52 protein-coding genes (2 of these 52 only partly in view) are annotated in these 57,671 nt (G+C 45.7%); 14 read left to right on the forward strand and 38 right to left on the reverse strand.

Annotation, left to right across the window (positions count from 1 at the left end; genetic code table 11):
- On the reverse strand, positions 1–1,619 hold the 5' portion of the coding sequence (locus IRJ16_RS03390) for a BatA domain-containing protein (RefSeq protein WP_194110101.1). It extends 430 nt beyond the left edge of the window; only the first 1,619 of its 2,049 coding nucleotides appear in the window; it begins with the start codon at positions 1,617–1,619; the stop codon falls past the left edge of the window.
- 116 nt (positions 1,620–1,735) lie between these two features.
- Between IRJ16_RS03390 and IRJ16_RS03395 the strand changes: the two genes are divergently transcribed.
- Entirely contained in the window at positions 1,736–4,153 is a 2,418-nt protein-coding gene (locus IRJ16_RS03395) for an outer membrane beta-barrel protein (RefSeq protein WP_194110102.1), read from the forward strand.
- A 165-nt stretch (positions 4,154–4,318) separates the two neighbouring features.
- Here IRJ16_RS03395 and IRJ16_RS03400 read toward each other — a convergent pair whose 3' ends face one another.
- From IRJ16_RS03400 to IRJ16_RS03420, 5 genes are all read right to left on the reverse strand, one after another.
- Entirely contained in the window at positions 4,319–4,885 is a 567-nt protein-coding gene (locus tag IRJ16_RS03400) for a Maf family nucleotide pyrophosphatase (RefSeq protein WP_194110103.1), read from the reverse strand.
- A gap of 93 nt (positions 4,886–4,978) precedes the next feature.
- Positions 4,979–5,494, reverse strand: coding sequence for a KdsC family phosphatase (locus tag IRJ16_RS03405; protein WP_194110104.1), 516 nt, complete (start codon positions 5,492–5,494; stop codon positions 4,979–4,981).
- 96 nt (positions 5,495–5,590) lie between these two features.
- Positions 5,591–5,830, reverse strand: a complete 240-nt coding sequence (gene iscX / locus IRJ16_RS03410; protein WP_194110105.1) for a Fe-S cluster assembly protein IscX — start codon at positions 5,828–5,830, stop codon at positions 5,591–5,593.
- A 108-nt stretch (positions 5,831–5,938) separates the two neighbouring features.
- The gene (locus tag IRJ16_RS03415) at positions 5,939–6,271 is read right to left on the reverse strand and encodes a 2Fe-2S iron-sulfur cluster-binding protein (RefSeq protein ID WP_194110106.1); all 333 of its coding nucleotides are present in this window, start codon (positions 6,269–6,271) and stop codon (positions 5,939–5,941) included.
- Between the two features lie 34 nt (positions 6,272–6,305).
- Positions 6,306–7,085 (reverse strand): Rossmann-like and DUF2520 domain-containing protein, encoded by a 780-nt coding sequence (locus tag IRJ16_RS03420; RefSeq protein WP_394355210.1) that lies wholly within the window; start codon positions 7,083–7,085, stop codon positions 6,306–6,308.
- A gap of 78 nt (positions 7,086–7,163) precedes the next feature.
- Between IRJ16_RS03420 and IRJ16_RS03425 the strand changes: the two genes are divergently transcribed.
- Positions 7,164–8,087 (forward strand): alpha/beta fold hydrolase, encoded by a 924-nt coding sequence (locus tag IRJ16_RS03425; protein WP_194110108.1) that lies wholly within the window; start codon positions 7,164–7,166, stop codon positions 8,085–8,087.
- 288 nt (positions 8,088–8,375) lie between these two features.
- On the opposite strand, the gene ccsA (IRJ16_RS03430) is transcribed toward IRJ16_RS03425, so the two are convergent.
- Complete coding sequence (gene ccsA, locus IRJ16_RS03430) at positions 8,376–10,847, reverse strand: cytochrome c biogenesis protein CcsA (protein WP_194110109.1); 2,472 nt, start codon at positions 10,845–10,847, stop codon at positions 8,376–8,378.
- Between the two features lie 6 nt (positions 10,848–10,853).
- Positions 10,854–11,264, reverse strand: coding sequence for a cytochrome c maturation protein CcmE domain-containing protein (locus IRJ16_RS03435; RefSeq protein WP_194110110.1), 411 nt, complete (start codon positions 11,262–11,264; stop codon positions 10,854–10,856).
- Positions 11,265–11,440: 176 nt separating this feature from the next.
- Between IRJ16_RS03435 and IRJ16_RS03440 the strand changes: the two genes are divergently transcribed.
- Positions 11,441–11,764: a CinA family protein gene (locus IRJ16_RS03440; RefSeq protein ID WP_194110111.1), complete on the forward strand. Its 324-nt coding sequence runs from the start codon at positions 11,441–11,443 to the stop codon at positions 11,762–11,764.
- Between the two features lie 89 nt (positions 11,765–11,853).
- Positions 11,854–12,000 carry a hypothetical protein gene (locus IRJ16_RS03445; protein WP_194110112.1) on the forward strand — a complete coding sequence of 49 codons (147 nt, stop codon included), beginning with the start codon at positions 11,854–11,856 and terminating at the stop codon, positions 11,998–12,000.
- A 359-nt stretch (positions 12,001–12,359) separates the two neighbouring features.
- Here IRJ16_RS03445 and IRJ16_RS03450 read toward each other — a convergent pair whose 3' ends face one another.
- Together IRJ16_RS03450 and IRJ16_RS03455 are read right to left on the reverse strand one after the other, a co-directional pair.
- Positions 12,360–13,124, reverse strand: a complete 765-nt coding sequence (locus tag IRJ16_RS03450; RefSeq protein WP_194110113.1) for a GLPGLI family protein — start codon at positions 13,122–13,124, stop codon at positions 12,360–12,362.
- The gene (locus IRJ16_RS03455) at positions 13,124–15,895 is read right to left on the reverse strand and encodes a beta-sandwich domain-containing protein (RefSeq protein WP_194110114.1); all 2,772 of its coding nucleotides are present in this window, start codon (positions 15,893–15,895) and stop codon (positions 13,124–13,126) included. The genes IRJ16_RS03450 and IRJ16_RS03455 overlap by 1 nt, the downstream gene beginning before the upstream one ends.
- A gap of 602 nt (positions 15,896–16,497) precedes the next feature.
- On the opposite strand from IRJ16_RS03455, the gene IRJ16_RS03460 reads away from it, so the two are divergent.
- Positions 16,498–16,704, forward strand: a complete 207-nt coding sequence (locus IRJ16_RS03460) for a hypothetical protein (protein ID WP_194110115.1) — start codon at positions 16,498–16,500, stop codon at positions 16,702–16,704.
- 38 nt (positions 16,705–16,742) lie between these two features.
- On the opposite strand, the gene IRJ16_RS03465 is transcribed toward IRJ16_RS03460, so the two are convergent.
- From IRJ16_RS03465 to IRJ16_RS03495, 7 genes are all read right to left on the reverse strand, one after another.
- The gene (locus tag IRJ16_RS03465) at positions 16,743–17,147 is read right to left on the reverse strand and encodes a GlcG/HbpS family heme-binding protein (RefSeq protein ID WP_194110116.1); all 405 of its coding nucleotides are present in this window, start codon (positions 17,145–17,147) and stop codon (positions 16,743–16,745) included.
- A gap of 87 nt (positions 17,148–17,234) precedes the next feature.
- Positions 17,235–20,216 (reverse strand): PAS domain-containing protein, encoded by a 2,982-nt coding sequence (locus IRJ16_RS03470; protein WP_194110117.1) that lies wholly within the window; start codon positions 20,214–20,216, stop codon positions 17,235–17,237.
- A gap of 128 nt (positions 20,217–20,344) precedes the next feature.
- Positions 20,345–21,781, reverse strand: coding sequence for a Glu/Leu/Phe/Val family dehydrogenase (locus IRJ16_RS03475; RefSeq protein ID WP_194110118.1), 1,437 nt, complete (start codon positions 21,779–21,781; stop codon positions 20,345–20,347).
- A 153-nt stretch (positions 21,782–21,934) separates the two neighbouring features.
- Positions 21,935–22,141 carry a CcmD family protein gene (locus IRJ16_RS03480; protein WP_194110119.1) on the reverse strand — a complete coding sequence of 69 codons (207 nt, stop codon included), beginning with the start codon at positions 22,139–22,141 and terminating at the stop codon, positions 21,935–21,937.
- Between the two features lie 6 nt (positions 22,142–22,147).
- Entirely contained in the window at positions 22,148–22,822 is a 675-nt protein-coding gene (gene ccsA, locus IRJ16_RS03485; RefSeq protein WP_228079780.1) for a cytochrome c biogenesis protein CcsA, read from the reverse strand.
- A 502-nt stretch (positions 22,823–23,324) separates the two neighbouring features.
- Entirely contained in the window at positions 23,325–24,524 is a 1,200-nt protein-coding gene (locus IRJ16_RS03490; protein WP_194110120.1) for a carboxypeptidase-like regulatory domain-containing protein, read from the reverse strand.
- 8 nt (positions 24,525–24,532) lie between these two features.
- Positions 24,533–25,210 carry a heme exporter protein CcmB gene (locus tag IRJ16_RS03495; RefSeq protein WP_194110121.1) on the reverse strand — a complete coding sequence of 226 codons (678 nt, stop codon included), beginning with the start codon at positions 25,208–25,210 and terminating at the stop codon, positions 24,533–24,535.
- 139 nt (positions 25,211–25,349) lie between these two features.
- Here IRJ16_RS03495 and IRJ16_RS03500 point away from each other — a divergent pair, with 139 nt between their 5' ends.
- The gene (locus IRJ16_RS03500) at positions 25,350–25,832 is read left to right on the forward strand and encodes a methylated-DNA--[protein]-cysteine S-methyltransferase (protein WP_194110122.1); all 483 of its coding nucleotides are present in this window, start codon (positions 25,350–25,352) and stop codon (positions 25,830–25,832) included.
- On the opposite strand, the gene IRJ16_RS03505 is transcribed toward IRJ16_RS03500, so the two are convergent.
- The 11 genes from IRJ16_RS03505 to IRJ16_RS03555 all read right to left on the reverse strand — a co-directional run bounded on the left by IRJ16_RS03505 (position 25,829) and on the right by IRJ16_RS03555 (position 38,906).
- Positions 25,829–27,775, reverse strand: coding sequence for a hybrid sensor histidine kinase/response regulator (locus tag IRJ16_RS03505; protein ID WP_194110123.1), 1,947 nt, complete (start codon positions 27,773–27,775; stop codon positions 25,829–25,831). The genes IRJ16_RS03500 and IRJ16_RS03505 overlap by 4 nt on opposite strands.
- 34 nt (positions 27,776–27,809) lie before the next feature.
- Positions 27,810–28,394: a chemotaxis protein CheB gene (locus IRJ16_RS03510; protein ID WP_194110124.1), complete on the reverse strand. Its 585-nt coding sequence runs from the start codon at positions 28,392–28,394 to the stop codon at positions 27,810–27,812.
- A complete protein-coding gene (locus IRJ16_RS03515) occupies positions 28,387–29,223 on the reverse strand; it encodes a CheR family methyltransferase (RefSeq protein WP_194110125.1) in 837 nt (278 codons plus the stop codon). Before IRJ16_RS03515 ends, IRJ16_RS03510 begins: the two co-directional genes overlap by 8 nt.
- Position 29,224: 1 nt before the next feature.
- Positions 29,225–32,662 (reverse strand): response regulator, encoded by a 3,438-nt coding sequence (locus IRJ16_RS03520; protein WP_194110126.1) that lies wholly within the window; start codon positions 32,660–32,662, stop codon positions 29,225–29,227.
- 81 nt (positions 32,663–32,743) lie between these two features.
- On the reverse strand, positions 32,744–33,160 hold the full coding sequence (locus IRJ16_RS03525) for a hypothetical protein (RefSeq protein WP_194110127.1): 417 nt from the start codon (positions 33,158–33,160) through the stop codon (positions 32,744–32,746).
- A 36-nt stretch (positions 33,161–33,196) separates the two neighbouring features.
- Entirely contained in the window at positions 33,197–34,192 is a 996-nt protein-coding gene (locus IRJ16_RS03530) for a fatty acid desaturase (RefSeq protein ID WP_194110128.1), read from the reverse strand.
- A gap of 426 nt (positions 34,193–34,618) precedes the next feature.
- Positions 34,619–35,464 (reverse strand): HAD-IIA family hydrolase, encoded by an 846-nt coding sequence (locus tag IRJ16_RS03535; RefSeq protein ID WP_194110129.1) that lies wholly within the window; start codon positions 35,462–35,464, stop codon positions 34,619–34,621.
- A 5-nt stretch (positions 35,465–35,469) separates the two neighbouring features.
- On the reverse strand, positions 35,470–36,504 hold the full coding sequence (locus tag IRJ16_RS03540; protein ID WP_228079782.1) for a hypothetical protein: 1,035 nt from the start codon (positions 36,502–36,504) through the stop codon (positions 35,470–35,472).
- Positions 36,505–36,703: 199 nt separating this feature from the next.
- A complete protein-coding gene (locus IRJ16_RS03545; RefSeq protein WP_194110131.1) occupies positions 36,704–37,138 on the reverse strand; it encodes an energy transducer TonB in 435 nt (144 codons plus the stop codon).
- Between the two features lie 90 nt (positions 37,139–37,228).
- A complete protein-coding gene (locus IRJ16_RS03550) occupies positions 37,229–38,341 on the reverse strand; it encodes a S1C family serine protease (protein WP_194110132.1) in 1,113 nt (370 codons plus the stop codon).
- 7 nt (positions 38,342–38,348) lie between these two features.
- Complete coding sequence (locus tag IRJ16_RS03555) at positions 38,349–38,906, reverse strand: RNA polymerase sigma factor (protein ID WP_194110133.1); 558 nt, start codon at positions 38,904–38,906, stop codon at positions 38,349–38,351.
- Between the two features lie 228 nt (positions 38,907–39,134).
- Between IRJ16_RS03555 and IRJ16_RS03560 the strand changes: the two genes are divergently transcribed.
- The 4 genes from IRJ16_RS03560 to IRJ16_RS03575 all read left to right on the forward strand — a co-directional run bounded on the left by IRJ16_RS03560 (position 39,135) and on the right by IRJ16_RS03575 (position 40,442).
- Positions 39,135–39,416, forward strand: a complete 282-nt coding sequence (locus IRJ16_RS03560) for a hypothetical protein (RefSeq protein ID WP_194110134.1) — start codon at positions 39,135–39,137, stop codon at positions 39,414–39,416.
- A 110-nt stretch (positions 39,417–39,526) separates the two neighbouring features.
- Positions 39,527–39,748: a hypothetical protein gene (locus tag IRJ16_RS03565; protein WP_194110135.1), complete on the forward strand. Its 222-nt coding sequence runs from the start codon at positions 39,527–39,529 to the stop codon at positions 39,746–39,748.
- Between the two features lie 126 nt (positions 39,749–39,874).
- Complete coding sequence (locus IRJ16_RS03570; protein WP_194110136.1) at positions 39,875–40,093, forward strand: hypothetical protein; 219 nt, start codon at positions 39,875–39,877, stop codon at positions 40,091–40,093.
- Positions 40,094–40,232: 139 nt separating this feature from the next.
- Positions 40,233–40,442, forward strand: a complete 210-nt coding sequence (locus tag IRJ16_RS03575; protein ID WP_194110137.1) for a hypothetical protein — start codon at positions 40,233–40,235, stop codon at positions 40,440–40,442.
- Positions 40,443–40,525: 83 nt separating this feature from the next.
- Here the strand turns inward: IRJ16_RS03575 and lysA are convergent, their stop codons facing one another.
- The 6 genes from lysA to IRJ16_RS03605 form a co-directional block, all read right to left on the reverse strand.
- The gene (gene lysA, locus IRJ16_RS03580) at positions 40,526–41,707 is read right to left on the reverse strand and encodes a diaminopimelate decarboxylase (RefSeq protein ID WP_194110138.1); all 1,182 of its coding nucleotides are present in this window, start codon (positions 41,705–41,707) and stop codon (positions 40,526–40,528) included.
- 182 nt (positions 41,708–41,889) lie between these two features.
- Complete coding sequence (locus IRJ16_RS03585; RefSeq protein WP_194110139.1) at positions 41,890–42,663, reverse strand: hypothetical protein; 774 nt, start codon at positions 42,661–42,663, stop codon at positions 41,890–41,892.
- 9 nt (positions 42,664–42,672) lie between these two features.
- Positions 42,673–44,970 carry a family 20 glycosylhydrolase gene (locus IRJ16_RS03590; protein ID WP_194110140.1) on the reverse strand — a complete coding sequence of 766 codons (2,298 nt, stop codon included), beginning with the start codon at positions 44,968–44,970 and terminating at the stop codon, positions 42,673–42,675.
- Positions 44,971–45,239: 269 nt separating this feature from the next.
- A complete protein-coding gene (gene trxB / locus IRJ16_RS03595) occupies positions 45,240–46,196 on the reverse strand; it encodes a thioredoxin-disulfide reductase (RefSeq protein ID WP_194110141.1) in 957 nt (318 codons plus the stop codon).
- Between the two features lie 119 nt (positions 46,197–46,315).
- A complete protein-coding gene (locus IRJ16_RS03600) occupies positions 46,316–47,278 on the reverse strand; it encodes a toxin-antitoxin system YwqK family antitoxin (protein ID WP_194110142.1) in 963 nt (320 codons plus the stop codon).
- Between the two features lie 162 nt (positions 47,279–47,440).
- Positions 47,441–49,069 (reverse strand): acyl-CoA carboxylase subunit beta, encoded by a 1,629-nt coding sequence (locus IRJ16_RS03605; RefSeq protein WP_194110143.1) that lies wholly within the window; start codon positions 49,067–49,069, stop codon positions 47,441–47,443.
- 435 nt (positions 49,070–49,504) lie between these two features.
- Here IRJ16_RS03605 and IRJ16_RS03610 point away from each other — a divergent pair, with 435 nt between their 5' ends.
- Both IRJ16_RS03610 and IRJ16_RS03615 read left to right on the forward strand, forming a co-directional pair.
- Complete coding sequence (locus IRJ16_RS03610) at positions 49,505–50,659, forward strand: sensor histidine kinase (protein WP_194110144.1); 1,155 nt, start codon at positions 49,505–49,507, stop codon at positions 50,657–50,659.
- Positions 50,660–50,713: 54 nt separating this feature from the next.
- Entirely contained in the window at positions 50,714–51,418 is a 705-nt protein-coding gene (locus IRJ16_RS03615; RefSeq protein WP_194110145.1) for a LytR/AlgR family response regulator transcription factor, read from the forward strand.
- 187 nt (positions 51,419–51,605) lie between these two features.
- On the opposite strand, the gene IRJ16_RS03620 is transcribed toward IRJ16_RS03615, so the two are convergent.
- Positions 51,606–52,487 carry a Ppx/GppA phosphatase family protein gene (locus IRJ16_RS03620; RefSeq protein WP_194110146.1) on the reverse strand — a complete coding sequence of 294 codons (882 nt, stop codon included), beginning with the start codon at positions 52,485–52,487 and terminating at the stop codon, positions 51,606–51,608.
- Positions 52,484–54,538, reverse strand: a complete 2,055-nt coding sequence (gene ppk1, locus IRJ16_RS03625) for a polyphosphate kinase 1 (protein ID WP_194110147.1) — start codon at positions 54,536–54,538, stop codon at positions 52,484–52,486. The genes IRJ16_RS03620 and ppk1 overlap by 4 nt, the downstream gene beginning before the upstream one ends.
- A gap of 300 nt (positions 54,539–54,838) precedes the next feature.
- On the opposite strand from ppk1, the gene IRJ16_RS03630 reads away from it, so the two are divergent.
- Entirely contained in the window at positions 54,839–55,330 is a 492-nt protein-coding gene (locus tag IRJ16_RS03630; RefSeq protein WP_194110148.1) for a YajQ family cyclic di-GMP-binding protein, read from the forward strand.
- A gap of 69 nt (positions 55,331–55,399) precedes the next feature.
- On the opposite strand, the gene IRJ16_RS03635 is transcribed toward IRJ16_RS03630, so the two are convergent.
- Positions 55,400–55,792: a hypothetical protein gene (locus IRJ16_RS03635; protein ID WP_194110149.1), complete on the reverse strand. Its 393-nt coding sequence runs from the start codon at positions 55,790–55,792 to the stop codon at positions 55,400–55,402.
- A gap of 68 nt (positions 55,793–55,860) precedes the next feature.
- Here IRJ16_RS03635 and IRJ16_RS03640 point away from each other — a divergent pair, with 68 nt between their 5' ends.
- Positions 55,861–57,048: a carboxypeptidase-like regulatory domain-containing protein gene (locus tag IRJ16_RS03640; RefSeq protein ID WP_194110150.1), complete on the forward strand. Its 1,188-nt coding sequence runs from the start codon at positions 55,861–55,863 to the stop codon at positions 57,046–57,048.
- Here IRJ16_RS03640 and IRJ16_RS03645 read toward each other — a convergent pair whose 3' ends face one another.
- Positions 57,049–57,671 carry the 3' portion of a glycoside hydrolase family 5 protein gene (locus tag IRJ16_RS03645; RefSeq protein WP_194110151.1) on the reverse strand. Its footprint extends 457 nt past the window's final position, so the window shows 623 of its 1,080 coding nt (coding positions 458–1,080); its start codon lies off the right edge, out of view — the gene reads right to left on this strand; the stop codon is at positions 57,049–57,051.

The following is a 57,671-nucleotide window of genomic DNA, read 5'->3' on the forward strand; positions in this document are numbered from 1 at the left end:
ATCTCGTCCTTGCCTACCGAATAAAATAAAGGCTGATTATGCCCGCTCAACAAAGTAATGCGGAACAATATCGGCAACAACATCGCGTGCCTTGGCAGGTTGCTGAACTCCTCATCTAACGGAACAGCCGAAACATACACCTGCCCTGCCCCGCTTTTGTAAGACGCAAAGAACGGTTGGTTACCCGCCATGCTCATGATATTTTCGCTGATGCTTTGGGTAGGTTGGGTCAGTTGATAATATTTTTTTACTACCGGCAGATCAGGGTTCTCAAGCAGTTGCTCAAATACGTTCTTAAAGATCTTGCTTTGGACATTTAAAGACGATACTTTGGTAGCCTCCGCCATCAGCTTACTTGGATAAGCAGCGCGCAAAGGCTGTAACAACGCTTTGTAAGTATTTAGGTCAGCATCGGCAGATTGGAAAACCACCAACGAGCCACCTTTATCTACATAAACTTTTAATTGTTGGGCTAAACCTGCTGATACTGCTTTGACGTCGCTCAAAACTACCAATGGGTAAGTGCTTAATCTGGCATAGTCAACATTGCCATCCTGTGTATTATTCACCACAAAGAACTTATCGGTAGCGAAGGCTGCTTGCAGATATTGATTGGTCGTACCGCCGTTGATCAGCAATACAGGTACTTGGTTCTTCACATTAAACGTAAAGTCGAACTTGTTATCGAAGGTGATTGGATTATCCTGCAAAACCAGTTCGCCATGTTGCCAACCGGCTTTTAGTCCGCTGAAAGCAAGTGTATCATTTTGCACTGCACGAGGTTCTAAACTAAAACTGCCCTGCGCCTTTTGGATACCGTTGATGCTCAATTTTAAGGGGATACGCTTGGCTTCCTGATCGGCATAATTATGTAGGCGCACCACAAGCTTTTCATTCTCATCCGGGCGGTGTACGGCGCTTAATAACCAAACAGAATCTATCGCCACGTTAGGTAACATATTAGCTTTTAGCTGGACCAGATTAAGGTTTACGCCCGAGTCGGCCTTGAGGGCACTCTGCTTGCCCATGTTGCTTTGAAAATCTGACAGCAGGAATATCGATGCGGTGCCCCCTTGTGTCTTGATCAAACTTTCCTGACGGTCTACGATCTGTTGCAGATCACGGCTTTGCGGACTGATCTTTACGGCATCTACCGCGTCGTCAAATTCATCGCGACTTAATAAACGTTGATGCTTGCCTTCAAGGTCTTGGGTAAGCAGTTGAAACCTATCGTTGATGCCGTAAGATGCGGCTATCTCTTTAGCATGGCGCTTGGCCTCGTCCAATAGCGACCCCTCTTTACTCAAGGTCTGCATCGAATAAGAGTTATCTACAAAAATGCTGACGATCTGCTGCTTGCCTATTGCGACCGAATTATTATGCGGGATGAATGGCTTGGCAAATGCTAAAACTAAAAAGAAGATAGCTAATAGTCGAGCCACTAAGATCAAGCGCTCCTTTAGGTTACGACGCGAGGCCTGCTGCTCCTGCAACTCTTTTAAGAACTGCACATTGCTGAACATCACCCGCTGATACCGCCTGAAATTGAACAGGTGCACAATTACAGGGATGGCCAAAGAAGCCATTGCGAACAAAAAAGCCGGGTATAGGAAGTGCATATACAAATATGTAAAAACAAACGAGAAATGCATCTTTTTAACGAAAATGCTACTCGGGTGAAATTCACATATTTATGTGAACGTGAGGGCGATGCTATTTACTTACCTTAGTACGAATGCTTCGTACCAAATTTATCCTCCCCCTAATTGGGCTATTGTTGTGCGCGATGGTTGGCCGCGCCCAAACGCTGGTCAATTTTTCGCTGTTAGTTATTGATGAGAAGGCAGTACCTATTCAGGGCGCCACGGTAAAGCTTTTACAGGATAATAAAATGATCAAAGGCATGGCGACCGACGCTAAAGGTTTAGCCGTGTTCAGCAACCTGAAGGGCAGCTGCACTTTTTTGGTGAGCCTTACCTCCTATCAACCACAAACCAGGACGTATCAATTCCCGAGCAATAAAAAGGTTGATACGATCAGGCTAAACCCGGCTACCGTAGCATTGCAGGAGGTTAACGTGGCGAGTCGTCCGCCGCAAATTGAGCATAAACAAGGCAAGACCATCGTTAACGTAGAGTCGTCAGTAACCATCACAGGGATGAGTGTATTGGAGATACTGGAACGTTCGCCGGGCGTTACTGTAGACCGTAGCGGCGGCATCAGTATGCAAGGTAAGAACGGCGTACTGGTAATGATAGACGACAAACCGACCTACATCAGCGGCAGCGATCTGAACGATATGCTCAGCGCGATGAACTCCGGTCAAGTGTCCGAGATAGAGCTGATCACCAATCCATCCGCCAAATACGACGCGGCGGGCAATGCGGGAATCATCAATATCAAAACCAAAAAGACCAAACAGATCGGCTTTAACGGGCAGGTGACCGCAAGCGGCGGGCATGGCATTTATCCTAAGGCTAACGATAACTTGCTACTGAATTTTAAGTCGGGCAAGGTGAGTAGCTTTTTTAATTACAGCTATAATTATGCGGAGTACCTCACTAAGATCTATGCCTTGCGCGAGTATTTCAATTCGGCTAACGGGATAACATCTACCTTAGACCAACCTTCCTACTTTACCGGGACGGTGAATAGCCACACTATCAAAACAGGTTTGGACTATGCCATCAGCCCTAAAACAACCTTAGGTTTAGTGTTAACAGGCGCTACCAATAAACGCAAAGGCGATAATGACGCAACGGCGACATGGCTGAACAACTCTGGCGGTGTGGATTCGGCTATTTCTACCACCAACATCAGCAATAACAAATTCCGTAATGGGATGGCGAATTTGAATTTGCGACATAATATCTCACCTAAAGCGGATATCGGTGCTGACATTGACGTGTTGCATTATGATATTAGCGCTGATCAGGCCTTTAACAATCACCTGCTTGCACCGGGCGGTTATACCGAATTATCTAAAGGCGATATCCCAACGACCATCGATATTGTGACCGGAAAGGTTGATTATAGTCTTAAGAACGCTAAGAACGATAGCTGGTTATTCGGCGCCAAAGCATCACGCAGCAATACGGATAATACCGCCTACTATCAAAATTTCCTCGGCGGCAATTGGGTCGATGACAATAGCCGCAGCAACCACTTTATTTATAAAGAGCAGATCAGCGCGGCCTATTCATCGTGGGAGGCTAAGCGGGGTAAATTTAGCTGGCAATTAGGCTTGCGTTACGAGCAGACCAATTATGACGCTCACCAATTGGGTAATGCTATCCAAAGAGATTCATCATTCTCGCGCAACTATGGTGGCTTTTTCCCGAGCGGATACCTGACCTGGCAGACGGATAAAAACAATGGATTGACCGCAAGCATTAGTCGTCGTATTGAGCGACCAGCTTTTCAAAAGCTGAATCCGTTCTATTTTATCATTAATAAGTACACCTACCAAACGGGGAATGCCTTTATCCTACCGCAATACACGCTCAATTTTGAGCTAAGCCATCAATACAAAAGCTGGCTTACCAATACGGTATCTTACAGTAGTATCGACAATTACTTTTCGCAGATATTCCTGAACGATGGCAATAAGGGCATCCTATTGTATACTCAAGGTAATGTAGGCCATGCCTATAATTTTAATGTACAGAGCATGGTGGTGTTAAACCCAACAGGTTGGTGGTCTACTACCGCTACTGCCCTATACACCCACAAGCAACTAAAAGGCTTTAACGGTAACACAGTAACCGCTACTGCTGATCAGTTGAATATCAGCACTACCAATCAGTTCACCATCGCTAAAAAGTACACAGCTGAATTATCGGGTTATTATTTGACCAGCTCACGCATCGATATCCAGGAACAATTGTACCCATCGGGGCAATTGTCTATCGGGCTATCGAAATCGGTGTTCAACAAGAAAGGAACGCTACGCATCAACGCGCGGGATCTGTTCTACACCAATTGGCTGAAAGGTTTGACGGATTTCCCTACAGCAACAGAATATTTTAAATTACAGCGCGATACAAGGGTAGTGATGGTGTCACTCACTTATCGTTTTGGGAAGACCTATAAGGTCAATAAGCGTTCGGATGGTAGCGCCTCGGATGAGATGCAGCGGGTTGGGAATGGGTGATGGGATGGTGACGTCATCGGGGTCAAATGTTGGTAGAAATAAAAAAAGATACCGAAACCGTGCCATCGGTACGGAACTAAACCGGGGTTGCATACCTACGGCATGCTTTCATTTTGGATAATATTTCTACCAACATTTTGCTTCTATGGAGCAACCTTGCTTACTTTACAACTTCGCCATTTTCAACAACTGCTGATACAGCTTCTCAGTTGGCAGGCCGACAACATTAGTATATGATCCGTTAATCCGTTGAATAGCGGTCACCCCTACCCATTCCTGGATACCGTAAGCGCCGGCTTTATCAAATGGTTTATATTTAGTAACGTAGTTGATGATCTCGGCATCGGTCAGCTTGCGGAAGAATACCTCGGATACATCGAAGAATTTATTGACGTGGCCTTTATACATCAGGCATACGCCCGTCACCACGCGGTGCACGTTGCCGGATAACATCTGTAGCATTTCGACGGCGTGGTCGGCATCCTTGGGTTTGCCTAAGATCTTGCCATCTATCTCAACAATGGTATCAGCGGTGAGGACGATCGCGTCATCAGCCTCTTCATCAAAAGCTAAAGCTTTCTTTTCGGCGATGTAGACCGCTATCTCGGCGGGCGTTAATCCGTCAGGGTAACTTTCGTCAACTTCTTTTAAAACGATGCGGAAATCTACGTCCATCAGCTTTAACAGCTCCTGACGGCGTGGGGATTTGGAGGCGAGGATTATTTTGGTCATTTGACAATGGTCATTAGTCATTCGTGAATAGCGGATAAGCATGCAGTTCTTAACTGATCACTGGTCAACCGACCACCGATCACCGATCACCACCTACCAACTATACGCCTCGGCGTTAAGCCATTTGCCTTGCACTTTCATCACCTTTTCGATGATGTCGCGGGCGCAGCCTTTGCCTCCGGGGATGGGTGAAATATAGGTACTGATGGCTTTGATCTCTTCCACCGCGTCGGCTGGGCAAACGGGTAAGCCACAGTACTGCATCACTTTCATATCCGGGATGTCGTCGCCCATAAAAACGGCGGTGGATGCGTCAATCCCCATATGTTCCAAATAGTTCTTTAGTGTGGCTACCTTATCTTTAGATGCCATAAAAACATCCTTAACGCCAAGGTCGTTAAGACGGATGCGTGTACTTTCGGCAACTGCTCCCGAAATTGCCGCTACCTTGTAACCACACTTAACAGCTAACTGCAAAGCATAGCCATCTTTGATATTGAACTGACGGAACTTATCGCCCGAGTCGGTTACGAAAACGCTTCCGTCGGTCAACACGCCGTCTACGTCAAAAACGAAGGTGGTGATCTCGTGTAGTTTACTCAGAAACATTTAGTTTGCAGTTAAAAGTTTGCAGTTTGCACTGATATCGAGTTTGTGGTCCGACTCTGCAAACTGCAAACTCAAAACTGCAAACTCAAAACTAAACTATTGATTATCTCGCCACTCGTACACCCAGGCGCTTTGGATCTGCTCCAGGTGGCCTTCGCTTGATTCTTCGCGGGTGCCTTTAAAATCGGGCAGGGAAAGTACCCACTCTAACAGGTCGGTAAAGCGGATGCGGTATATTTTAGACTCATCAAAGTCGTCGCCAAACTTTTCATAAAGTCCCATGGCTATGTCTTCGTGGTCGTTCCAATAGATCGGTAATGCGAATTTGTCTTGCATGTTTTTAGGTTATACGCTAACGTTGCGCGTTAAACGTCTTGGTGTATCGGTGTTATAAATATAGAGAAAGAGGTTGCAACGCAAAACGTCGAACTTAAAAACCTCCTCTTAGTGCCCCATAAAGCCTGACTGATCAGGGATAGTGATCTCGATATCGCCATCGATCAGTACGCACTGGCAACCCAAACGACTGGTAATACGCGGGTTAACGGCGCGATCTATAAAATCCTCTTCCTTGTCTGATATCTCTTGTATGTTATCCATGCCCTTTGTTACGTAGACATGGCAGGTGCTGCAGCCGCAAACGCCGCCGCAATTATGTTGCAGATCTATGCCATTCTCCAGGCAAACGTCCAATACAGATTCACCCTCGGCAGCCGAAAGTTCCAACGAATCGTGGTCTTTCTCCTCAAAGTTTATCTTGACTTTAAAAATATTCATCAACCGCAAAAGTAGTAATTTTAGCGGGAGCCCGTTACCCCTTTTTATCCATTTTGATAATACCCTGACTAAGCACCTCGTATATCTGCTGCATCATGGGGTTACCGCTTAATAATTGCCGGTGTTTATCCATTGTCGACACATCATTCCGTACCGCCGGACCGGTCTGCACCGTGGCCGGAAAACTTTGTAAAGCCTTGTCAGCGGTCTCGGCGATCAGCGGGCGTATCATATTAAATTCCAACTGATTCTGCTCCAATAAATTTTGGGCGATGCTATACAGATAATTAGGAAAATTACAGGCGAACACCGCGGCAAGATGCAAGATCTTTCGCCCGTCCGAATCTACCTCATACACATTATTACTAATGGTCGATGCCAACTCGCGAAGTTGCTTAGTTATCTCTGCCGACGCTCCCTCGATACACAAAGGCACATCCCAAAAGTTCAGCTCTTTGGTTTTAGTGAAGGTTTGCAGGGGATAAAACACGCCTGCATTCGCAGTATGCTCCGTTATGGTTTGCAAACTTGTTGCGCCCGAAGTATGCAAGATCAGCTTTTGGTAAAAAGTTAACCGTTGCACTATCGCCGGTATAGCATCGTCCTTAACCGATACGATAAAAACATCTGTATCCGGATCTACGTTATTCAGGTCGTCGATAGGCTCAGCCTTGATGTGATAGGCCAATATCGCGGCATTTTGCATGTCCCGGCTGTATACCTGCACTATACGGTGACCGGCGTTTTTAAGGGCAGCGCCAATATGTGTGGCCACATTGCCCGATCCTATAATAGTGATGCGCATTTTATTCAACCGTAAATTTCGGGTTTAATAGTTGATAATGTTAACATCAATGTAATATATTTACCAACCAATTATTTAAAACCGCTGATGCGATACTTCAGGTTGATATTCTTTGCCTTCGTTTTTTTAACGGGGGTGTCTGTCGTGATACTCGGCTTACTTTATATCATTCGCAACAAAGAGAAGATAGAACTCACCGCCGATGAACGACTAAAAGCGCCCGGCAAATTCATCAAACTAAAAGCGGGTTATACCCATTACGAGCTGGCCGGACCCGATACCGGCAAAGTAATAGTACTGCTCCACGGTTTCAGTACCCCCTATTTTGTTTGGGATGGCACGTTTCAGCATTTGGCTAAGCACGGTTACCGTGTACTCCGTTACGATATGTATGGGCGTGGCTTTTCGGACAGGCCGGATAGTATTTACCACCGCGACCTATATTTTTCGCAACTGACAGAATTGTTGTCTTTGCTACACCTCAAAACACCGGTCGATATTGCCGGGGTAGCCTTTGGCGGGATGCTGGCAGCAAATTTTACAGCACAACACCCCGAACTGGTAAATAAAGTGATCTTGATAGACCCTGCCTTTGACAGCCCGCCACCCGAAGAACCTGAATTGATGGCACGCTATTACGAGGTCACCCACCCTACCGAGCGCAGCGAAAGCCAGATGCACGATTTTAAATACCCTACCCTGCATACCGATTGGGTTAGCCGCTACCGTGTGCAAATGCAGTACAAAGGCTTTAGGCACGCGTTGGTATCAACCTTATATAATTACCCTTTTAACGGGCGCGATATTTACGCCCAGCTAAATACACGCCACAAGCCCGTACTGTTGATCTGGGGCCGCGATGACAAAACAGTTCCCTACAATTATGCCGACTCTGTAAAAAATGTGTTAAATGCGTCTTTCTTCCCGGTAGACGATGCCGGTCACTTGCCTTATTTAGAGCAGGCGGATATTGTTAACGAGCGGATATTAGAGTTTTTGAGGGAGAAGTAGATATTTTAACCACAAAGGGCACAAAGAAAGAAGCCACAAAGAACACCAAGCTATGCAAGTAATGAGTTTTGCCATTGTTAAAAGCTTTGTGATATTGGTGATTGATCAGCCGTCGACGTTCAGAGAATACTGGCTTTTTTGACGTGGCTAGATCATTTTAACCACAAAGGGCACAAAGAATAGAAAACACAAAGGACACAAAGCTATGCAAGTGATGAACTTTGCCCTTTGTGTCCTTTGTGAAAAATTTTGTGACCTTAGTGGTTAATTAGCCATTCCCCAATAGGCTTAAACCGTCTTCAACTCCTTGTTCCTTCTAAATATCGACATCAGGAAACCGATGACCATGATAATGGTACCCGACCAAAAGAAATTTATATACGGGAACATGATGGCGCGCATCACTATGTATTGCTTTTTGCTTTCGGGCTGTTGGTAAACGGTTATCTCTACCTTGTTATCCTTAGGGATGATCTTGGTGAGGCGCAGTTTTAGTCCGGCATCTTCTACTTTTTTTGCAAAGTCGAAACCGTTGTTACCCCTGATCAGGTACACCGGCAGGGCCTTGTAAACCTTACCGTGAGTGGTGATCTCCAGCTCTGCGCCAACGGCTACGTCATCAGCTTTTAGCTTGATGCTTTGCAGAGTGGTCTGCCTGGCCAAGGCTTTCAATATCATAAAACCTTCGCGGTAACGGATGGTATCGCCAATGGCAACTTGGTGCGGAACAGGTGCATCGTAGTTACTGTCGTCGTTCTGCTCGGCATCGTGCCCGTCATCACCACCACCGGCTTGCTGGCGCAGCTCGTCCTCATACTTGATCGGGGCCATGCTCACGTGGGTGTATAAGTCGTGGAACAGGTAATGTTTGGTATCCGGCGATGACACCAGCCCCATCTTGCGGTTAGCCTGCGAGTTAGGCGTGAGCGTAAATTGCTCGGTCACCTTGCCTTGCGCGTCTTTCTTTTTGTAATCTACCTTAAAGTAGTGATTAGGCAATGCTATCGAGTCGCCGGTGTAGGTAACCTCGTATTCGCCCATTTGCACCGGCTGATTTTTATATAGCATAATGTTCTCGCGCGGATTGTTGGCCTTGGCAAACTCCTCGCTATACATTTCGCCGGTGGCATTTTCTGATACCACTTTGCTGGTACCGGCCGATATCATGGCACCGATCAGCAACAGGCCAAAACCAATATGCGCAACGGCCGAACCGGCCAGTTTCAGTTTGCCTTTCAGCGCATCAGCTAAAACTTTACCATTAGATAATACCGCGTAAATGGCAGTGATGGTGAGTAAGCTGTAAACGGTATGCAGTTTATAAACACCCGTCAGCCAAACCACTACCCCACCGATCAGTATTGCCGAAAGTAAATAAGCGCCGGCATTGATCAGAAAACGGGCGGGTTCGGTCTTTTTGTATTTTAAGAATTGGGTAAAGCCCATAAACAAGGCCACCACCACAGCGAACGCTCCCTGGAAAATATTGTATAACGTAACTGGCTCGTTAGGAGGGGCTACCTTGGTACCGAACACCGCGTTGAAGACCGGGATAGACGTAACCGCCACCAATTGCAAGCACGACAATGCCAAAAATACTGATCCTACAAATAACCAAAACTCGCGCGAGTAGGTCTCTTCTTCTTTCTGACTGAAGGGCAGCTCTTTCCATCTGGCAACGATAGCTACAACAGCGATCACCAAAAACACCAACACATCAATAATGAGGTGGGCATTCATACCCAGATCGGTAAAGGCGTGTACCGATGTTTCGCCCAATACGCCGCTACGGGTAAGGTACGATGCGTAAAGTACCAGCACAAAGCTGATCAGCGTTAAAAATAAAGCAGTAAAGTAAGCGTGGCCCGAGTTTTTAAACACGATCAGTACGTGTACCGCGCCGATCAGCGTCAGCCATGGGATCACCGAGGCATTCTCTACCGGGTCCCAAGCCCAAAAGCCGCCAAAGTTCAACGACTCGTACGCCCAGAACGAACCCATAATGATACCTGTACCCAAAACCATCACCGCAAAAAGCGAGTATGATATAGCCGGACCGACCCATTCTTTATAACGTTTTTGCCAAAGACCGGCAATGCCGTAAGCAAAAGGAATGATCATGGACGCGAAACCTAAGAATAAGGTTGGCGGGTGGATCACCATCCAATAATTCTGTAATAGCGGACTAAGGCCGTTACCATCGCGCACAAAGGCCAGATAGTCGGGGCGCTTTAAGAACGGAAGCTCTAAAGCATCGCGCAGCAAAATAAATGGCGAACTACCTATGCGGGCGCCAAATATCTCAACCCCGAGTAAAAAACTTGACAACAATACCTGCGCTACCGATATTACGGCAAGCACCGGGCTTTCCCAGCTTTTTGCGCGCCAGATCAACAAGTTACCTAAAACGGCTTGCCAAAAGGTCCACAGCCAAAAACTGCCCTCTTGCCCTTCCCAAAAGCTGGAAATGATATAGTAGACCGGCAAACTGCGCGATGAGTGCGCGTATGCGTAGTGGTATTCAAAAAAGTGGTTGTAGATGATGTAGAACAAGCAAACACCAATGCCGATCACCGATGTAGTGTTCAGCCAAAAGCCTATTCGGCCTATACGCTGCCACGACTTATCTAACTTGTTAATATCGTTAGCCGCAAAAAAATAAGCTATAGTTGAAAGGAGTGCCGCGCCGAACGCCAGTACAACAAAAAATTGGCCTAACTGGCCCGGGAGCAGGTGTTCACCTTTAAAAACTGTATCCATTAAATATTATAAGCTGGCTTGCTTGGCGTTAAATTCCGTCTCTTCCATCTTATCGTTGGTGTATTTTGACGGGCATTTCATTAAGATCTTAGAGGCGTGGAACTCGTTACCCACCATTTTACCGGTAAGTACCACTTGTTCAGATCGTTCAAAGTCCTGCGGCTTGGTACCGGTGAAGATCACCTTGCACTCCGCGCCTTTGTTATCCTTCATGTAAAAAGAAAAGTAATTGGCATCTTTAGTAGCATCGTAGTACAGCTCCTTCTCTTTGTTCAGTTTACCAACCACCTGCATGGTGCTGGCTTGCTCCTTAGCATCCGTAAAGGTACCATAAGTGCTTGAACTTGAATAAGTACTGATAATAACCGCGATCGCGATAGCAATAACAACTAAACCAAAAATGGCGCTCTTTTTCATCCTTACCTCTCTGTTGTATTTTGAGTTTACAAAAATACAAAACGCAAGGCTAATAAAGTTTATTACAAGGGGTATATGCTATTTAGAATTGTTCTTGATAAAGTAGAGATAAAATTTGATACTGCATGGCACTATACCGAGGGAAAATCACTACTTTAAGGTTTAAATTTAGAATAATGTCGCAAATAATTACAGAACAAAGAGTTAAAGATCTATTTGATAAATTATTGATCAAAGATACTTCGGGTAAAAAGATCTATCGAACTATATTTTGTGCAGAAAGTATTACCGCAGGCCTCTTAGCCAGTAGCATTGCTTCTATTGGTGGTGCATCGGGCGTATTAAAGGGCGGAGTAGTTACTTACAACAGACATGTAAAAACCAAGATCTTAGGTGTGTCGGGAGAATTGATAGACGATCTTACTGCCGAATCACAAGAAACAACTAACGCAATGTGCCAGGGTATCCGTGATCTATATCCCGATGCGTCTTTCATGTAGCCGTTACAGGCGTAGCTTCTCCCTCTACAAATAGCTATCATCTTAGCAGAGAGATCGAGGTTGGGCAAATATATGTAGCGATCAACTATATGAATAAATTACATCCATTTAACCAGATCATTAGATATACCAAAAGACCAGAGGACCCTAATACCGAAAGGACCGAGATAAGGGAGAGGACAGTTGATTTCATATTTGATAAAATAGAAGAGCTGATCAGCCAATATCAACATTAAAATAAGACTGGACATTTTAACTCGACTGTCTTATTTATTCCCCGAAAAGCACCACCCCTGCTTCTATCTCCCCTCCGGTCCTGCTATCCGCTGCAAGCCCTCCTTGGGTCGGGGCTTTCCGCTGCTATCAGGTTTAGGGTGAGCGGTTTGTGGTCTTAATTTGGCAATACACACCCCTATCAAAGCCGCTGCAAATTGCACCGACGGTGGTTTCCCCTCTCGAGAGGGGAGACGAAAACAGTGCTTTTACTGCTGCCGCCAACAGGGGTGTGTTGAGGAAGCGATCTGATCTTCGTAGAGACACGATATGCATTTCCCATTCCGCATTTGAAACTTCGCACTTCGCATTCCTTAACCCCTCACCACTGAAACACCAAAAACTTAGCCGAATACCGCCATGGATCAGGATCCTTCGCATACCTATCAATATGTGCTTTATACTGCGACTGATCCATTGTCGTGCCTTTATTAGGCGCGGCAAGGCCTTTGGGGGTGTTGTTGAACAGCGTTACTTTAGTGGCTTTCCAGGTGACATTATCGCGGGGCAGGGTCACTTGCAGGATCATGCCGGGCAGGCCGCTGAATGATGCCGGGCCGCCGGGGATGGGTATCTCGTTTGTAAAAAATGCCACTACGTAAACCGAATCCAAGATCACCCCGTTGGCGCGTTTGCACAGATAGCCTGCTATCTCTCGCACTTCGCCTGTCAGTTTCCATTTTACTTTGCGTATGCTGTCCTTCATCAGGATGGTCTCGGTAGCTATGGTACGTTGACTAACGGTGGTCTGCGCTGTCAGGTCGCTGTAAACGGTGGCGCTGTTATCGTAAATGGGATAATTGCTAAAGCGCGTGAACGGCACATCATCGGGCGTGTACAGGGTTTTGCTGCCGCCAAAGCTGAGCGTGGCCGGCGACACCCTAAATTGCGGGTTAAAATTTTTGAACTGGTCCATCATACGGATGCCCATAGCATCCGTAGGGGTCGGCATCATTTTTTTGAGCAGGGCGTAAACGTTCACCGATTTTTCAAAAGTGATGGCGCCATTTTTGGGTAAGGTGGTCAGCTGTGCAAAGGTCAGGTTCACCAATAGCAGCAGGGCGAGGGTGGTTAAGGTGGTCTTCATTATTTCTGTGCTTCGGTAGTGGTGCCAAATTTGTTAAAATCCCAGGTGAGCGAAAACAGCACTAAACGGCGGATCACGTCAAAATTGTTCTGCGTAAAAGTAGATCCGTATGCACCGCGATCGAAGGTGGCCTTTTGGTTCAGCAGGTCGTTACCGGTAACGGATAGTTTCAGGTTGTTATCTTTAAAAAAGGTCTTGCTCAGCGTACTGTTGACCAGCAGGTAGCTTTGCGCATCAAAATTACGTGTACGGCCAATGTAACGATATTGAGGATCGAACTTCAACTGCACTTTACCCGGTAAATAGAAGGTGCTGGTCAAATTAGAATTAACACCCGGTGCCTCGTTCCTAATCCCGGTAAGGCTGAACTGACTGATCGTATAGTTACCCGAGAACGATAGGAATATGCTATACTTTTGGGCCTTGTATTTTTGGAAGTTAATACTGGCATTATACCCCTGATTATCGGTAATATTAAGTTCATCGTTAACATAACTGTAGTTTTTTGAGCCATTAAAGGCGATGTACCCCCCAACATTGATATCCCAGGGTTTAAATGTGCGGTTAATGTTGAACGATGCCGAGTAATTATAGGGCGTCCGATCGGTCAGGTTCACATAACGGATCACCGAACCACCCGAAGCATTAGTGGTAGAACTATTGACAATAGCATTAGATACTGTGCTAAAACCCATATTTACAAAATTGGATGCGCGGGTGGCCAACTTCAACATTTGAATGTTAATATTAACACGGTTATTGAAAGAAGGTCGCAGATCGGGGTTACCGGCTACGATGTTCAACGGGTCGTTATTGGTACGTACGGGCTGTATCTGCTCTACCGATGGCTGGGTATTGCTACCGTTGTAGCCCATAGAGATACTCTTCCCTTCGCCCGGGCGGTAGATCCAGTTCACCTGTGGCGATACGTTGATGAAGTTGCGGTTAAAGGTGGTATTTTGATAAAGGTCTACCTGTTTGTAACCTACACGGGCCAGGCGTGAGCCAAAGTCCAAAGTCGACTTTTTACCCGCGTAGTTGAACATCGCCCCTACCTCGTTCACGGTTTGGTTAAACTTATAATCGTTACTCACGGCAAGATCCAGCGAATCGTAAACGCCGCCGCCCGACCGGTTAAAACTCTCGCGGTTGGCCATCGCATTATTCATCCCGAACGAATAGTTGAACACGCCGGATAGTTGCTTGGTCAGCGGTTCGGTATAGGCCACGTTGCTGCCCAATACATTATTGCTGCTGCGGCTGCGCTTTAACTGATCTACCCGGGTGGTATCGCCCACGCCGCCATTGTATTGCTCAACCACGGCGAACAAGTTGCCTGCCGAACCATTTTGATCGTACATCTGCTCCACGGCCCAGGAGATGGTGCGCCGTGGTGTCTTGAATTTTTTGGTGTAGAGCAAGTTGTTCCGCACGATCCTACCATCGCCCTCGTTACGGATATTACGCACCGACCGGTTGATCACATTAGTACCATCATCGCCCACGCTGCTGTTATTGTTCACCAGGTCAAAATTTTTGAAGGTGCCGCTGGTCACCACCTTCAAATCGGCGGTCTCGCTCAATTTTAACTGATAGGTCACGTCCAGCTTTTGGCGGAAAGCGTAGTTATTATAATTCTGTTCCGAGCGCGAGTTGATCACCCTGTTCAGCAAGTTTTGCTGACTAATGGTGGAATTTTCGCCCGTGGTGGCCATAGATCCGATCTTATAATTCACGTTGATGAACTCCTTGCGGTTATTCCAACGGCTATCAAAATGCGCCCCACCCGTGCGGGCCAGCGGGAAACCCCGCCCATCATACTGACCATTAGATATACCCAACTCGTCGCGACTGCTGAAAATGGTAAGGCTGCCTGTAGCGGATATTTGCATATTATCGCTGGTACCCAAACGGCTCTCTTCGCTTAAACCAAGCCCGGCTTTGCCCGTGTTGGCAATGGTGCCGTAAAGCGAATACTTTTTATTCTGATCAAAACGGTTATAAAATCCCGAAGCCTGGTGGTAACGTTCTACATTACTGCCGCCATCTAACTGGCCGAACACCCCTTTGCGCTTATCCTCTTTCAGTACAATATTAATAGTCTTGGTCTTTTTACCGTCGTCGATACCGGTAAACGTAGCCTGGTCCGACTTTTTGTTGTACAACTGCACCTTATCCACCATATCGGCACGGATGTTTTTGGTAATCAGCGTGGGGTCGTCGCCAAAAAACTCCTCGCCATCCAGCAGCACTTTACCTATGCGCTCGCCGTTAGCGGTGATGCCGCCGTTAGCATCCACCTGTATGCCGGGCAGCTGTCTCAGCAGGTCCTCTACCTTATCGTTCGGCTGAATCACAAAAGCTTTGGCATTGTAGGTAGTGGTATCGCCATTGATCTTAATAGCATCCACCTTGCCTTTGATCAGTACCTCCTTCAACAAATTAGCCTTCGACTGCATGTTGATCGTCCCCATGTCCTTATCGCCCGTGACATCCACCCCTACCGTCCTATCGGCATATTTAGGGTACGAGAGCACCAGAATGTACTTACCGGCGGGAATATTGTTGAGCGTAAAAGAGCCGTCGGCCGCCGTCCAGGTGAAAGCCCTCAAAATAGAATCCTTAGCGTTGATGACCGCCACACTACCCTGCGGGATGTTGAGGAACTGCGAACTATCCCGCGCAGCGCCCTTTATGCGGTAAGCACTTTGCGCCAGCACCTGCCCCACGCTAAGCAGGCAGAGCATCAAGCCTAAATAAATGATTTTCATGATAGGTATTATACCCGGGTTGACGGGCTTTATATTTTGTTTTAGGTTGACGAAATTGGTATTTGATAATTGCTTACACCAAAGTAAACGCCATAATTACAATATCAAATTTATTTACTATTATTTTAGTTACCGAACGATAAAAATAGTTTGAATGAGAAGGATTGCGAAATGCGGAAGACTGGTCAATGTAAAACTCCCTGCTCGTTAATACGGGTAGCAACGCGGGACTTTACTAACATCACAGTTGCGAACGGAATCGGTGCTTCTGTCGACCTATCAAATACCCGGCCCTCATAAATGACCTGAGCGATGGCAAAATGCGTGACGCAACAGATCATAACGATAAAAGCAAAAAGAGATCTGAATATAGACATGTTCATTCGGGGAAATGCTTAGGTTGAATTAGAAGGAAGTCGGAACGCGCAATAGACCGAGGTCGTTTTGTATAGATCGTGTCTTATTGCCCTTCCCTACGTTGGCCGATACAAGGTACGAATATTTTTCTACACTTTCAAATAAAATACTAAATATTTTGGCAGTCGGCAGCAAAACTTTTATGGGCGATCTGTTGTTGACCTACCAAACCAAGTTTAAATTATATGAACAACTTTTTCCGTGCATTGATCGCCGGCTATGGCGCAAAAAAATTAGGCGGCGGATGCCTGTCTACCATCGTGATATTTGTGGTGATCTACATGCTGCTGGGCAAGTGCAGCAACGATGTGAATGCGACCCCGATCAAACCCAAAATACAAACTGAACAGAAAGTGAAAATAACGCACTTAAAACTCAAAAAAACGGCCTAAAAGACCGTTTTTTTGATACACTTTTTTCGGGTGTTAGCTTAGAGCATCAACGCTGCAACACCTGCCGACGCAACCTGGTGATCTTGCTCAACTGATCCGCCGGATACGCCGATAGCACCGATGATCTCGCCGCTTCCGTCCTTTAACGGGATACCGCCAGGGAAAGATATTAAACCACCGTTTGATACTTCGATGTTATAGAGCGGTCCACCAGGTTGGGATAGTGTACCGATATCACCTGACGGCATATCAAAAAACCTTGCCGTTTTTGCTTTTTTGATGGAGATATCCAGCGAGCCTAACCAGGCTTTGTCCATACGGTGAAATGCTTTCAGGTTAGCGCCTTCATCCACAATGGCGATATTCATTGGCACCCCGATCTCTTTTGCCTTCTGCTTGGCAGCTAAGCTGATAGCCTCTGCTTGTTCTAATGTAATGTTCATATAGGTCATGTTATTTTGTATAACTATAACCTGCGGGCACTAACCGTGTTTTAAAGGAGTTGGAGATGCTTACCTCTATATGAAGTATCAGAGCGGAAGTGTGAACCAAAATGTACTGCCTTTGCCCACCTCGCTGTCTACGCCTATCTCGCCGCCGTGGCGCTTGATGATCTCGGAACAGATATACAACCCCAATCCCAGACCTGAATAGGTATAGCCTGTATGATCTGCCCTATAATACCTGTCGAACAGGAAGGGTAGCTTATCTTTAGGGATACCAAGACCAGTATCGCGGACGGACACTTTGGCAACATCACCAAAACGTTCGGCAATCAGGTATATGTCTTGACTATCAGGCGCATACTTCACTGCATTATTCACCAGATTGATCACCACCTGATCTATGCGATGTTCATCAGCGATCACTTGCAGGTCGGCATCTCCCTCAAAGATCAATTCGTGCTTACCCGCTAAGCGTACATGACTGCAGCAGGCATTAAGCATGTGAGAAACAGTGAACAGGCTCTTATCCAGCTTCAACTGACCTTCCTTCATGCTATTCACGTTAAGCAGGTCATCTATCAGGGTGGTCATGCGGTCCATGCTACGGTTAGATTGCTCTATCAGCCTCACATGCATAGGCGAAGTAGGCTTATCCTTGATCAGGTTAAGTAACTGTAAAGCAGCCTTTAAACTGGTGGTCGGGGTCTTCAATTCATGACTGGCAATGCTCAGGAAATCATCCTTACGGCGCTCCTGTAGCTTTTGCTCGGTGATATCGGCGGTCATACCTACCATGCGAATGGCTTTGCCGTTAGCATCGTACCTTGGCCTGCCGTGCGCACTGATCCAGTGGATAGAACCATCCGGCCAAACTACTTCATATTCAGCTTGGTATACCGAATTATCGGCGATCGCATCAGCTACACGTCTTTTCACTTCATCGCGATATTCCGGCAGCATCGAATCAAAAAGGTCCGGATAATTAAATACCTCATCTTCAGCACGACCGTAATTCTTTTTGAATTGCTTGGTGGATGTCATTACACCCGTGCTCAGTTCAACCTCTGTAGACCCTAAGCCGCTGGCATCCAAAGCGATATTAAACCTGATATTAGCTTCTTCAACATCTTTACGCGCGTTCACCTGTTCGGTCACATCAACTGCAACTACCATAATATCAGTAGTTTCGCCATTGATAGTGATCGGTTTATAAACAAAGTTGACGAACATGTCTTTCAAACTACCTTCATGGTAGAGAGACACTTGCGCCTCGCTACCTACAAAGGCTTCGCCTGAGGTAAATACATCATCCAATATCTGCAAAAACGGTTGCCCCTGAAGTTCGGGCAGCGCAATATGCAGCGGTTTACCCACTACCGAATTGTCTTTACCCCATATCTCCAAGATCATATCATTAGCCTTGGTGACCACCAATTCGCGGCCCCTTAGGGTAGCTATTGCCACCGGTGCCTGCATGATCAGGTGCTTGAACCGCGACTCGCTTTCGCTCAGTACATCGTTAACTTTCAACAGGTTATCCTGATAGAGAGTCAACTCGCGGTTGGCATCTGTCAGTTCCTCGTTCATGGCGGCCAGTTCTTCTTTAAACTCGGCTTCGCGCTGGTCGGTATGGTAACGTTCGGTAACGTCAATAGCTACCACGATCACGCCGGTAACTGCCCCTTTACGATCTTTGATAGGCTTGTAAGTGGCATCGAAGTAACGCTCCTCAAATCGGTCGCCGCGTGGCAGTACAGCTTTGATCGACTGACCGGACTTCTCCTCTCCTGTCGCTAAAATACCACTCAGGTAACCTACAAATGGATGACCAACTATTTCAGGACGAGCCTGTAACAGCGGCTTACCTATCACTGAACTATCCCTGCCCCAAATGGCCAGCATAGTATCGTTGGCTTGCTCTATGATCAGGTCATCCTTACTGTAAATGGCTATTGCTATTGGCGCTTGGACTATAAGGTCGCGAAAACGGCCTTCGCTTTCGGTAAGATAGTGATTAATGGCTATCAGGTTCTCTTGCGATGCGATAAGTTCTTCGTTAGCGGCCATCAATTCCTCGTTGGCGGCCATCAGCTCTTCGCCTAATTCGGCCTCTCTTTGGCTAAGCAGCACTTTTTCAGTTACTTCGATTGCGACAACCATTACGCTGATCACCGTACCCTCATCGTTGAGGATAGGCTTATAAGTCACATCAAAATAACCTTCGCGCAGCTGGCCATTGCTCAGCACCGGGACTTTAACACCTTCGCCTCTATGTGTTTCACCCTCAGCGAAAACGCTATTGATCACGTCCATATAAGGGTGGCCTTCCAACTCGGGGCGGGCTTTTAGTAAGGGCATGCCAATGATCTCCGACCCGCGACCTAAAATATCAAGCATCTCCTGATTAACATCCTCGATCACCTTATCCGACCCCGCATATATCGCAATAGCCACCGGGGCCTGGCTCACCAATCCACGAAAGCGGTTCTCGCTTTCGTATAGTTTTTGGTTAGATGCCTCTAACTCAAATACTTTTCGGCGGGCCTCTAACTTATCTACCACCTGTTTAGCCAATACCTTAAGGGTACTGATCTGTAGTTCATTCAACTCTCGTGGCTGCATGTCTACCACACATAGCGTCCCCAATCCATAACCTTGTCTGTCGACCAATGGCACCCCGGCATAAAAAACCACATGCGGGTCACTATGTACTAACGGGTTTTCTGTAAAGCGGTCGTCTTTGGTCAGATCAGAGATGATCGTTATCGGGGCTGACGATGCTACGGCGTGGGCGCAAAAGGCAAATTCCTGCGGTGTTTCGGTCACATCGGTACCGTGATGGGATTTGAACCACTGCCGTTTGCCATCCAAAAATGTCACCAGTGAAACAGGCGTACCACAAATAGCTGATGCCAAAGCGGTTATCTCGTCAAGGTCTTGTTCTTCGGCGGTATCTAAAATACGGTAAGAGCGGACCGCCGCTAGGCGTTCACCTTCATTCGGGTGCAAAGAAATTCCGGCAGGCCGGGTAGACAGGTCGTCAAAGTTTTTCGGTTCGATGGACATTTACCATTCAGGTTAGATCTTTAAAGATATAAAATATCCTCAAACAAAAATGCCATCCGTAAACGGATGGCATTCAATATTATAAACCGTTCACCGCTTAACTGGTCACGGGTCAACTGACCAGCCGATCACGGCCAGATACCCAAGTTTTGGTATGATACAGCGATCTTGTTTATCGCGCCCACAAAAGCAGCGGTACGCAAGGTGTCTATACCTTCAGTGCTTACAAAGGTCTCACGTATCTCGTGGTAAGAGCGGATCATGGTATCCTCTAAGCCTGAGTTAACTAACTCTAACTCAGATGCTCCCTTAACAATAGTGGCACGTTGCGAGTCGGACAAGTTTACACCCGTAATGCTCTCCACCATGTTCACGATGTTCTTGTTCGAGTTCTCTTCGAAACGGCGGTTCATACGGCCAAAAGCCACGTGCGACAGGTTCTTCAACCACTCAAAGTAGGATACGGTAACACCACCGGCGTTAGCATACATATCCGGAACGATAAAGCCACCCATTTCCTCGTAGAAGATAGCTTCAGCTTCAGGCGTAGTTGGGCCGTTAGCGCCTTCTACAATGATCTTAGCTTTAATACGGCGGATGTTATCGATAGTGATCTGGTTCTCTAAAGCGGCAGGCACAAGGATATCGCAAGGTTGCTCTAAGCCTTCGCCCGAGTTTTCGAAAGATGTTGCGCCGGGGAAGTTGAGTAAAGAACCGGTAGCTTTACGATGTTGAAAAACAGCATCATAGTCTAAACCATCAGCGTTGTAAATAGCGCCCTCGAACTCGCAGATACCTACAATGGTAGCGCCAAATTCGGCCAGGTATTTTGCAGAGTAGTAACCTACGTTACCTAAACCCTGCACGATCACTTTTTTACCTTCTAAACCTGCTGTAAGGCCCAGTTTCTCCATATCCTCGGCAAAGCTTACACACTCGCGGGCAGCAATAGCCACACCACGGCCCGTAGCTTCTCTACGACCGGCGATACCGTGCAAAGCGATCGGCTTACCGGTAACCACGCCCATGGCATCCAGCTGACCCGGATTCATAGTAGCGTAAGTATCAGCTATCCAGCTCATTTCGCGCTCACCCGATCCGTAATCCGGAGCAGGTACGTCTATGCTTGGGCCAATAAAGTTCTTCTTGGTCAGCTCTACCGTGTAACGGCGGGTAATATTTTCTAATTCCTGTACGGTATATTCTTTCGGGTTGATCTTGATACCACCTTTAGCACCGCCAAACGGTACATTCACGATAGCACACTTATAGGTCATCAGCGCGGCAAGGGCCATTACCTCGTCCTCGTTTACCATTTCACTATAACGGATACCGCCTTTGGTAGGCGATTGGTGATGCGAGTGTTCTATACGCCAGGCATCAATAACTTCAAAACCATTGCCCCTGCGGATAGGGAAACGGAAACGGAAAACAGAATTGCAAGACCTGATCTGGTCAAGCAAACCGGCATCATGCTGTGTAAATTTAGCCGCGTGATCAAAGTTTTTGCAAACGTCCGCAAAGAAGTGCATTTCTTCCATGGCAGCTTTATTGTTGTTAGCCATATTTATATTAGTTGAATAATTGGTAAAAAAAAGTGTGCAAAGGTGGGGTAATTAGTTTCATATATGCAAATCCCAAAAGGGTTGGTGTTTGGACTACACTTTTTAACAATCGCCCTAAATATATGTTTAAACGCAATAGGGCTAATTTTTGTATCAGTTACTTTTTTCTAACTTTTTTACACGACGGTCTATCGAGAACAGGAAAATGGCCAGTCCTATAAAGACTATCGTAATAGTAGCGATAACCACGTAGATCTTACCCTCGCTACGCATCGTATCGGCCATCTCAACCGACGATGGTTGGGCAAAGGCTGCAATGCTCAGCATCAGCGCAAGCATTAAAGAGCTTAATTTTTTCATCAATATTTAGTTTACAGCGTTCTTTTTATATTCAATCGTACGGATGCGGAACCTCAGCGTGGCTATCCATAGGGCTAAAAAGCTCCAGCCCAGCATGGCCGGGTAAAAAGCCAGCTTCATGCCGTTGTCCAGGTCATATTTACCAAAGGCCGGGTTACCGCCACTACCAGGGTGCAACGAGTCGGTCATACGCGGCAATACAAAGATCAGCACCACCATGATCGGGAAGGCAAAGATGTTGTATATGGCCGCTATCTTGGCGCGTTTCTGCTCCTCGTCTATCGAGTTGCGTAATACCACGTATGCACAGTACAGCAAAAATGCTATCGCCGCGCTGTTCTGCTTCGGGTCGCCACTCCAATATTCGCCCCAGGTATATTTAGCCCACATCATACCCGTCACCAAACCTATCGCGTAAAAGAAAAGGCCGGTATTCACACACTCCACAGCAGCAATGTCGTATTCCTCTTTCGGGTTGGCAAGATACCTAACGCTGTAAAAAACCGATACGACCAATACCGTTAACATGCCCATCCACATCGGTACGTGGAAATACAGGTTACGAATGGTCTCGTGCAGGATATCTAAACGGGGTACTTTAAATAGCAGACCAGTAATGAACGTAGACCCGATCAGGATCACCGTTAACACCTTCCACCAGGTTTGATAAATGAACTTCATAAATACTTAGAATGCGGCAAAGTTAGTGCTTTTTTGGATATGAGAAGTGAGATTTAAGATGTGAGAAAGAAATGACGATACCGTTATCAGAGTTGCCAATTATTGAAGAAATTACAAGCCTTTTGGCGAATTGATAAGATTTTGAAAAGCAATGCTACTGCTACTATCAGCGCTTGTTCCTGCTCTCCGCTACAAAGCCTCGCCCAGCAGACGCGCAGAGCCTACGCCCGCTGCGGGTTTTCCACTTCGATCAGGTTTAGGGTGAGCGGTTGTGCTAAGAAAAAATATAAAAATTTGTCATCCCGAACGCAGTGAAGGAACTTCTCCACGATGTAAAGCGGATACGCAGGTCTGATATGCTTAGCTCTAAACTTCTCCCGGGTGCAAAGCGGACATACACGTCTGATAAACAAGGTAGAGAAGCTCCCTCGTCGCCCTGCGCACAAGTCCGCCTTTCGCTCTGTCGGGATGACAAATTTGTTAAAATAGCGGCGAGTTCCTCCTACTTCTCCGTCAAGACCATATCACCCGGCACATAATCTACCGGCAACAACTCAGCAACTTTACTTTTAGACCAGGTTCCCTCTATGAGCGTGCTGCCACCTGTTATGATCGATCCATTCCGGTCGAACAGCGCATAAGGTTTGTACAGCGTAATGATACTGGTTTGATAGAAAGGCATATTCAACGGGTGATATATATCCTTCAGATCGTCGGTCTCTAATTTGCGGTTGTACATCACGTAGAGATAGTCTGGAAAGCTAAGCGCAAAGATGCCTTCCTTATCAGTGCCCCAGGTAATATCGGTTTCTTTCAACGGCCTACGGATCAACGTCTCATCATAACGGCGCAGCGCGTATAAGTTCTTCCACCTGTTCAGCGAATCTATATTGCCTGCACTCTCATACTTGGTAATATTTTTCATGATCAGCTGATGGGCCGGTCGTTTCGGGTTGGGTTTACGCTGAAGGATCATGACGATAAAGCCATCTTCGTCCAGCTTCACATTTTGTAACGAACGGAAAAAGTGCTGACTCGATCCATAATAGATGTCATTCCTTTTAGCTTCCCAGATCTTTTTTTGCGATGCTTTGGCGGGCATTTCCTCAAAAAGTATTTTGCCCTCCCACGATATCACATTGTTTAGATTATCGCAGGCAAACGACTTCAGCAAAAATTTCACTTTGTAGCCGAGCGCTTTATTTTCGATCTCCACAAACTCATCCGACCAGGCCTCTAAGGTCTCTTTAGCTTTGCGGTACGAGAAATTGAGCACCTTAGGGTTGAGTATCTTACAATTCTTTGCATTTTCGGAAACACCTAAGAACTCCTTCACAAACATCTCGTAATTCTTACGCCAACTCTCGGGGGTAGATATTACCACCTCACGTAGTTGGGTCACCTTGGGCATCAGCGCGATATGGAGTTTGATAGGTTCTTTGCCGATCAATACGGTTTGACTATGATCTTCAAGACCTACCATAGTTACTATCAATTCATATTGACCTGGTTTAACGCCACTTAACGTAAATGTGCCATCATCATTAGTGCTTGTCCCGTAAGATGAATTACTGAGGAAGATGCTTGCTTTTGCCAATGCGCCGTTCGTATCCATCCGCGTCACCTTGCCGGTAATGGTACCGCCCTGCGCCAAGCCGAACAGCGGTAGCAAGACAAAGGATATCAATATCCAAAAACGCATGATCGATCCTAATCGCGCCACAGGAAGGGGAATAAGATAAGTGAAGTGGCGACCACAATAAAATTGATAGCCACCAGCAGGATAATATATTGATTGGTAGATATCGCATCGATGCCGTCCATGGCGTTCTTGCTTAATTTAATGAGCGTCAATATCACCGGGATGATCACCGGAAAACTTAATACCGCCATCAACCCGCTGCCATTGCCCGCTTTGGATGCTATGGCCGATACCATGGTGAATACTGTTGAAAAACTAACGCTCCCCAAAAAGACTGCTAAAAAATAAAGTCCCGGGTTACCGAGCGTATTGGTGAAGAAAAGGGAATAAATGATCAGCGTCAACGTGCTTAATATCAGCATCAGCAGACCGTTATAAATGGTTTTAGATAAGATTACCGCTCTTGCATCAGTGATGGAATAATAATACAACATGCGCCCCCTGCTCTCCGTCAAAAAACTTTTGGCGATGGCATTTACAGCCGCGAACAGCATGATCACCCAGAACAGCACGTTCCACACAATGGGATACCCGGCGCTCTGCTGAAAACCGGGACTTAACGAGAACGCGATATAACAAACAAACACAGTAGATACTACATATAGCAACACACTGTTGAAAGCATACTTTGACCGCCATTCTATCAGTATCTCTTTTTGCAGCAAGGTGAGCGTTTGTTTGAGCATGGTGCAAAGGTAGCTGATAGATATGAGATGTGAGATATGAGATTTGAGACACCTTGCAGCGATAACCGAGCAATACCTGATCGTAGATGGATCAAATCAATTCGGTATTTTTGTCTCATATCTCACGTCTCATATCTAAATGAAAGTCCACTACCACCCTACCCCACTTGGCTTTGCCCGACTTGAAGACGAGGATGGCTTGATAAGGTCGTGTACCGTTCATGATGCGGTTGGTGACGATACGACAGAACCTTCTTCGGCGATAATATTGGCCGCTAAGCAATTGGATGAATATTTTGCGGGACAGCGTACCGTATTCGATTTCCCCTTCCAACAAAAAGGCACTGATTTTCAGCAGGAGGTTTGGCGCAACTTGTCGGATATTAAATATGGCGAGGCGATCAGCTATGCGGCGCTTTCAAAGCGTATGAAAAACCCGCTGGCTATACGCGCTATCGCGTCGGCCAACGGGCGTAATAATATGTGGATCGTGGTGCCTTGTCACCGTGTGATCGGATCCGACGGTAGCCTTACCGGGTATGCCGGCGGCCTGTGGCGTAAGCAATACCTGTTAGAGCTTGAAGCTCGCGTAGCGGGGCTTGGTCAGGCCAGTTTGTTTTAGGCCGTCACAAAGCTTTTTTTACCGGCTAACAGCTTTTCTATCTTCTCGTGCAATTCGTACGGCATAAATGGCTTAGGTAGTACGTCGTTCATGCCAGCGGTAAGCGCCTGTTGTTGTTCGTGATCGTATGATGCCGCAGAGAGTGATATGATCGGGATGCTGCGCTTAGGCTCTTCCATATCCATCCTGATGGCTTTGGCCGTTTGGTAACCGCTCATCTCAGGCATGTGTGTATCCATCAAGATCATATCAAAATCTAACTCTTTCAACTTTTCCAGCGCCTTACGTCCGTTGTCCACTATCTCTACCTGGATGTTCCATTCCTTCAAGATCTTGGTTAGCATAAATTGGTTCACCAGGTTATCCTCAGCTACTAATATGGTCACATCATCAAACAACGGCAGGGCTTTGTTCTTATCTCTTGGCTCAACTTTCTTTTCAGGTGCAGCGGCGATATCATACCAATTAGTAAAATTGAACACGCTGCCTTTACCCGGCTGGCTACTCACCGTCAAGTCGCCGCCTTTAAGCTCGATCAGGCTTTTGGTGATGGTCAGGCCAAGACCTGTACCACCATATTTACTGGTCGTATCATCCTCAGCTTGCTCAAACGAATCAAATATTTTAGCCAACCTATCTGCCGGGATACCTATGCCGGTATCCTCTACGCTAAATTTCAGCTTAACGCGTGCTCCGTGTTTTTGTAGCTGCGTAACCTTAAGTTTCACATACCCTTTTTCGGTGAACTTAATGGCGTTGCTCAACAGGTTCATCAGGATCTGGTTCATCCTCAGGGTATCCATCATAATGTATTCAGGCACGTCCTCCGCTATCTCCAGCAGGAATTCGATATCATGCTCCTCTGCCTTAAATCTCAACAGGTCATGTACCGATCTTACCGTTGTACGGATATTGCTGACCGTGCGCACAATATTGAACTTACCGGCCTCTATCTTAGAGATATCCAACACATCGTTGATCACTGCCAACAGGCTCTGTGATGATGTTTCCAGCAGGTCCAGCATGCCGTCTTGCTGCTCGTTGGTCTCGGTTTTACGTAATAGCGCGGTCAGTCCAATGATGCCATTTACCGGTGTACGTAACTCATGGCTCATATTAGCCAGGAATGTTTCTTTAACCTTCTTACCGTATTCGGCCGCTTCTTTCGATTTGATCAACTGCTCCTGGAAACTCTTTTGCGGTGACACGTCGCTGATGTTCATAAAGATCACCTTGTTGCGGTAGGTCACTCGGCATTCGGCCCAGATGGCACGGCGGTCAAAGGTCTCAAAACGGTATTCAAATACCGAAAATTGCAGGTTGTCTTTGATCACCTCACCCAATTTTTTGCGGAAGTGAGCGCGGTCATCTTCGACCGCCATATCAACGATACTCTTCCCCACCACCTCGTTCGGGCGGAAGCCTAAGATCTTTTCTACGGCAGGGTTAACGCTGGTAATGCGTAAGGTTTGCGCTTCAACGGCGCATATAATGTCGGCCGAGTTCTTTACAACTACGGCAAAGTTTTGTAGTTCGATATTTTTCTCACGGATCTCGGCCTGGCTGCGGGCCAGTTGGATAAAGGCGTCAACCTTAGCAGCGGTTATGTACGGATCCAGCGGTTTGTACAGGTAATCGACCGCGCCGGCACCAAAGCCTTTAACGGCATACTTGGCTTCTTTAGAGATGGCGGTGACAAAGATCACCAAAATGTCCCGCGTTTTTGGGTTCGATTTTAGCATCTCAACCAGTTCAAAACCGTCCATTTCGGGCATCTGAACGTCTACCAAGGCTATAGCGATCTGGTTCTCCCAGGCTATCTTTAGCGCTTCGTTAGGCGATGTGGTCGAGAATTTGCGGATGTCGTCGCGATGCAGCAAGGCCTCCAGGGCAATGATGTTCTCTTCGCGGTCGTCCACAATTAAAATGTTTACGGGGGCCATGTTAAATTGTGTTAGCGGCTGTTAACGGTAGATGTTATTGTTTTAAAAGCTCAAATATATCGTTATTTGAAAGAACATAGTGGGCTGCGCCTAGGTGAATTGCTGAAAGCGGCATTTCACTCATGTCCGCCTCGTCCGGGTCTTGCACAATAGTCAGTGCGCCGGCCTGTTTTAGTTTGAGCATCCCTTCGGCCCCGTCCTGATTAGCTCCTGAAAGCAAGATCGCGGTGCAGTTTTGTCCGTAAACTTCGGCAGCGCTTTCAAATGTTACATCGATAGATGGTTTCGAATACCAAACCGGTTCGGATACATCAAGGCTGAAGATCCTTTCGGCTTCTATCAGCGTATGATAATTCGGCGGTGCAATGTATATGGTATTCTTACGGATAACGTCTTTATCCGCTACTTCGCGCATGGACATACGGGTATTCTCGGCGAATAGTTTTTCAATTTCGCTAAAAAAATTCTTTTTGCGGTGGATCACAATGATCACCGACTTATTCAAACCTTCAGCAAAGCCCTTTACCGCTCTAAAGATCGGTTTGAACGAGCCTGCCGATCCCCCGATCAGCACTACCTCACTCCTATGCCACCGCTGAAGGATATCTTGATTAAGCACCTATTTTCTGGTAAATATTCTCTTTTTGATTCACAACCTTGAACCGCTTTCGGAAAAAATCGGAACGGATAGCCTCTTTACTACCCAGCGCAAGGAAACCGAGCGGACAAAGGCTTTTGTAGAACAGATCCAATATCTTTTCTTGCAGGTCCGACTCAAAGTAAATGAACACATTACGGCAGCTGATCATCTGGAATTCGTTAAAAACGGTATCCGAGATAAGATTATGTACAGAGAACAGCGTATTCTGCTTTATTTCGCTATGGATCGTGGCCGCATCATACAAAATGGTAAAGTGATCCGTTAGCGTGCCGGGCAAGCCGGTAAACTGATAGTTTTCGGCGTAGCTTTTTATCTTACGCAAGCTATAGATACCCATGCGGGCTTCTTTCAATACCTCGGTATTGATATCCGTACCATAAATGAACGACTTTTGTCTGATGCCTGCCTCTTTCAATAAGATCGCCATCGAGTAAACCTCCTCGCCCGATGAGCAACCGGCGCTCCATATCTTAATATGCTGGTAAGACGACAGGTAAGGCAGCACCTGAGCGTTCAGTGCCTTATAAAAAGACGGGTCGCGGAACATCTCTGTCACATTCACCGTTACCTCTTCTAAAAACTCCTGAAACATCGCCTGATCGTTCACCAGCGCATGTTTAAGATCGTAGAACGATAGTTTTTTGAACTGCATGATACGAACCAAACGCCGCTTAAGCGACGCCTTGGTATATTGCGAAAAATCAAAGCCGTGAACCCGTTTAATCAGGTCTATCAATTCAAAAAGTTGCGGCGTGGTTAAACTATCGTACGCCGGTATTCCATCCATATTATTCTCCCATCCAAAGCTGCATCAGCGATATCAACCGGTCAATATCCACCGGTTTTGTTATATAATCATTCGCGCCCGCGGCGATACATTTTTCGCGGTCATCACGCATGGCTTTTGCAGTTAATGCTATAATAGGAAGTTTGGCCCATTTGTTTTGCTTACGTATATGTCGCATAGCCTCGTAACCGTCCATCTTAGGCATCATGATGTCCATCAGCACGATATCGATGTCTGGTATTTCCTCTAATTTGGTTATAGATTCCTCACCATCGTTAGCTATCTCTACCTGCAGATCATACGTTTGCAAAGCACTTGTCAACGCGAAGATGTTGCGCATGTCATCATCTACCACTAATACTTTTTTGCCTTTCAATTTCTCTTTTCCTTTTGATACCGGGTTTGCTTTCTCCGTAGCGGCTGTGGCCGGCTGCGGGCTACTACTTATCTTATGTAAGAACAGGTTGACCTCGTCGATCAGTCTGTCCGATGATTTACTTGTTTTTACCACCATGGCATTTGCATATTGCATCAGGCGGTTAACCGATGTTTTGTCCAATTCCATCGCCGTGTTGATCACTACCGGCAGGCTGGTGAATTTCTCTTCGGCCTTGATCTTGTCCAACAGATCCAGGCCTGAGATATCAGGCAGGTTAAGATCGAGTATTACGCATTGGTATTCATTCTGCTGTAATTTCTCTAAGGCCGAAGCACCGTCAAATGCCTGATCCACCGATATACCCTGGCGTTCCATCATTTCCCTCAGCGCCTCGCTTTGAGCTTTATGATCTTCCACCAGTAATATCTGCTTAAATACCACGCCGCTTTGCGTTGTCATGTCGTTAAACAACTTATCCAGCGTGTTGGTATCTATCGGCTTCTTCATGAAGCTGATCGCGCCCTCACGGCGTACCTTATTGGCTGCAGCCTCCCCTGCCGACATTAAATGCACCGGTATGCCCGATGTTTCTGCCGACGCCTTCAGCTCTTTCAATATCTGCCAGCCGTCTTTACCCGGCAGCATAATATCCAGTATCACCGCATCCGGTCGATTTTCTTTGATCGTTTCTACTGCATGGGTACCCTCGTTCACAACGATTGCTTTGTAACCATGATCGCGGGCGTAGTCCTTCAGGATGTCAGCAAAGTTTTTATCATCCTCTACTATCACAACCAAAGGCTCTGATTGTTTATCCTTACGCTCTGATTGAGCTACAGGTTGTAAGAAAGGTTTATTTGGCACAAAGGTCTCTACCGTTGGCACTTGTTCTTCTGGTTCGCTGGTCGCAACGGTCTCTAACGGGATGATCAGCGTAAACTCGCTGCCCTCGCCTACCTCGCTGCTCACGGTGATTTTACCGCCCAACAGGTTAGCCAACTCGCGACTGATAGATAAGCCCAAACCGGTACCGCCGTATTTGCGACTGGTAGATCCGTCTGCTTGTTGGAATGCCTCAAAGATCAACTTTTGTTTTTCAGGCGGGATACCTATGCCGCTATCTTTAATATGAAAGGCGATAGTTTTAGGCGTATCACCTGCGGTTACATTAATATCGATACTACCGTTTTCGGGCGTAAACTTGAATGCGTTAGATAACATGTTCTTAAGTACTTGTTGCACACGTACTTTATCTGTAAAGATCTTTTCGGGAACATCTGTAATGGTCGACTTAAATTTGATGCCTTTGTTAGATGCCATTTCGGCAAACAACATCTCCATATCGTTCACTATACCCTTAACAGTGCTCTCTTCGACAATCAGATCCATTTTACCAGACTCGATCTTAGACAGATCCAGGATGTCGTTGATCAGCGTCAACAGGTCATTACCTGCATTAAAGATCACACTCGCGTATTTGATCTGATCGGCGCTTAGGTTATCGCTCTTATTATCTTTCAGGATGCGGGCCAATACCAGGATACTGTTCAACGGCGTACGCAATTCGTGGCTCATGTTAGCCAAAAATTCCGATTTATACTTACCAGTGGTTTCCAGTTCTTCCACCTTAACGTTTATGGCGGCGCGGGCTTCTTCAATGGCTTGGTTCTTCTCTTCCAGCAAGCTGGCCTTCTCTTCCAGTTCGGCGTTGATGGTGCGCAATTCCTCTTGCTGTACGCGCAATTCTTCTTCTGACGCCTGCAGCATTTCTGTCTTGTTCAGCAACTCCTCGTTGGTTACGCGCATCTCTTCTTGCTGCGCTTCCAGTTCCTCGGCTTGTTGCTGTGTCTCCTCGAACAGGTCGTGCATGATGGTGCGCGCCTGAGCGGTGTTAATGGCGATGCCAATATCGTTGGCTACTGCTAAAATATAGTCGTTAACGGTTTGCGGGATCTGATTTTGGAAAGCGATCTCTAATACACCCTTTAATTTTTTGTCAAAAAAGAACGGCACGATCATGATCTCGGCCAATTCCTGGCTAATGATCGAAGTTTCCAGTTCTAATTTTTCGTTCAATGTACCTTTGATCACGGCCGGCTTTTGGTCGGCAGCTACCTGGCCCAACCAACCCTCAGACATTTTAACCTTCTTTTTGATCACAGAAAGGTCGTGAAATGCGTAGTAAGAATATAATTCCAAATACTGCTCGGTGTCATCGTACAAATAAAGCGTCCCTGTAATAGCATTGGTATATTTACAAACTTCAGAGAGCACACTTTCGGATAATTCTTTCTCACTCTGTTGACCCTGCATCCTTTCGTTCAGTAAGCCCGTACCGGTGAGTAACCAGTTCTTATTCTTGTTCTCAGCCAGTACTTCGCCAAGCTGGATGTTCGCTACCCTAATATCCTCCTCTGCTTTCTTCTGCTGATCAAATGTTTTTTGAATGAACTGGAAGAGTACGATAATAATGATCAAAAAGGTTAACGAGCCTAACCCGATGATCAGTATAGCGGCAGACGAAGCGCGCTCAGAGCTCGCCCGGCGTTCTTTTAACAACTTGGTCTCTGTAACGTTCAACCGTCCTCTCAGGTTGCGGATCTCGTCCATAATGGCTTTACCATTAACGAACATGTTATTGGCAACCATGTATTCCAGCCCTTTGGTTTCACGGGTATCGATATTGAGGCGCAGCAAAGCCAATTGTTCAGACACCTTGGTCGATATGGTATCCACACGCCTGCTTTGCACATCGTTGTCGCTAACCAGGTCTTTTAATTTTTCAATGTCAGATGCTATCCTGGGTAAGGCAGCATTATAGGGGTCTAAAAGTTCGCGTTTGTTGGTCGCGGAGTAACCGCGCATGCCCGTCTCGGCATCGATGAGTAATTGTAATAGATTGTCAGACGTGCTGATCACTGTTTGGGTGTGATCTACCATAACATTGTCGTCTTCCAATTTATTGATGCTGGTGTAGGACAATACACCTACAATGATCACCAGGAAGATTGACACGGCAAAGCCGGTCAGTACACGTTGGCGAAAGGATAATTTAAACATGTAACACAGGTTTTATTTTTCAGAAATAGCGTAGCAATATATACGCAATATAGGTATAATGTGTTTGCACACAAATGTGTGTTATTTAAAACTCTTATCCGGCTTTAATACACCTGTGGCATTGCCAAGTATAGCTAAGGCTGAGCCGCCGAATAACGCCCACCAACCCCATTTAAATTTGATCTGACGGGTAAGGAAACCGGCAATACCTTTGAAAGGAATAAAACTGAACGCGTTATGGATCTTTAGATAAGAAGCTATGAGCAATAAAAAGATGAGGAACAGCGATATCCATCCGCAAAACTTAGCGAGGGCACGCTGTTTAAGAACGACTCCCAGCAAACCCATCAAGGCTGCCAGCAGGACAACCATACCGAAGGGCATGCTGAGGTCGAACATATTCATGCTACGCAAACCGAATGGGCGCAACAATGGGAAATAAGTAGCAATAATAAGCAGGATAAAACCTGCTAAAGATAATGATGATCTGGTTGGCATAAATGTGATATTACGCCAAAGATAACAACAAAAAGTTTATTGCGGCAGGCCGTTGTAAGGCGCTGCCGGCGATATACTGCCCCTATCCTTACGCAGGATGCGGTTAAACAGCGATATCTCTCTATCGAACAAGAACTTTAACCACAACCTTGTCCAAGAATTATGCGACAACAACGAATCGTAATAACCCGGAGCCGTGGACTTGATCTTTGGTAATTTATTCCATGGAATAGACGGAAAATCATGATGCTCATTATGGAAACCTACGTTGAAAGATACCCTATTAAGCGGACCATAATAGCTATAGGTCTCTTGCTCCTCGTTGTGAGTCAAGTAATGCTCCTGTATCCAGCGGGCACCAAGCGGGTGCAGGCCTACCGAAAAGAAGAAACTTGCCAGTAAATAAACAAACGCTTGCCAACCGAAAAAGTAGACAATGGCAACGTTAAACAGCATTTGTATGACAAAGTTACTAACCACCCAGGCATCAACACTTTTGATCTCTTTTAAACGGGGCAACCTGAAGAACTGGAACAGTGGGAAAAATAACAACCAGATCGCTTTACCCACAAAACTGTTGTTGATCAGCTTAGCCTCCCACTTGCTTGGCAAGTCGGCGTCTAACTCATGAATACCCTGGAAAGAGTGGTGTTTCAGGTGAAAATGCTCGAACGAGATGGCGCTTGGAAATATTTGTGGCAGGTTGGCAAATATGCTCGACCAACGATTAGCCGCACGATTCTTAAACAATAATTGGTGCGTACACTCGTGTATCATCACAAATAAGGAGTGATCTGCAAATGCACCTAAAAAGTAGGCCGCGGCAAAAACGACCCACCAGGATTGAGTAGATACAAAATATGCCGCAACGATCTGGAAAGCCACCAAACCGGCAATGGCAAAAATGGTATATGGATTTTTGCCTATCAGTTTACGCACCTCGGGATGTTCTTTTAAGATCTGTTTTGTGCGGATCTTATGCGGCTCGGAATACTGTGAGTAGGTGAAATCTGTTTTTTTTGTTACGGCCATAATTAGGGTCAGTGTTCGTTGTTTCGTTTATCGAGTATCGTTTAAGTAAACGATCTATTGCGTTAGTTAATTGCTTTAGCAACCATAAAGATAGAAAAAAGCATACACTCTTAATTACCCATTTAAACAAGATGTTAATTATCAGCCAGTTATTTTTTAACTTCTTGAAAACAATTTGTTAACCGAAAAAATTTGGACACAAAAAAACCCCTGCCTGGCGGCAGGGGCTCTGGGCTTTGCTTCCTCAAACAAAGCCCAACCTAAACCTTATCACACATACATAACGATGCTAATTGCGTTTTGGTTTATGTAAATATCAAATTATTTAATGTTCACACATCTAAATTAGCTTTCGTACTGATAATCAGCGCAAAAAATATTTTCAAAAATTAGAAATACTACACTCAGCCTGGATGTTGAAAGCTATCACACCACCGCCGACTCACAAATATACGTCGGTACTATACCACTCGCGTTTATCCTTAGCAAAGCGTCGGTACCCTGGGTATTACCGGAAAGTACCAGCACAGTATCCAATCCGAATTTATTACCGCCAAGTATGTCGGTCTGCAAGGTATCCCCTACCATCAGGATGTCTTTTTTATCGATAGTCCGGCGTTCGCGGATCTGATCGTAAGCGAACATGAACATTTGCGAATCGGGCTTACCGAATTTGATAAAGCGCTTGCCCAGGATGTGCTCGATCATATAGGCTAAACCACCTATCGCTACCGAAACATCATTCATGCTGACCGGGTACGCCCAATCGGTATTAGCTACTATGGCCGGGATGTTACGGTGACGTAAAAGATTAACGCACTTATTCAATCCGCTGAACCAGTCAAAACCTTCGTCATCCAAAAAGACCAGCGCGTTAATGTCGTCGATATTGCTATCGTTCACATCATCAATGGGAATAGTGTGCAGCCCCGAACTTTGTATATAATGCGCCGAATCTGAAGTACCCAAATAAGCCACCATGCCATGGTGGACCTTCAGATCCAGATACTCTTTAGCCAACATACCCGATGAGATGATCCGGTCCTGTGTTACCGACATCAAACCTTTTTTATGATACGATGCAGCCAATTGCTTGGGGCTGCGCGAGGCATCGTTAGTAACGATGTAGTATTCCTTACCCTGCTCTTCCAGATAGGCAAAGGTGCGCTCGATACCGGGGACAAGTCCTTCGTAATTTTTCAGTACGCCAAAGGCGTCGAAAAAGATGATACTATATTTATCTATTACGGACTTGAAATCGGTTGTTTGCATTAAAATTAAATTTTCAGCGCATCAATCAGCAGGTCGGCATTAAAGTCGCGATCTACCGATGGCAGGTAAATATCAAAAGCTTCGGCTTGCAGTTTATTGGCGTATTGCTCGGCAAAAAAGTGCTTACCGTCTTTGATCACATAGTTAAGAATAAAAAAGCGGTAAACCTCCTTTAAAAAGCGCAATTCATCGGCTTTTATGGGGTTCACTTTGTGATATTCCTGCAAAAAGAGGATAAAGCGGGGTTCGTTAAGTACGTTGATATTATAGCTGAACACTGTGCGGTCGCCCACATCAGATACCACCCGTGCGAAGAAATAAAAATCCATCATTCGGTAACTCATACGGAACCAGTCGTAATCCCAGCGCGAATACAACTCCTGTTTATTGGTTACCGAGAAGTTACCGATGTTCCAATCGATGAACACGGGAATTATCTCGAAGGTGTTCATATTATATTTAGAGCGGTTCTTCAAAAACTGATCGCAATGATATTTTAGATAGTCTGCCTGCATACGGCTGCCAAAGGCAGTTTCATCCTGATCGATCTGTTGCAGCAGAGCATTAATATCTGTACGCAAGGTTTTCTCCGACTTTGGCAAAACATGCCTCAACTTAGCGCAAGCCTTATGGAACTTACCGATCTGCTGACCAAAACGTTTGATGTGATCATCAGACAATCGCCTCGGCAAACGTTCCAGGATACGGGTGGGATTGTAAAATACCACCCAGGCATCCTCTCCCGCTTGTTTGTGTTTGTATATGTAAACACGGTTATTCTTTAGCAACGACTTCGCCAACAGGTTCTCGAATGGGTACAGCAAGTTGTTAGACAAGCTATGGATGATGCGATGATCCTCTTTAAAATACTCGTACTTGCCAAAGTTGGACAGCTTGGCTATAATGATGTCATCATCGTCGAACGTGATGCGGAATACGTGGTTGGTTGATACCTGGGCGCTGATATCGTCGATGGTTTTTATGGTTTTGGACGCATCGTAACCTTCCCAAGCTTTTCTTACTATGGCACTATAATTCATATCTATAATTGGCACCCCCGCAAAGGGAACGGGAATGCAAGATTACGGCGAAATTTTTAAATGTGGTGAAGATTATTTTAACCATAAAGGCCACAGAGGTTTTCACAAAGCGCACAAAGGCTTTTATGGTCGATGCAAAGCTTTGGCCTTCGTGTTTTTCTCTTTGTGAACTTTGTGGTTAATTAGCCGGCAATGTTCATCAATTCAAATGAAAATAGATCGGTATACTGATCAGCATACCCTGAGCGTAGCCGCTTTTAGTAGCCGGGTTCCAGGGCGGCATGCTTTTGATCAGCCGGATAACCTCTTTGTTAAAGATCTTATTACTGCTTTGGATGATCTTGATATTTTTGGGCAGGCCGGTCTTGTAGTCGATCACGAAATTAACAAATACCTGGGCTGATAGCTTTTGCGCTGTGGCCTCGTCGGGGTAAACGATGTGGCTTTGGATCCAGTCGTACAGGGCAGGTGTGCCTTCTTTAAACTCGGCCGGCTTTTCTACGTAGCGCTGGGTGGCCACAAATTTATTGTAAGCATCAACAAAATCCTGACGGTTGGCATCCTCGTCCGACTGGGCCTTGGCGGTAAGCCCCGTCATCGCCAGGCAAAAAAACAACAGTATATAGTTAACCATGGTTATCCAAACTTAAAAAGCCCTAAAATAAAAAAGAGCCGCAATTGATACGGCTCTCTTTGCAATATATTGTTTTTGGGATGATCTTTTTTAGTAAACCTTAACCATGAACACGTAGTTCTGCAGTTTTTTGTACTGCTTAACCGGGTCAAGCTTGGCCAGAGTGTTCTTGTTGTTCAAGGTCAATTTACCGCTTAGCGAATCAGCCGGAACATTTCTTAAAGCTTTATACAGGTAACCTGATTTTTTAGCGTACGATGCGCCAACAACCTGGGTCTGTTTACCCGAAACGATACCAATGATACTACCTTTAGCATTCACTAACGGACCACCGCTGTTACCGGGGTTCAACGGGATAGAAACTCGGTATTCGCTTGAATCACTTAAGTATCCGTTGATAGAACTTACGTAACCTTTATCAAACACAGGTGAATCGCCTTCAGAGTAACCTATGGCGTAAACCTCTTCACCCACCTCGCTCTTATTACGTTTAAAATTGTAAGGTAACGCCGGTAATTCACTAAAAGATTTATCGATAATTTTCAGGATCGCAATATCATACAGTGGCTCTGAGTAGACCAGTTTAGCCTTGTAAGATGAACCCGAAGCATCCTGCACGTACAACGAATCAAAACGGCCGCCCACCACGTGAGCATTAGTTACGATATAACCATTTGTAGATAGTGCCAACCCCGACCCTTTATAATTACTTGGCGTGGTCATTTTAGGGCGCTTGCGTATCTCTACAGCCAAAGCATTCTGCCCACGTTTTTGATCGCGAACTTCCGTCCTTAATTTGCCTATCTCGCCCCTCAATTCCTGATAGTGCGGCTGGTTCTTATTAGTAAAATATCCGGTAAAGAACATCGCCCCTACCACCACGAACATCGCTATAGATGCCGCCACCGATATTTTAGAGTGATGGTTACGCCACATACGCACAATGCCTGATGGGTGCACGGTCATTTCTTCCACCAGTGCATGCACATCTATCTCATCGTGGATGGCGTTCAGTTTAGCTTCCAGCGCAACGCGCTCGCGGTATTGCTTTAACAGGCCGGCAAAGTATTTATGCTCGGTGATCTTCAGATCCACCTCAGCATTATCCTTACGGTACTGCTCAAAACGCGCAAGCTCATCGCCGGTCATTTCACCGTTCACGTAGCGCTCAATAGCTTCTGCTAATTGTAGGTTAGTACTCATTATATTTTTATTTCTGCTGAAAGAACAACTTCTTCAGCCTTTGCAGGCATTTATACTTTTGGGTTTTGGCATTATCCGCATTGGTATAGCCGAACTTCTCGCAGATCTCCTGCATAGATCTGTCGTGTATATAAAAATCTTCGATGATGCTCTTGCACGGCTCACCCAGTAACCCGAGCGAACTTTCCATCTTATGGAACTGGATATCCCGATCGGCATGTACCTCCATGTCATCTTCGACCGGAAGGAACTGCTCAAAGTCGCGGATATCGCCACCATACCGGCTCATCTGTGTAAGGCGTTTAAGCCACAAGCGCCTGCAAACCGAATAAATAAATGTCTTCAGTTTACTACTCAGCTCAAACTCGCCGCCTTTTACCTTATTATAAAGAACAATGATCGCTTCCTGGTAAATATCCTTGGCATCGTCTGCCGTGCCGCTGTTATTAATGATCAGTTGCAGCACCATCGGATAATAGGCCAGGTACAATTTCTTAAGCACCGCGTCCGAATTATTCAGTATGCCCAGGATCACTTCGCTATCGGTAGGCACATTGTTATTCATATCGTTGGTCGCTTATTAATACTGTTAAACCCAAATGGTAACCCATGTATGGCAAAAAAATTTGATGTAAAACTTTGCGTGCTAAATACTTTGCCCGCTGCCTTGCTTACCGACCGAATGGCCAGCTTATTTAATGAACGCGCAAAAATAGTTTAACATATCATTAAAACATAAAATATCATTGCGGGTTATAATCATCATCACTATAAAAACATGACCATTAAAACAATGAAAATCGCGTTAAAAGTCTTTTTGATAGGTGCCGCCATCACAACAGGCATTGGTGCCTGCAGCGGCGACGGCAGCAAAGCCTCGGCCGACTCAAGTTCAGTGGATTCATCAGTAACGGTGAGCACTAAAACAGATACCTCCATCACGATCGACTCGGCCAAACGCGATACCAATTCGGTATTTGTGGATAGCCCAGCTACCAAGGTAGATACGCTAAAAAAGACCGTTACTAAGAAAACCGTTATCAAAAAGACAGTGACCAAGAAAGATTCGTTATAAATTATTTAACGTTTTTAAGTTATTTGTATTAATTTTTTAAATAATTCAATTTCCCGAATTATATTTGTGGCATTATCACCCAATATTGATCACATTTTAAAAAATTAAAAATGAAAAACGCATTCAAATTCGGCTTTTTAGCTTTATTCGTTACTTTAACTGTTGCTGCTTGTTCTGGTGACGGCTCTAAAGCTAACGCAGATTCTTTAGCTACTGCTGATTCTATCGCTAAAGCTGATTCGGCTGCTGCTGCAACTGCTACTACTGATTCGGCTGCTACCGATTCTGCTGCAACTGACTCAGCTGCAACTGACACTACTAAAAAAATGTAATACCTTTTTAGTGCAAAACAAAAGGCCTGTGATCCATTTCGCAGGCCTTTTGTTTTTTATGATCTTTTTTGGGTTACCTTTTTAAGGTTACGGGCATTAAGAGTAAACGCACCAAAAATTAAGAATATGAAAAATGCATTCAAATTTGGCTTTTTAGCCTTAGCAATAACTTTAGCCGTTTCAGCTTGTGGCGGTGATGGATCTAAATCTGCGGCTGATTCTGCTGCTGTAGCTGACTCTTTAGCTAAAGCTGATTCTATCGCTCCCGCGGTTGCTAACGATAGCCTGGCAACCGATTCTGCTGCTACTGATTCTGCTGCTACCGACACTACTAAAAAGATGTAATTCTGCTTAGAAAGTTTAAGGTCACCTCTATAAAATGATGACCTTAAACTTTTTTTGAAATTATTTTTAAAAAGTGGGTTACCTTTTAGGGTTACCCGTATTAAGAAGCAAACTATAACACATTAAAAAAGATTTTAACATGAAAAATGCATTCAAATTCGGCTTTTTAGCTTTATTCGTAACTTTAACTGTTGCTGCTTGTTCAGGTTCAGGTTCTTCTGACACTACTGATTCTTTAAAAGCTGATTCAGCCGCTACTACTGATTCTTTGAAATCAGATTCAGCTGCTACTACTGATTCTTTGAAATCAGATTCAGCTGACAAAGCTGACACTGCCAAGAAAATGTAATTTTCAGGTTAGTAAAAAACTGAGAAAGGCCCGATCGTAATGATCGGGCCTTTCTTTTTATCTAAATTTCCAGGAGGATGAGCTTACTCCACTGAGTAAACACTTGGCACCCTATCGCGCAGGTTGTAGTTGGATATCATCACCGCACCATAAGCACCTGCCGTACGCACCGCTACAATATCACCACGCACCGACTCCGGCAATAACACGTCCTCGCGGAAACGGTCGGTACTCTCGCAGATCGGACCTACTACGTCGTATTTGATCATTACTTTTTGTCCATGGTCCATGTTCGATGGTCCATGGTCTGAACTGATATTATCTATCTGATGGTACGCCTGATACAACATCGGGCGGATCAGGTCCGTCATGCCGGCATCAAGGATCAGGAAGTTTTTATGCTGACCATTCTTAACGAACAATACGCGCGATATCAGCGATGAGCATTGCGCCACCAGCGCGCGACCCAATTCAAAGTGGACTTCCTGACCTTCTTTTACCGTAAGGTTTTCAGCAAATATTTTAAAGTAAGCTTCAAAATCAGGGATCGCATTGATATCCGGGCGATAGTAATCTACACCCAAACCGCCGCCAACATTCAGCACGTTAATGGCAAAGCCCTGATCATTGAACCACTGATCCAACTCGTTCACCTTTACACACAAGGTTTTGAATACTTCCATATCCGTGATCTGCGATCCGATGTGGAAATGGATGCCTAAAAACTCAATATTGGTGGTCGCCCTTAACGCTTCTATAACGCTTGGCAATTGCCAAATGTCGACACCGAATTTGTTCTCGTCCAGTCCGGTTGTAATAAACTTATGCGTATGCGCATCCACATTAGGGTTGATACGGATAGCGACCTTAGCGGTTTTGCCTTTGGCTTTAGCCAGGTCATTGATCACACCCAGTTCTTGCACCGACTCTACATTGAAGCAAAAAATATCAGCATCTAAAGCATAATTGATCTCTTTATCAGATTTACCCACACCCGCAAACACCACTTTACCTGCACCAAAACCATTGTCGATAGCCGCTTTTACCTCATTACCGCTCACACTGTCGGCACCAAAGCCAAAGCTTTGTATAGCGGCCAGCACCTTGGGATCAAAATTGGCCTTCATGGCATAATGCACATGAAAATTATATTTTGACGATGCATCATAGCAAGCCTGCAGCGTTTGCTTAAGCAGGTTTAGATCGTAATAGTAAAAAGGGGTCTCTAAATCGTTAAAACGGGCAACCGTATCTGTATTGAACATTATTGCTGGTGGTAAATGGTCTATCGAAGTTTCGATAGACTGATGTTAAATTTTAAAGCCCTAAAGATAAGATCTTTTAACAAGACTACCCGTGTTCAACGTTCCCGTAAACGTAAAAAGGATCCACTAACAGCAGATCCTTTTCTATTTTTGACTTATAACTTTTGACTTGAGACTTTAGACTATCTCCTCCTGCGCTTCTTTTTAGAACTGCTCGTCTTTTTCTTGCTCGAAGTACTTTTCTTTTTGCTGACGGTCTCCTTTTTAGGTTCTTCCTTTTTCTCGGCTACTTTTACAGCATTGGCTTCTTCCTTAGGCTCGGCTATCTTCAACGTATCGGCACTCAGATCTTTAACCGTCAGGCTGTTGCTACGCAAATTATATTGCAGTACCCGTTTGGCACCAGTAGGTTTAGCGGTTGACGAGCTACCATCAAATATCGGGTACTCGCGGATCAGCTTACCGTCCTTCATGTAAAAGTTATCGTTACCGCGGTAACCTTTTTTTTGCTTAGAGGTCAGCTTGGGGAAATCCAGCTTATTGGCCTTCTCGGTAAACTCGTAAGCAAAAATGGATGTGTATTCGATCGTATCCTTGGACTTGGCCTGCACCAGCAACTCCGGGTTACCATCTGTATCCATATCCGAGTTGAACACGTCCGTTATCTCGCCATCGATATCACCCGTGGTGGTGGTATAACGCTGATCGGCCGAATCGGACCTTAAGATCAATAACGATCCCACAGTTTTACTCCCCCGGCCCCAACTTACAATATCAAAATTATGCCCCGGTGACACCTCAATATTTTTATGGAAGCGGAACGGCTGCATCAGCGCTGTCTCGGCAGGTGGCTTAGGGTAGGTATCGTTGGTGATCGGCTTATCGTCCGAGCATGCGGCCAACGTGAGCGCCGTGCCCGCTATTATCACGGCGTAGCCGCGTAAGTTCTTTTTCATCTTTTTGCTTTAGTTATAAATGGTCTCGGCAGATAGTTCTCCTTTGGGTTTGCCCGGCGCTTGCATGTAAATATGCAGGGCAGCCGCGCGGTTGGTGGTGTTAAAATATTTCAACGTGAATTTGTGCGTGCCTTTCTTTAACAGCACCTCGCCCCCGTCGCGCACATCGGCATTTTTGGCCGAATTTTCTAATATCAACTGATCATCGATCATCAGCACTGAACCGTCGCCAGCGCGCGACGAAAACAGATACTTGCCATCATTATCAATACGAATATATCCGCTGAATATTACCCCGTAAGCCTTATTCTTACGGAACGACCCGGTATTGAAGGTCTTGGTAACGCCCGAATCGATCACCGGTGCATCATCCAATTGAGCAGCCTCGGTGAACGAACCTGACACCATTTTATATTTAGCGCCGGGCGTGTTAGCTTCAAAGGTAACGGCAGGCATCAACGGGCGATTGGTCATTACCGTGCGCGAGGTTAAGCTTTGATGCCCGGTCGGTGTGATCACTATCGTTTGCAGTTCGCGGCTTTCTCCTTCGGGAATATCGACGGCGAAGGGATGCTCATACAGCAACGTGTTCTCGTTAGGCTTATAGCCATCCAGCGTATAATAGATCTTAGCGCCCACCACCGGCGGTTTCAGATCCACGGTCAGTTTGCTGCCTATGGTCAGTGTATCCACCGCGCCAATGGCTTTGCTTACGCGATAGTTGTAGCCGTGCTCATCCAGCCAGGCAAAATGCTTTGGCAGGCGTAGGTCAAAGTCTTTAATGTCCTTTTTAGCCAATGGCGACCAGGCGGTCTCGGCCAATGCCATCATCCTTGGCAGCACCATGTATTCTACTTTATCCTCGGTAGCGATATATTCGGTCCACAGATTGGCCTGTACACCAAGTATGTACTTTTGCTGATCTGCCGATAGCACCGCCGGCACCGGGTTATAATTATAAACCTTGGGGTAAGGTGCAAAACCGCCAATACTCAACGGCTCGATATTGCGCGGACCTTGCAAGTGATCAAAATACAGGCCGTTACTGCTCGGTGTCATGATCACGTTGTGGTTCTGTTTGGCAGCGGCTATTCCGCCCTCCTCGCCTCTCCAACTCATTACGGTAGCGTTGGGGGCTAAGCCACCCTCTAATATTTCGTCCCAACCAATAATGCTGCGGCCTTTAGCGTTCACAAATTTCTCCATCCGTTGGATGAAGTAACTTTGCAGGCCATGCTCGTCTTTCAGTTTTAGCTTTTTGATCAGCTGCTGGCAAAAGGCCGACTTCTTCCAGGCCTCCTTAGGGCATTCGTCGCCGCCAATGTGGATATACTTGCTCGGGAACAGGTCGATCACCTCGGTCAATACATCCTGCAAAAAGCTGAATGTTTTCTCGGATGGGCAGAATACATCGTCGAACACACCCCAGGTCTCGGCAACTTTATAGGTACGTTCAGGGTCGCAACTTAATTCGGGGTAAGCGGCTATGGCTGCCAGCGCATGGCCGGGCATCTCTATCTCGGGGATAATAGTGATATAACGATCGGCGGCGTATTTGATCACCTCGCGTATCTCATCCTGCGTATAAAAACCACTGTATGGGATGCCATCATATTGCGCCCCTTTAGCGCGATAGCTGCCCAACAAGGTTTGCGCGCGCATACCGCCGACTTGCGTCAGCTTAGGATATTTTTTTATCTCGATCCTCCAGCCCTGATCATCCGTTAAATGCCAATGGAAGGTATTTAGCTTATAGGAGGCCATCAGGTCTATATATTTCTTCACGAACTCGACACCAAAGAAATGTCGGCAAACATCCAGGTGCAGGCCACGATAGCCGAAGCGGGGATAGTCCTCTATTTCGACACAAGGGAGCTTGATCGTAGCGCCATGTTCCGGCGGGAACAATTGCATCAGCGAACGGATACCGTAAAACAGCCCGGTTCCCTTACCGGCAACTGTGATCCTTTGTGGGGTGACGGTCAATCGGTAACCCTCCGGAGCTAAGCCATCTGTACCCACTGAGGTTAACACGATCAGATTATTACCTTGGTTACCGTTATTAGCTTTAACAGGATTGCGAAGCGCCTCTTTATCTTTTAAATAGCTAATGAAGAATTGCACGGCCTTGTTATCCAAACTATCGGCGGCGATAACGGTCTCTTGACTAAGCACGAATTCACCTACACCCTTGGTGACCGAAACCGGCGCGGGGATAATACCCATATTGGCATCGGTAGACTGGGCTTTGACCGCCCCAAAACTTAACAGATAAATTAAAGCTATGCAGAAATGCTTTTTTAACATCAGGTCAGTATCAACAGTTTATGATCGGGAGGTGAAGTTAACAGAAATTTGGTTTTGTTGAAGCTGATGAGCGTAAAAATTTAGAGATAAAGGCAGACTTGTATAGATGAGTTTTTATTGAGAACCAAGAATAAAGAGTCAGGAATCAAGATGCTTGCATTTATACCAAGTGATAAGCAAGATAGTTGGCGGTATTATAAACAACAAAGGGCCCACCAACCGGCAGGCCCCTTTTTATTTTTTTGAATTTTAACTTTCGACTTAAAGACTTAAGCAGTCACTACATGCTCTTTAGCGGCAAGGTAACGCTCCGCATCTATAGCTGCCATACAGCCTGAACCGGCAGCGGTGATCGCTTGACGGTAGATATGATCCTGGGCATCGCCGCAGCAGAACACACCGGGGATATTGGTTTGTGCCGTGCCTGGCACGGTCAGTATGTAACCGGTCGGGTCCATATTTAACCAGCCTCTAAATATCTCGGTATTAGGGTGGTGACCAATGGCGACAAAGAAACCTGTTACATCAAGCGTCCTTTCTTCTTGCGTCACGTTATTTAGAACTCTCACGCCTGTCACGTTTAGGCCATCACCAACGATCTCTTGCGTTTCGCTATTATAAAGGATCTCGATATTAGGCGTGTTCAGTACGCGGTGCACCATCGCCCTTGAGGCACGGAACTCATCGCGGCGAACGATCATATAAACTTTATTTACCAGCTTGGCTAAGTAGGTAGCCTCCTCAGCAGCAGTATCACCCGCTCCCACAATAGCCACATCCTGACCACGGAAAAAGAAACCATCGCAAACCGCGCAGGCAGAAACGCCAAAGCCGTTATACTTTTGCTCAGACTCCAAGCCTAACCATTTTGCCGACGCACCTGTAGAAATGATCACCGTATCGGCGGTAATGGTCTTCATTTCATCAACCACCACTTTATGCGGCGAACTGCTAAAGTCAACAGATGTGATATAACCGAAACGGATATCAGTGCCCAAACGCTCAGCCTGTTTGCGGAAGTTCTCCATCATTTCAGGACCTTGAATACCATCGGGATAGCCCGGGTAGTTCTCTACCTCGGTAGTTTGGGTAAGCTGACCGCCGGCCAAAATACCTGTGTAAAGCACCGGCTTAAGATCGGCACGTGAAGCATATATAGCAGCTGTATAACCTGCAGGACCTGACCCGATGATCAGGCATTTTACGTGTTCAGTTTCTTGAGACATTGTTGTAAAAAAATCGAAGAGCAAAATTATAAAAAAAGCTTCGCTATCCGGTCAGGTGTTAGTAATCTTATGGGTTGTGGAGAGATCAATATATTTCCTAACTTTTTAAGTGCTTAAAGTTATTCGAGAAATGTACACGAAACAAAAGCTAAAGGTTTTGATGTGGATGCCCCAACGATCATAACACCTATTTTGCTATCCACTCTGACATTTTTATATAATGCGGGGTTCCAACTTGGACTCGTCATTAACGTTTCCAAAACAAGTTTATCATACTTCAGATCGCCTACGTTCTCAATAACCGGGTCAGTGAGTTCACCTGTTTTACTTAAAATAAAACTATACTTACCATTTCTTATTGAGCCCATTTTGGCTTTAGATAATGCTTGAGTTATCACATTGATCATGTCAAAATCAGGCTTGGCATCTTGCTTATCGGGATTGTTAATAACCTTGTTCTTATCGGCAAGGGATCGATGCTCTATGTTAATGTCATTGTTGTAATGGTCAGTCCCGATAGTATCCCCTTTTGCAGATAGGGTATACCACAATCCCTCTCTTTTATTATTTATATAGTTCCCTATAATATTTACATTGCCATCGTTATTCAAATATTCCAGATGAATACCGTCGAGCAGATCGTTTTTAAATGTACTTAAAATATGAGGAGAGCCGTCGGTATAATAATCGATCCATCTGCCAACTTTCTTACCTTCTAAAAAAAAGCCCTTCCTAAAGATATAATTCCCATTCTTCGCCGAAATGGTATCTGAACGATCTTTTTTATAATCGTATTTGACAACTTCTTTGCCGCTGAACCTTTGATAATAAATAAATTGGCCATGAGGTATTGAAAGTAACGAATCTTTAAAATGCCCCGCTGTTAGAATCTCATCTTTAATAGAATACTGTTTAACCAACCAAACGGAGTCGAGTGACACCCGTTCCAGGGTGTAATATGAATCGGCCTTTTTAATATTACTGGTTCGATTTCCGCTTTTATCCAGATAAACATGATTTGTTTGTGCAAATAGAATTGAGGATAGAAGCACAAACTTAAATATTAATAAATATCTCATCATGCACAAAAATAGTAAATTGATCTTAATCTACTGTTTCCTCATAAATCCTGAATGACGATATCGAGGGCGCCAATATCGAGGAGTAACCGAACCACTCCTAACAAGCTTAATACCTAATACTCGCGGTGATAAGTTAGGTCGAACTTAAAGTAAATATTATCCCTACGTCTGTATCACCCCCACATTAAAAGCCCTCTCGATCGGTGCATGGTTGGCTGCCTCTATGCCCATGGATATCACCTTGCGTGTTTCCAGCGGGTCGATGATACCATCAACCCATAATCGAGCTGCCGCGTAGTATGGCGTGGTTTGCGCGTTGTAGCGGTCGGTGGTTTGTTTTAGCAGGTCGGCTTCTTTTTGCTGGTCTATTTCTTCACCTTTTGCTTTTAAGCCTGCCGATTGCATTTGGACCAGCACTTTGGCCGCTTGCGCCCCGCCCATTACTGCTATTTTGGCCGTCGGCCATGCGTAGATGAGCCGAGGATCGTAAGCTTTGCCACACATGGCATAGTTGCCGGCACCGTAAGAATTGCCTACTACGATAGTGAATTTAGGAACGACGGAATTAGCCAACGCGTTCACCATTTTGGCGCCGTCTTTAATGATCCCGCCCTGCTCGCTACGGCTGCCGACCATAAAGCCGGTCACGTCTTGCAAGAAAACCAGCGGGATCTTTTTCTGGTTACAGTTCATGATAAAGCGTGTCGCCTTATCTGCCGAGTCGGAATAGATCACCCCGCCAAATTGCATCTCCCCTTTTTTGTTCTTTATTACCTTGCGCTGATTGGCGACGATACCTACCGCCCAGCCATCCACACGGCCTAAACCACAAATGATGGATTGGCCGTAACCTGCTTTATATTCCTCAAATTCAGAGTTATCTACCAGGCGATGGATGATCTCCATCATATCATACTGCTTCTCGCGATTATCGGGCAGGATGCCGTAGATATCTTTCTCGTTCTTTTTAGGTGCTTCGGCTTTGATGCGGTCGAAACCTGCTTTAGGGTTATCCCCCATCATGCTGAAGATATTGCGGATGCTGTCCAGGCAAGCCTGATCGTTCGGGTGTTTATAGTCGGTAACGCCGGATATTTCGCAATGGGTGGTCGCGCCGCCGAGGGTCTCGTTATCTACGTCCTCCCCTATGGCCGACTTCACCAGGTAAGACCCTGCTAAAAATACCGAGCCTGTGCCATCCACGATCATGGCCTCGTCGCTCATGATCGGCAAATACGCCCCACCCGCCACGCATGAACCCATGATGGCCGCGATCTGAACGATACCCATACCGCTCATCTGCGCGTTGTTGCGGAAGATGCGACCAAAGTGCTCTTTATCCGGAAATATCTCATCCTGCAAAGGCAGGTACACACCAGCTGAGTCGACCAGGTAAATGATCGGCAGGCGGTTCTCCATGGCTATCTCCTGTGCACGCAAATTCTTTTTAGCAGTGATCGGGAACCAGGCACCGGCCTTCACGGTAGCATCGTTAGCCACTACTACACACTGTCTGCCCGATACATAACCAATACCACAGACCACCCCGCCCGAGGGGCATCCGCCATGTTCGACGTACATGCCGTCGCCGGCAAAAGCGCCTACTTCCAGCCATGGTTTATCATCATCTAACAGATACTTAACACGCTCGCGGGCAAGCATTTTGCCTTTTTCTTTTTGTTTGGCCGCGGCTTTTTCTCCACCGCCTTTAAAGATCTGTTTCAGGCGCACTGTCGCATCGTAGGCAAGATTCTTATTAATGTCTTCGTTCTTGTTAAATTCGATATCCATAATTGGTTGTTGCAGGTGCTGTAATGTTAAACAATTTACAGCAAAAAAGTTCAATTACTATGCATGCATTGTAAATTTTACTTGCTAATAAATTTGGATTTATCAAAAAGATCCGCTACATTAGTATGTCTTCTATCTAACCAAAAACAGCGTCAATTTTGTTGTAACAAGTATTTCCTCTCAAAAAGGTTATTCGTCATGCGTCAATTATTGTATCCCTTTGGGTCCGGCCAACCAATTTTAAAACCCTAATTGAACAGAACGATGATCATTATGACCGTGCTTTACTTGTGCAAGAGATACAATCTGATCCGTTTCTTTAAAAAACCTCAGGTAGTCGCCGTAAAGGTGGTGGCTTAAACAATTCGTCCATACAAAGGCGGCAAATACCGATACATTGGGGTGCACGTATCGTAATAATCCGTTTTTTTGTATATGCTACGCTTTAAAGCAATTTATGTGATACATGCGGCCGGCTGGCTGCTGTTCCTGATATTTCCGCTGCTGTTCCTCAATGACGGGTTGAAGGGGAAAGGCGCGGTAACGTTGCTGTCATCGTCGTATTACCTGCTGTTCTGTCTCACCTACATGGTGATGTTCTATTTTAATCTGGGCTATCTGATCCCGCAATTCCTGTTGCGCAAACGGTATCTGGTATACAGCCTGATCGTTGTTTTTCTTTTTAGCTGTGTTTATTTCCTACAGCCTTTTGATAAGTTGCTGGCACACAACCCGCGGGTAGAGGCGCAAATGGCAGCGCAGGCCCGACAGCGTTATGTGGATAGCGTGAACGAGAGCCATCGTTTCTTCGGGCCGCTCCCTCACGAGAACCTAAGGATGCAGGATCCGATGAGCAAACAGTCGGCAGGTATTAGTCCGCTGTTAGCGCATTCACGCAATATCGATACTATCAGTTTGATCATCTTCGCGCTGATGATGGCGCTGAGTGTCGCCATTGGTACGGTACAACAATGGCAGACCACCGAACAGAAAGTGATCAAGGCCGAAGCAGAGAAAGCTAACGCGGAGCTGTCTTTCTTAAAAGCGCAGATCAACCCGCACTTTTTGTTCAATACGCTCAACAACATCTACACGCTGTCGATAACGGATAGCGAGCATACGTCGGAGAGCATCATGAAGCTGAGCAACATTATGCGTTATGTGACCGACGAGGTTAGCCAGGACCTGGTATCGCTACAGGACGAGGTGAACTGCCTGAATGATTACATCGATCTGCAACGTTTAAGATTGGGTAAGAAAACGCACGTGCAATTCGACATTAAAGGATCGATCACCAACCAAAAGATAGCACCACTGATCCTGATCCCGTTTATCGAGAACATGTTCAAGTACGGCATCAGCAAAGCGAAAGAAAGCACATTGAAGATAGAACTGATAGCCGAAGCGCAAACCATTACCCTGCTGTGCGAGAACCCTGTTTTTGCCGATCAGCCCAAAAATACCGAACGTACCGGCGTAGGCATAGCCAATACCAAACAACGGCTTGGATATATGTACCCCGGCAAACACTTATTGAGCATAGAAGAAAAAAATGATCTGTTCAGGGTGAAACTGACCCTGCATTGTTAGCCTCACCCCAACCCCTCTCCTAATGGAGAGTGGCTTAAAAAGACCGAACTAACTATGACACCGCTTAAATGTATAGCTATTGATGACGAACCGCTTGCGCTTGAACTGATGCGTAAGTACATTGCTAAATTTCCGCAATTGCAATTGGTACAAACTTTTGAGGATGCGATATCGGGAGCGGAGTTTTTAAAACAGAACGCCATCGACCTGCTATTCGTTGATATTAATATGCCCGATATCACCGGGATAGATCTGGTGCGGTCGCTGGTCAACCGGCCAATGGTGATCTTTACTACCGCCTACAAAAATTTTGCTTTTGAAGGGTTCGAGTTAGAGGCGATAGACTACCTGTTAAAGCCGATAGATATTGGCCGTTTTGGTAAGGCGGTAGAAAAAGCTGTAGACTTTCAGCAATACAAAAAAAAACAAGCCGACCCGGCGCAACAGGAAAGCTTGTACGTATATTCTGAATACCGGATGGTGAAAGTAAATTTGGCTGATATTGAGTATATCGAGAGTATGGAGGACTATATCAAGATCCACACCAGCAAGGATGCCAAGCCCGTGTTGACTTTGATGCCGTTAAAAAAAGCGTTGGAGAAATTACCGGCCGACCAGTTTCAGCGTGTACACCGCAGCTATGTAGTGGCGGTGGGTAAGATAAGATCGGTACAGAACCGTAAGATCCAACTGGCTAATGCCGAGTTGCCGATAAGCGACAGCTATAGTGCTTTTGCTAAGGAATGGGTGAAGAAATAAGGGGCAAAAACCGCGTCCCGATACACTATAAGGCGTTTTCCACTGACGGATAAGTATGAAAAAAGGGCCAAACACTTTCGTATCGGGCCCTACATCTACCTATGAAAAACATACCCTTATGAGAGGGTATGACAAATATAGAAACACTTTTAATTTTTTTTAACAATTTTTTAAAAAAAATTTAACGCTATACGGACAGATTTTTCTCTATCAAGGTTTGAATAATGCCATCAACCATACCAACGCTTGGCACGTAGATGTTTTTGATACTACCCCATTTCAGTACACTAAGGTAAATTTCGCAAGCGGGGATGATCACGTCGGCACGGTCCTGATTCAATCCAAGTACGTTGATACGTTCTTTCATCGAGAAAGAGTTGAGGTAATTGTACAAGTTGTTCAGTTTGGCAAATGATAGCGGGCTGCCCTCCTTTTCGCCCGATAGCTTGTACAGCTTATTGATGTTACCGCCGGTGCCAATGCCCGATAGGTTCTTCACGTTTTTGGTGTGCAGCCGTAAAAAGTCTTTCATGGCTTCCCAGGTATCGTCCTTATCCTGGTTATCCAAAATACGGATGGTACCCAAATTGAAAGACTGTGATGCCAGCAACTCGCCATTGCTGAACAGCGAAAGTTCGGTACTGCCGCCGCCAACATCAATATAGAGGTAGTTCTTTGTTTTATCGATATCCTGCTCAATATGGCTGGAGTAGATGATATTAGCCTCAACCTCGCCATGTACGATCTCCAGATCTACGTTGGCTTCTTCCTTTATCGCCTTTACCAGATCGGCACCGTTCCTGGCTTCGCGCATGGCCGATGTGGCGCAGGCACGGTAGTCGTTCACCTTGTACACGTCCATCAGGTTCTTAAAGGCCTGCATGGTCTTTACAAGGTCAACGCATTTTTTTTCGGATATCTGCTGATCAAGAAAAGCATCATCGCCCAACCTAAGCGGAACGCGCAATAGGGTATTTTTTTTGAACGACACGGTGCCGTCGTTCTCTTTAATATCTGCTATCAGCAAACGAACGGCGTTACTACCGATATCTATAGCTGCGTATCTCAAACTCTGCCTTTCTTGTTTTTAAGGTAATTGTAAATGTCTATCTGCGCACGGACCAACGTGTCCGACTTGGTTTTGTGGTATTTGTTAGAGTTGGCGGCATTGATCTCGCGCGCCTTGGTATTGTCGGTCAGTTGCAGATCTATAATGTCGCGGATCTCTTTTTGCAGCCACGAGCTGTAGATCGGGAAACCCACCTCTACCCTATTATCAATATTGCGCGACATCAGATCGGCCGATGTAAGATACACCAGTTCGTCCCCGCCGTTACCGAATATCATAACCCGGGCGTGCTCCAAATATTTATCTATGATACTTATCGCAGTTATATTATCGCTCACGCCTTTAACACCCGGCACCAAACAACACATCCCCCGAATGATAAGCTGGATCTTCACCCCGGCTTTGCTGGCCTGGTAAAGTTTGGCTATCATGCTTTCGTCGGTCAAGCTGTTCATCTTCAAAACCATGTAAGCGGGCTTACCAAGCTTGGCGTTAGCTATCTCGGTATCTACTAATTTATAGATAGCCGGGCGCGAATCTATTGGCGATACGATCAAGTGCTTTAACCCACGTGGCAATACACCCTTATTTAACGCACGGAATACCTGTACCAGATCTGCAGTTAAACGCTTGCTGGCAGTAAGCAAAGTATGATCGGCGTATATTTCTGAGGTTTTCTCGTTAAAGTTACCGGTAGACAGCGCCGCGTAATGGGCAGGTTTACCTTTCTCGATACGGGTTACCAGGCAGATCTTAGAGTGCACTTTGTAACCTGCTATACCATAGATAACGTTAACACCGCCCTCTTCCAGCCGATTGCTCCAGCCTATATTGTTCTGCTCGTCAAAACGGGCGCGTAGTTCAACCAATACGTTCACCTTTTTGCCGTTCTTGGCGGCATTGATCAGGGCATGGACCACACGGGAATTCTCGGCCAAACGATAGATCGATAAGCTGATCTCTTTAACCTTAGGGTCGATGGCCGCCTCGCGTAAAAAGTGGATGATGTAATCGAAAGACTGATATGGCGTACTGATCAGATAATCGTGCTTGGCGATGGAGGTCATCAAACTTTTGCCGAACGACAGGTCATCAACCGTTAGTGACGGATGCTTAGAATACTCCAGATCGGGCCGACCAACGTTAGGGAATTTGATAAAATCCTTAAAGTTTTGGTACCGGCTGACCGGGATGAGGCTTTCTTTACCAACCCCTATCTTGTCGACCAAAAATTGCACCATGTCTTCGGGCATGTCGGCATCATATTGCAAACGCATGGGCTTGCCTTTTTTACGCTTTTGCAAGCTTTTGCTCAGCGCATCAATAAACTTCTCGCTTACTTCCTGATCAAGGTCCAGCTCCGCGTCGCGGGTAAGCTGTATGGAATACGCCTCGATGCTATCATGCTCAAAAATGAAGAATACATCCTCCAGATTGTATCGGATAATGTCGTCAGATAAGATGATGAATTTTAAGTTATTAGTTTCAGGCAATACCAAAAATCGGGATACCGTATCGGGCAACTCTATCAGCGCGTATCTGATCTTCTTTTTATTGGTCAGCTTTACAAAAAAGTAGATGGCACGGTCGCGCAGTTCGGGCAGCGGCCCATGGGTATCCAGCATTACCGGTACCAATGTCGACAGCAGGCGTTCCCTAAAATAGCTTTTAACAAAAGTACCACGGGCCACGTTCAGCTGGGTCTCGTTGATCAGGAATATCTTCTCGGCTGCAAGTTCTTTAACAATGATGTTATCGTACAGGTGACTGAACTTTTGCTCTTGCTTTAATACCAGGTTCTTGATCTGGCTCAACAATTTCTTCGGGCTGTAGCCTAATAATTGCTTGGCCTTGTCATTCAGGTTGGTCAAACGTGTGAGTGTTGCTACGCGGACACGATAAAACTCATCCAGATTAGAAGCAAAGATCGCCAGGAAACGTACCCTGTCTATTAGCGGAACGGTAGGGTCGGCCGCTTCTTGCAGTACCCTGTCGTTAAAGTAAAGCCAACTTATTTCCCGGTTAATTAAAGGTAAACGCTGATCAGGCATAGTCGATATTAGTAAGGCAGCAATGCCTATACAGCAAATCTGACCATTTATTTGTTAAGATAATATTAAGTTAAATGTTTTTGTTTACAAAACGCCCGCAGGGCGGGGAAAGCCGGGAAGACCGAAAGTACGAAAGTTAGGAATATATCGATATAGAAAGACCCGTTGTGGAAGTCTCCTTGCTTCTGACTTCAGACTTAGGATCATTCCAACTTCTGACTTTCGGACTTCCCGTCTTTCTGACTTTTCCGACTTTCGGACTAAACACCTATCTTTGCACTTTAATAAACCAAGCTACCCATGCCAACATTTGATATTGTAAGCAAGGTTGACGGGCAAACGCTCGACAACGCTATAAACACAGCCAAAAAAGAGATACTGAACCGTTACGATTTTAACGGATCTAAAAGCACTATCGATCTGGATAAAAAGACCAACGTGATCACTATCGTTACCGAAGATGATATGCGTCTGAAAGCAATCACCGATTCTATTATTAGCCGTATGATCAAGCAGAACCTCGACCCTAAATCTTTGGATCAAGGTAAAGAGCAACACGCATCCGGCAATATGATCCGTAAAGAGATAGCTATAAAAGAAGGACTTGATAAAGAAGCCGCCAAAAAAGTGGTCAAAAAGATCAAGGACAGCGGTATGAAAGTACAACCAGCCATTATGGACGATATGGTACGCGTGACCGCAAAAAAGATAGACGACCTGCAGGCTGTGATCAGCCTTTGCCGTGGCGAGGATTTTGGTCAGCCGTTGCAGTATATTAATATGCGTGCTTAATTAGGCATCGGCGTATAAAAGGAAAGGCCTTTGCATTACTGCAAAGGCCTTCCCTTTTAAAATTTCCGTTTAGTTAGACGGGATAAGCACAACCTTAACCGTGAACGCGCCAGGTTTGGTAATGACCGTAGAACCATCAGATGCCTGGGTCTCTAAAGTGATATTGCCCACGCTATGTGTGTAACTGTAAGCGATGCCATTATAAACTTGTGGTAATTGCTCGTAAACCCCACCGCCAAAGGTAGCGTAAGATACTATAGCCCAATTTTGGTTAACATCGGCATCAATTGCCGGCATCTGATAGCTCGCCGAATAGGTTCTACCGCCATCGCTGGTACTCCAATCGTTTGCCCTTACATCAATAAAATAGGTCTCGTTAGGCACCACCACATTGTTGGTCTTTTTGCACGAGGTAGCCAGCAAAGCAAAGCAGGCTAAGAATAATAGGAATGATCTTTTCATAAGTTTGTATGTCTTTATAATTGTCAGATATTTTAAAAAGCAAAAGGTTTAGTCACTAACTTTAACCAATGCTAAAAAACCTGATCTTACTCTTAACGCTATTTCCGGCCACTCTGTTTGCACAAAGCACAATTAGTGGCCGCGTGGTTAGCATGGCCAACAAAAACGGAGTGGCAGCGGCCAGTGTTTTCTTAAGCAACACCAGCATTGGCACCAATACCCTGCCCGACGGAACTTACACCCTAAAGAACGTTAGGAACGGGCAATACGACCTTGTAGTGACCTGCGTGGGTTACGAGCCTCATCACTATACCGTGCTGATAAACAATACAGATAAGGCTGTAGATGTTATAGAGCTAATGCCCAAAGTGACCGAATTAAAAGAGGTCACCATAAAATATGACCCTAAAGATCTTAATAGCGACAAAGCCAACAACGCTTTACGCAAGATCCAGTTAGCCAGATTCACCGCCGAGTTTTTAGGCCGCACCGCTAATGCATCGGAGTGTAAACTATTGAATCCGGACATACTCGACCTGTATCACGACCCTAAGGATAATTCGCTGCGCGCTAACGCGCCCGATTTTTTGCTGATACAGAACGATGCATTGGGTTACAAAATAAAATACCTGCTAACAGACTTTTACTTTACCCCTAAGACCGGCGATGTCTATTACGTTGGCTCGTTCATTTTTGAACCGTTGACCGGCGACGAAGCATCACAGCGCAAATGGATGCGCAACCGCGTAGCGGCTTACAAGGGTTCGGATATGCACTTTTTGAGGGCCTGTATTATTGATATGGTAACCGAAGAGGGCTTTACGGTTTACAGTCTCACCCGCAAAAACAATGATGCCCGGCAACCGGACAGTGTAATAAAGGCTAAAGCCACCGCGTTTAAAATGGCCGGTTTTGACAGAGGTGTTAGAGACTCCTTAAAATATTGGGCCGAACAGGCCAACATGCCAAAATATACAGAAATACGTTCAAACAAGCCGGTACCTACCCGGGATTACATCAGACTTACCCAAACTAAAGGCCTTTTTGCAATAGGCTACCCCGGCAAATTGCAGATAAGGTATAAAACAAGGGCGCTGAACGCGCTCATTAGCTTTTACGAACCTTTTTCTTTTTTCGACAACAACGGCGTCATAGTCAATCCCCGAAGCAATACAATGGAGGGCGCCTGGGCTTTTCAGCGCGTAGCCGATCTGCTGCCCGTAGATTATGAATTGCCAATTAGCTTAAACGATTGATCATTTTTGATCGTGATAACCGATAGCTTCTTTCATGCCGGTACTCAGGTTATCTAAAGATGGTTCGCCGTCGAAGATGGAAAAATTACAGTTGTATTCCCACAATATGCCCGGGATGTTTAATTGCTTTAAAGACGTGCGTACGGCTTTAATATAATTAACCCGGCTTTGCGGATCGGTATATTTGTTATACACGCCATATTCGCCGCAGATGATCGGCACCGAATATTTATCGGCCCAAGCTTTTACTATCTTTAGTTTATCCGTGATCGAACCTTCGTTGCCGTCCAGGTGATACTTTTTATAGTTGCTTTCTCCAAAACTTCCTTTCGCTTTTTCATTCATCGGCGGGAATGTACTATTGGCATAAGGGAAACCGATACCTGTAGTAGCCATTTGCACCCCTACCCAATCGGCACCCTGGTGGGTGAATAAGAACGGCTCATAAAAATGGAATACGTAAATAATATTGTCGTCCTTCAGCCGAACAAAGCGGCTTAACTCGTAAATGCTGTTATAGTTAGACGCGCCAACCAATAATGTGCGTTTAGGATCAATTTTGCGCAGTGCGGTAACGATATTATAGGCTGCGTCTTTCCAAACTTGGGGATCTATCGGTCCGG

This window comes from Mucilaginibacter myungsuensis (assembly GCF_015222005.1).
Taxonomy (GTDB): domain Bacteria; phylum Bacteroidota; class Bacteroidia; order Sphingobacteriales; family Sphingobacteriaceae; genus Mucilaginibacter; species Mucilaginibacter myungsuensis.

Excerpts from the sequence above, each read along its gene's own strand:
- IRJ16_RS03395 (WP_194110102.1), top strand. The coding sequence starts at position 1,736 with ATGCTTCGTACCAAATTTATCCTCCCCCTAATTGGGCTATTGTTGTGC.
- IRJ16_RS03400 (WP_194110103.1), bottom strand. The coding sequence starts at position 4,885 with ATGACCAAAATAATCCTCGCCTCCAAATCCCCACGCCGTCAGGAGCTG.
- IRJ16_RS03405 (WP_194110104.1), bottom strand. The coding sequence starts at position 5,494 with ATGTTTCTGAGTAAACTACACGAGATCACCACCTTCGTTTTTGACGTA.
- iscX (WP_194110105.1), bottom strand. The coding sequence starts at position 5,830 with ATGCAAGACAAATTCGCATTACCGATCTATTGGAACGACCACGAAGAC.
- IRJ16_RS03415 (WP_194110106.1), bottom strand. The coding sequence starts at position 6,271 with ATGAATATTTTTAAAGTCAAGATAAACTTTGAGGAGAAAGACCACGAT.
- IRJ16_RS03425 (WP_194110108.1), top strand. The coding sequence starts at position 7,164 with ATGCGATACTTCAGGTTGATATTCTTTGCCTTCGTTTTTTTAACGGGG.
- ccsA (WP_194110109.1), bottom strand. The coding sequence starts at position 10,847 with ATGGATACAGTTTTTAAAGGTGAACACCTGCTCCCGGGCCAGTTAGGC.
- IRJ16_RS03435 (WP_194110110.1), bottom strand. The coding sequence starts at position 11,264 with ATGAAAAAGAGCGCCATTTTTGGTTTAGTTGTTATTGCTATCGCGATC.
- IRJ16_RS03440 (WP_194110111.1), top strand. The coding sequence starts at position 11,441 with ATGTCGCAAATAATTACAGAACAAAGAGTTAAAGATCTATTTGATAAA.
- IRJ16_RS03445 (WP_194110112.1), top strand. The coding sequence starts at position 11,854 with ATGAATAAATTACATCCATTTAACCAGATCATTAGATATACCAAAAGA.
- IRJ16_RS03450 (WP_194110113.1), bottom strand. The coding sequence starts at position 13,124 with ATGAAGACCACCTTAACCACCCTCGCCCTGCTGCTATTGGTGAACCTG.
- IRJ16_RS03455 (WP_194110114.1), bottom strand. The coding sequence starts at position 15,895 with ATGAAAATCATTTATTTAGGCTTGATGCTCTGCCTGCTTAGCGTGGGG.
- IRJ16_RS03460 (WP_194110115.1), top strand. The coding sequence starts at position 16,498 with ATGAACAACTTTTTCCGTGCATTGATCGCCGGCTATGGCGCAAAAAAA.
- IRJ16_RS03465 (WP_194110116.1), bottom strand. The coding sequence starts at position 17,147 with ATGAACATTACATTAGAACAAGCAGAGGCTATCAGCTTAGCTGCCAAG.
- IRJ16_RS03470 (WP_194110117.1), bottom strand. The coding sequence starts at position 20,216 with ATGTCCATCGAACCGAAAAACTTTGACGACCTGTCTACCCGGCCTGCC.
- IRJ16_RS03475 (WP_194110118.1), bottom strand. The coding sequence starts at position 21,781 with ATGGCTAACAACAATAAAGCTGCCATGGAAGAAATGCACTTCTTTGCG.
- IRJ16_RS03480 (WP_194110119.1), bottom strand. The coding sequence starts at position 22,141 with ATGAAAAAATTAAGCTCTTTAATGCTTGCGCTGATGCTGAGCATTGCA.
- ccsA (WP_228079780.1), bottom strand. The coding sequence starts at position 22,822 with ATGAAGTTCATTTATCAAACCTGGTGGAAGGTGTTAACGGTGATCCTG.
- IRJ16_RS03490 (WP_194110120.1), bottom strand. The coding sequence starts at position 24,524 with ATGCGTTTTTGGATATTGATATCCTTTGTCTTGCTACCGCTGTTCGGC.
- IRJ16_RS03495 (WP_194110121.1), bottom strand. The coding sequence starts at position 25,210 with ATGCTCAAACAAACGCTCACCTTGCTGCAAAAAGAGATACTGATAGAA.
- IRJ16_RS03500 (WP_194110122.1), top strand. The coding sequence starts at position 25,350 with ATGAAAGTCCACTACCACCCTACCCCACTTGGCTTTGCCCGACTTGAA.
- IRJ16_RS03505 (WP_194110123.1), bottom strand. The coding sequence starts at position 27,775 with ATGGCCCCCGTAAACATTTTAATTGTGGACGACCGCGAAGAGAACATC.
- IRJ16_RS03515 (WP_194110125.1), bottom strand. The coding sequence starts at position 29,223 with ATGGATGGAATACCGGCGTACGATAGTTTAACCACGCCGCAACTTTTT.
- IRJ16_RS03520 (WP_194110126.1), bottom strand. The coding sequence starts at position 32,662 with ATGTTTAAATTATCCTTTCGCCAACGTGTACTGACCGGCTTTGCCGTG.
- IRJ16_RS03525 (WP_194110127.1), bottom strand. The coding sequence starts at position 33,160 with ATGCCAACCAGATCATCATTATCTTTAGCAGGTTTTATCCTGCTTATT.
- IRJ16_RS03530 (WP_194110128.1), bottom strand. The coding sequence starts at position 34,192 with ATGGCCGTAACAAAAAAAACAGATTTCACCTACTCACAGTATTCCGAG.
- IRJ16_RS03535 (WP_194110129.1), bottom strand. The coding sequence starts at position 35,464 with ATGCAAACAACCGATTTCAAGTCCGTAATAGATAAATATAGTATCATC.
- IRJ16_RS03540 (WP_228079782.1), bottom strand. The coding sequence starts at position 36,504 with ATGAATTATAGTGCCATAGTAAGAAAAGCTTGGGAAGGTTACGATGCG.
- IRJ16_RS03545 (WP_194110131.1), bottom strand. The coding sequence starts at position 37,138 with ATGGTTAACTATATACTGTTGTTTTTTTGCCTGGCGATGACGGGGCTT.
- IRJ16_RS03550 (WP_194110132.1), bottom strand. The coding sequence starts at position 38,341 with ATGAGTACTAACCTACAATTAGCAGAAGCTATTGAGCGCTACGTGAAC.
- IRJ16_RS03555 (WP_194110133.1), bottom strand. The coding sequence starts at position 38,906 with ATGAATAACAATGTGCCTACCGATAGCGAAGTGATCCTGGGCATACTG.
- IRJ16_RS03560 (WP_194110134.1), top strand. The coding sequence starts at position 39,135 with ATGAAAATCGCGTTAAAAGTCTTTTTGATAGGTGCCGCCATCACAACA.
- IRJ16_RS03565 (WP_194110135.1), top strand. The coding sequence starts at position 39,527 with ATGAAAAACGCATTCAAATTCGGCTTTTTAGCTTTATTCGTTACTTTA.
- IRJ16_RS03570 (WP_194110136.1), top strand. The coding sequence starts at position 39,875 with ATGAAAAATGCATTCAAATTTGGCTTTTTAGCCTTAGCAATAACTTTA.
- IRJ16_RS03575 (WP_194110137.1), top strand. The coding sequence starts at position 40,233 with ATGAAAAATGCATTCAAATTCGGCTTTTTAGCTTTATTCGTAACTTTA.
- lysA (WP_194110138.1), bottom strand. The coding sequence starts at position 41,707 with ATGTTCAATACAGATACGGTTGCCCGTTTTAACGATTTAGAGACCCCT.
- IRJ16_RS03585 (WP_194110139.1), bottom strand. The coding sequence starts at position 42,663 with ATGAAAAAGAACTTACGCGGCTACGCCGTGATAATAGCGGGCACGGCG.
- IRJ16_RS03590 (WP_194110140.1), bottom strand. The coding sequence starts at position 44,970 with ATGTTAAAAAAGCATTTCTGCATAGCTTTAATTTATCTGTTAAGTTTT.
- trxB (WP_194110141.1), bottom strand. The coding sequence starts at position 46,196 with ATGTCTCAAGAAACTGAACACGTAAAATGCCTGATCATCGGGTCAGGT.
- IRJ16_RS03600 (WP_194110142.1), bottom strand. The coding sequence starts at position 47,278 with ATGATGAGATATTTATTAATATTTAAGTTTGTGCTTCTATCCTCAATT.
- IRJ16_RS03605 (WP_194110143.1), bottom strand. The coding sequence starts at position 49,069 with ATGGATATCGAATTTAACAAGAACGAAGACATTAATAAGAATCTTGCC.
- IRJ16_RS03610 (WP_194110144.1), top strand. The coding sequence starts at position 49,505 with ATGCTACGCTTTAAAGCAATTTATGTGATACATGCGGCCGGCTGGCTG.
- IRJ16_RS03615 (WP_194110145.1), top strand. The coding sequence starts at position 50,714 with ATGACACCGCTTAAATGTATAGCTATTGATGACGAACCGCTTGCGCTT.
- ppk1 (WP_194110147.1), bottom strand. The coding sequence starts at position 54,538 with ATGCCTGATCAGCGTTTACCTTTAATTAACCGGGAAATAAGTTGGCTT.
- IRJ16_RS03630 (WP_194110148.1), top strand. The coding sequence starts at position 54,839 with ATGCCAACATTTGATATTGTAAGCAAGGTTGACGGGCAAACGCTCGAC.
- IRJ16_RS03635 (WP_194110149.1), bottom strand. The coding sequence starts at position 55,792 with ATGAAAAGATCATTCCTATTATTCTTAGCCTGCTTTGCTTTGCTGGCT.
- IRJ16_RS03640 (WP_194110150.1), top strand. The coding sequence starts at position 55,861 with ATGCTAAAAAACCTGATCTTACTCTTAACGCTATTTCCGGCCACTCTG.